Raw genomic sequence first — 43,306 nt, 5'->3', positions numbered from 1 at the left:
TTTATTGGCGCGCATGCGACCAACCCGGTCACCGGTGAAGAAATCCCGGTCTGGATTGCCGACTATGTCCTGATGGGCTATGGCACGGGTGCCATCATGGCGGTTCCGGCCGGCGATCAGCGCGACTTTGAATTTGCCCATAAATTCGGTCTGCCGATCAAGGCGACCACCAAGCCGTCCGAAGCTTGGCTTAAGGAAAACGCACCGGCGGATGCGGCGGAATCTGATGCCACAACGCTTCTGGCGCGCTATGAGGCGGAGCCGGGCGCTTTCAAACTTGCCCAGACCGAAGTTGGCGAGACGATCAATTCCGCCAATGACGAGATCTCGATCAACGGTCTTTCGACCCCGGATGCCAAGGCCAAGATCATCGAATGGATGGAAGCCAAGGGCATTGGCCGCGGTCGCGTGCAGTATAAGCTGCGCGATTGGCTGTTCTCGCGTCAGCGTTATTGGGGGGAGCCGTTCCCGGTTCTGTTCGATAAGGAAACCGATCAGGTTCACGGCATTGCCGAGGCGGCGCTTCCGGTCGTTCTGCCGGAAATGACCGATTTCAAACCGAAATCAAACGAAGACCCGAATTCAGAGCCGGAACCGCCGTTGGCACGCGCCAAGGACTGGATGGAAGTGACGGGGATCGTCCTTTCTGATGGGTCGGTTCTGCCGGTGGATGCAGAAGTTGGCACCAAACACACCCATGGTGGTGCGGAATATGAAGTGCGCGCGTTTAAACGCGATGCCAACTCCATGCCGAACTGGGCGGGGTCTTGCTGGTATTATCTGCGCTATTTCGATGCCAAGAATGATGCCAAGTTTGCATCCGATGATGCCGCGGCCTATTGGGCAAACAGCACGGACAAGGACGGCAACGCCCTTCCGGGGTCGGTTGACCTTTATGTTGGCGGGGCTGAGCATGCGGTGCTGCATTTGCTGTATTCGCGTTTCTGGCACAAGGTTCTGTTTGATCTTGGCTATGTCGCAACGCCGGAGCCGTTCCAGAAGCTGTTTAACCAGGGCATGATTACGGCCGATGCCTATACCGATGCGCGCGGGGTTTATGTCGACATCCATGATGTTGAAATGCGCGATGTCGATGGCAAGAAGGTTCCGTTCAACGCCAAGACGGATGAACAGCTGATTACCGTTCCGGGCAAGATGGGCAAGCGTTATAAAAACGGTATCCCGCCTGAGGAAATCTGCGATCAGTACACCATCGATACGTTCAGAACGTACGAGATGTATATGGGGCCGCTCGATAGCTCCAAACCGTGGCAGTCAGATGCGATTGTCGGCATGATGCGCTTCCTGTCCAACGTCTGGAAAGTCACGACCCAGATGGAGCGGACAGATAGCGTCGATGGCAAGATCGAAACGCTTCTGCACAAGACGATTGCCAAGGTGACCGGCGATATCGCCGATCTGCGCCTCAATACTGCGATTGCGGCACTGATCGAGCTCACCAATGCGTTGACCAAGCAGAATGCTGTGCATGATGATCATGCCAAGGCCTTGGCATTGATGGTCGCACCGTTTGCCCCGCATCTGGGCGAGGAGCTTATGAGCCGGATGGCTTCTGATGAATTCGGTGCCAAGAAATCGGTGATCAAGTTCGACTGGCCGGAGTTTGATGCAGAAAAGGCCAAGGATGACGAGTTCGAAGTGCCGGTTCAGGTCAATGGCAAGAAACGTGGTTCGGTCATGGTGGCGGCTGATGCCGATCAGGCAACGGTCGAAGCACTTGCCAAGGCCGATGAAAACGTCGCCCGCCATCTGGAGGGCAAGGAAATCGTCAAGGTGATCTATGTCGCCAAGCCGACCCCGAAACTGGTCAATATCGTGGTGAAGGGCTGAACCTTTACCGCCAGAGTGAACATTTGAGAAGGGCATGTTGCTTTGGCAGCGTGCCCTTTTTTATTGGCGCGGGTTAGCGGTCTGCAAAGATGGCCTTGGGGTCGCAATCGCTGATGATTGCGGCGGCTGGCAAATCGCGTTCAATGATCTTTTGATCTGGCAGGAGGCTTGCGCGGCCAAACAGTTTTGCCAGGCTCCCGTCGCACAGCATTTCATAGATCGCCTTGTTAAAGGCTTTGCGGTTTTCAATCCCGGCAAGATCGGCCTTGAACAGGATCAGGACATTTTCGCTGGTGACCGGATCCTCGCTGACAGAGATGGTGCCTTCAAGGCCAAGCAGCTTTAAGACATGGTTGCCCGAAAAACGTTCGATGATTGCGGCATCGAGGCGATTACTGGCAATCATGCGCAACAAAAACGCATCGTCTGGCACGCGCTCAAGGTTGAGTTCCTGACGATCGAGAATGTAGTCAGGGTAATGATAGGCGGCCAGTCCAACGCGCGTGCCATCAAGGTCTTCGAGCTTGGTGACATTGCCATGACCAAATTGATCAGTGCTGTAAAAAATCAGATTTTCGCGGCGATAAAACGGGACAGAGGCCAGCGAGACCGGAATTTCAGAAAGTGACGGATATGCGCCTAGCGCATCATATTTTCCGCTTATGAAGTCCTGTACCGCGCGCCGTACCGGCAGAATATCAATGACGACGTCAGTGTCCGACCGCCTTGCTATTTCCGCATACATATCGATGAAAACACCGTGATCCTTGCTTTCCGCCATCAACGGAATATAGGGAAAAACCACCCGGATCGGTGACGTTGATGGCGCGGCCAACACGTGTCCGGTGAACATTAGAAGGCAGCCGAGGGCGGCGGAAAGAAGACGCATATAATAAGGTACATGTGTTGTGAGGCTGTAATGGAAACTAGACCACGTTCCGGGAGGCGGCACAAGGACGCTCTCTTTAACCGCCAAGCGCTTATCAATTGACGGGGCATGGTCGGCTGTCTACTAATCGGCAACCACGTTGTTTGTAAGGTTTTACCAATGAGCCACGGGCGCAAGATTTCAGTTATCGGGTTAGGCTATGTCGGTTTGCCGGTGGCTGTGGCATTTGGCACATCGTGTGGCCGGACTGTTGCCTTTGACATCAATCAGGCGCGCATCGCCCAGCTTAAAGCGGGTCATGACGCGACGGGCGAAGTCGATGACCATGAACTTGCCGCAGCCGATCTTTTGTTGACCGCTGATGCCCAAGACCTTGCCAAGGCTGATTTTCATGTTGTCACGGTGCCGACGCCGATCGATAGCTCGAACCGTCCGGACCTGTCGCCGCTGCGCTCTGCTTCGAAAACCGTTGGGGCCATCCTTAAAAAGGGAGATATCGTTGTTTATGAAAGCACGGTTTACCCGGGGGCGACCGAAGAAGTATGCGTTCCGATCCTCGAACAACTTTCGGGCCTGAAATCGGGCAGTGATTTTACGGTGGGTTATTCACCCGAACGCATCAACCCGGGGGATCGCGAACATCGCTTTACGACCATTACCAAGGTTGTTTCGGGTCAGGATCAGGCAACGCTGGATATCGTGGCCGATGTTTATGGCAGTGTGGTGACCGCTGGCATTCACAAGGCGCCAACGATCAAGTCGGCCGAGGCGGCGAAAGTGATTGAGAACACGCAGCGTGATTTGAATATCGCGCTGATGAACGAACTGTCTCTGATCTTTGACCGGGCAGGTATTGATACCAGTGATGTTCTTGCCGCGGCGGGTACCAAATGGAACTTCCTGAAGTTCACGCCGGGTCTTGTCGGCGGGCATTGCATCGGTGTTGACCCCTATTACCTGACCCATAAATCCGAAGAGCTTGGCTATTACCCGCAAGTGGTCTTGGCCGGTCGCCGGGTTAATGACGGCATGGGCGATGTGGTGGCCAACAAGGTCATCCGAGCCTTGCTGCGTGAAGGGGCGACCAAGAACCCGACCGTGACGGTACTTGGTCTGACCTTTAAGGAAGACGTTCCTGATATCCGTAATACGCGTGTGATCGATATCGTTCGGTCACTCGAAGAGGCCGGAGTCACTGTGCAGGTCCATGATGTGCATGCCGATGCGGGCGAAGTGGCACACGAATTTGATGGTTTGAAGCTTTGCTCGGATAATTGCTTGGAACCCGCCGATGCGGTGGTTCTGGCCGTGTCGCACAAGGAGTATGTTGCCAAAGGCTGGCCGCTCGTCAGCAGCTTGCTTAAAGATGGCAAGGGCTTTGTTGCTGATGTGCGTGCGGTTCTGCCGCGTGAGGCTGTGCCGACCGGCATCTATCTTTGGCGTCTTTAAGCCCGCAAAACTATTCGTCCTGATAAAGATCAAGCTCGCGCTGCAGCTTTTTCGTCAAACCCTTGGCGACGATGCGGTGCGAGCTTTTTAAATGGTCCTTCAGGTCATCGTCGCTCAAGCCCGGCGCATCATAGTGCTGGATCCACTTCATGCCACGCGATGCCAGATAGGGGGCAGGACGCAGGCCGGGCATATCTTTCAAGACTTCATAGCCGATTTCTGAGGTCTTGAACGTGACACACAATGTCTCATTTTTGGCCCAGCCACCAATGGCGAACACCTTGCCGCCGACTTTCCAGACATCCGCGTCCCCCCACTGAACAACGTGGGTTGTCTGCGGCAGGGATTTGCAAAAGGCGTTGAATTGGTCCCGATCCATTCTGGCCATCCTGTTCATGCGTTTGCCGTCGGTATTGATGGTACGCAATCACCCTCGGCACGTCAGTGATTTTCGATAATGCTGTGAACCCGTTGGCGCAGTTTTTCGGCAAACCTGTCTTGGCGGAATTTCTGTCGGCACATCTGATAGGCTGCATCGCGCATAGCAGTTGTTTTCTCCGGCGCACCGATTGCTGCGCTGATCGCATTTGCCAATTGTTCCGGGTCTTGGGGCGGGCACAGTCGCCCGGTTGCGCCATCGCGCACGAATTCAGGCAGGGTTGCGATGTCGCTGGTGATTACCGGCACATTGGCCGCCATGGCTTCGAGCACGACAAGCGGTTGGGCTTCGTTGGGGTAGTGGCTGGGAAAGATGAAGAGGTCTGAGTTTTCAAAGGCATCCAGCCGTTCAGGATCGGAAACTGGTCCGAGATATGTCGCTGCCGCATGCATGTGATATTTTTCAAGTAATGTGGTGAGCTCGGCTTTACTGATGTCGCCTTCGGTCCCGGCAATCGTCAAATGGCAAGCGATACCTTGCGCACGCAGGATCTCACAGGCAGCAAGCAGGGTTTCAATGCCTTTGGCCTGAAACAGGTTGGACAGCCATAAAAGCCGGATTGGATGATGGGGCACCCATTGTTTGGTGGCTGGGCCGACGAAGGCACTATCATCCAGGCAGTTGGCGATGATGGCAGACTTGCAATCAAGGTCTTGGATTTCGGCGCGCAAGCTCTCGCCAAGCAGGATGACGGTCTGCTCTTTGAAAACCGTCTTCTGAAGCAACTCAGACCATTTTGATCTTCCCATTTCAGGAAGACCGCGACCGTGCAGGTGCAGAATTGCAGGGACGCACAGTAGCTTGGCCAGAAGTACATAAATGCAGTCGCGGTAATAGGCGAAGCCATTTGGTGCAAAGCCGATGTAAAGCGCCTTGGCGCGTGGCAATGCCCAGATCAGGCGCAGCAACAACCAAACCGCCAACCCGATCTTGCGCACCGAAAATCGATTTACCTCCGACAATGTCCGGGCAAAGCGCATTTCAATGACATGCAAATCAAAGTCTTTCGCCAAGGCCGAAATGGCGAACTGGTTCATTTGGGCCGCCCCGTGCATGGGCGTTGGCAACTGAACCATGGCGATGATTTTCGGGCGGTTGATCATCGAACGTCTCTTGCCGAAAACAATTGCAACTCGCGAAGTTTGGCAGCCGCCAGCCAGATCGACCAAGGCAGGTCAGGGCGGTAACGCGCAAGAACGGAAGCACGCGTTTTCTGATAGAGCGCGTTCGGTATCCTTGCGAAATGGCGGGTGCCGGGATCAAGGGTACGTTCGATCAGGGGCATGCTTAGCCGATTGATGCGAGCCTTGGCAACGCAGCAGGCGCGCAGATAGAAATCCAGATCAATGCAACAGGGCAAATCTGTTGCATATCCGCCCGCACGCGCCCAGACAGAGCGATGCATGGCAAGTGACGAATGATGCAGTGGGTTGCTGAAGTAAAGCCGTGCTGGTGAAAAATGCTGTAAGGCAGCCAAAGTCGGTCGCCACGGATCGGACACTGCGCGTGCGAAGACAAGTTGATTGTGGTTATTGGAAAGCACATCAACTTGCCGATCCAGCCGATCAGGCAGAGAAAGATCATCGATATCCTGAATGGCAATCAGATCGGTGGGGCTGTTTTCAATGGCGAGGTTAAGCGCTGCCCCCCGTCCAATTTTGCCGGGATAAAGGATGATCAAGCGCGGATCGTGTTGCCAGTCCGTTGGTATGGCAAGGGGGGTGGTTGAGCCATCATCGACAATGGCCGCATGATCACGGGGACCGAGTATCTGTCGCAGATTGCTAAAATAGCGATGGAGATGGGCGTCGCCATCGCGCACGGTCGTGATGATGGTGATCGGCTCACGCATCATAACCTCCCCACGAGATGGTCAGAGTGGCGCTGTTCCCTTGCCCTGTCTTCGCACGGATCCGTGTTGCCGGACCAGCAGCGGTGAATGTTGCTTGTGGGATCATGTGTAGCGGAGCGTCCGAGGTCAGCTTTATTCCGAGTTTTGGACAGATGATGGTGTCTTCCGCGATCCGGGTCAGGCCGATGTTGCCATCAATAAGAATTCGGAAGAGTTCGACTTCGTTAGCTGCGCAGTCGGGAATCTGTTCAGAGATGATGACGCGGGCGTTTTGAAACTCGATTGTTCGATGACCAACAATACCGGCAAGCTCGAAGCTTACATCAATCTTGTTCTCAGATATCTGGCGGGTTTGAAGAAAGCGGGAGAATTCTGTCTCGCCAATCGCGGGAAGCGGGTTTGAGGCTTGATCATAAAGGCTGGGTGCATCCTGTTCGCCGCCAGTTGCTGGCAAGAAGAGGCGGGCAGATTTTCCTTGGCCCGAAACAATGACGGGTGCGCCGGAGACATCAAAATTCTGTCTGCCACAAAGCGTCATTTGCGCGTGATAGGACGAGGATGAAAACTGCGTGACTATGTTTTTCGCGGTAGTTTCCGGTGCGTGTGACCGGATCTTTGGGGCTAGCAGTTGTGAGGCCTTCAGAAGCCAATAGCCAGCAAAGGCAAGGTAATCATCGTGGCGGTTATAGCTGTACCATCCCGGTGTTTGTGGATTTTCGGGGCCGGGGTTTTCGGGCAAGGGGGCAGGGGCGAACAGGTTGAGCGGCAGTTCACCTGCCGTGAGAACAGCATCTTCCAGCCGATGCAGGATTGCCTCTGCTTCGTTGGGGTAGCCGGTTTTTAACAACAAATAAAGCCCGCAGGTCGCGCCAAAACTCTGACCCGCACCACGTCCGAGCAGATTGACAAAGCCATGCGTGCCGACAAGTTGTGCCAGCATTTCGGTGGCCCGGTTGGCAATCCGTTGATGGTGTTTATGGGGACTGTCAGACAGAAGAGCTGCGCAAAAGGCGTGGTATTGTGTGGAGAAGCAGTCTGGTCGATCCATGAAAACTGGTGCACGCCAATAGCGAAGCAAGATGAAGGTTAAATGGACGAGGTTGAGGAGTTTTGCGGTTAGTCCAGCATTTCGCTTCTGGCGATTGATCAGCCCAAGCATCTGCCAGTTTGCGACATCGGGACGTTGCGGTTTCGCACCCCGAAGGATGTCTGTGATGGTACCCGATGACAGGCCCGGCGTATCCAGCAACGCATATTCGATGAATTCGCGGTGGTAGGTTTTATCGCCCGGCTCTGATCGCAAGGCATCAAGGGCGCGGTCGATATTGGGGCCAAATTTAACAGGATCAATCCGCGTCCAGAGATTGACGGCAAAGGCCTTGGCGTAAAAATCCGGCTGTTCAAACTGCCCAGTCGTCAGTTGACGTGTTGCGAGATCGTCTGCAATCCGCTTGGCCAGATTGAGGCAGCGTAAGCGAAGCGCGTCATGGGTTACTGAAAGTGACATGTCACCTCCATCGACAGGGACTGCCCTGCTTTGAGGCGGTTCAGGGGCACTGCCTGAATTTCAGGGCAGTGACGGCCCATGCGTTCGCGCAAGCGCCAGAGCAGCTTTTTGAAAACCGGCATACGCCAGAGCAAAGCTGAAAACCAACCCGGTGCCGATAGCGTGAAAAATCGGTTTGCCCAGCGCAGCCAGACCTGATCAACCGGGGCACTTGGCAGCATGCGGGCATGAATGATCCAGTGATCTCCGCGATCACGCAGATACATGTACGGGTCAAACCGGCCCGCCCCATCCGCGTGATCCAATGTCACGGATATTGTTACGCCGTCCTTCCCGATCAGTGTGACCTTATTGGTTGGATAAAGACGGTATTTGTCGCTGTTGGTGTGGTGAACTGTTTTGTCTGCGATACGCCCGTACTTGATGGCGGCTTTGTCAAATACCAGCCGGATGACGGCATCTTGCAGCAGGATCTCGTCTAGTGCCTGAATGCGTAGCTTAAGCCCGACTGTGTTTGAGGTGGGCTTACGGGTTTCGTACGCGATACGTATTCGCCCCCCAGAAAGGTGCCAGATGTCGCCGACCTGTTTGGCGTTTCGCGGTTGGTCGGTGAGTGTCACGAAGGAATGCTGGTCCGAACACTCCAGCCCCCACGGGCCAAACGCGATGTCACCATATTGGCCGCTGATCAGCTTATTGTTGGTGATGGTGGTGGTCAGTTTCGTCATGCCATGACGTGCCGTCTTGTTGCGACTTTCTGGCAGGCCAGCAGGATCAGAACCACACAGGCCAAGCGAAATTCGATCAGCATCATGATGTCGGTTGCGAGGTCGCTGGTCGGTATGGTTAATGCCGAGATGATCATCAGCGCAAGGCATCCCCAACCCAGCCATTTCACCGTTGATATTTCCTGCAATATCAGGATTTGTCGGGCGATGAACGCCATCAATACCGGCCAAGCTGCACCGATTTGAAGGATCGTGATCAGATCATCTGATGGGCTGGCATAAAAAAGATCGGCCAATTTGCCTGGCAGGAACAACAGCAGGCCCGCGATCAATGCCATTGGTGTCAAAAGCCAGATGTCACGCATTTGGCCCACCTCGTTTTTGGCAAACAGGGTTGAGGTAATGGCCGCAATCAGGCCGGCGCAAAACAGGAAAACGCGTTGCGCCAGAAACAGAGGATCGTTGTCTGCGCCCAACAGGACAAAGTCGAGATTTGGCACGAACCCGGCGAGCAGGGTGAAGCCGACAAGGCCGAATACGCTGCCCTTAGGGGCCATTGGGGTTTTGGTGGAGGATTGTTCAAATGCAAATGCTGTTGCGAGGACAAGGCTTGCCAGAGAAACTGCAGGTGCGATGAGATAAAGTGCTACATCTGAAGGGTTGAGCGATGCCCAAACCGCCACCATTATCCCGCATGCCTGACCAATAACTGCAATCATGCCAAGCCGTGAGAAGCGGGTTTTGGCCGCAATCATCCAGTCAGGCGAAAGGGCGGCGGCAACCGGTATCAGGATTAGTGGCCAATATTTCGCAAGCGGGGCGCTGGTTGTCGTTATGATCAGGATCGAGGCAAACCCTGCAATCAGGAACCTTGTGGCGACAACATGCATGGCTTGTCCGAAGGCCGCATTTTGTGCCAGTCGCACCAGAAGCGGACCACTTCCAGCCTGCGTCGCGGTAACCGCAAGACCGACCATAGCGAGCAATTGGAAATAGGTGCCAAGATCTGCCTCTGAATAGGCGTGACCGATCAGAACCAGAATTGCCATGCCGCCCAGCCGCGCAATCATATTGGCCCCGATCATCCACAAGGGATATAGCCGAGAACCCGCTGATTTTAGGAGGGCTGACCATTTAACCATGGCGCGACAGGATGGTTTCATATGCATGATCGACCCGCGTGCCATAGGTGTCGCGTAGATCGCTGGCGATTTGATCACGCGCCTTTTGGGCGATGGTTCGGCGCATCTCGGCCTGTGTGATCAGTGCCGACGCGGCCGTTACAAGCGCATCCTGATCCCTTGGCGGGATGATAAGGCCGCTTTGATGATTGATGACCGGACTTCCGGCATCGAACGTGGTGATGACGGCACAACCGGCTGCCATGGCCTCCATGGTGGCAAGGCTGCTGCCCTCTGTCAGGCTGGGAAAGACGAAAATGTCGGAAGACAACATATGATTGGCAACCTGATCGTGCGGCAGGGGGCCAGACCAATTCACCCCGTCGGGCAGATTTGAAAGCAGGCCCTTGGCACAGGGGTGTGCCGCGCCGATCAGGGTTAGTTCGGTCCTTAAACGGAACTGGCGGCGGATGGTTTTCCAAGCCGCCAGAAGATGGGCTGTGCCCTTGGCAAGCGACAGGTTGCCAACATAAAGAAGCCGAATGACCGTATCATCCCGCCTGAAACGCTCCCGATCCAACAGCGCCTGACAATGCGGCGACGTAAACGGGACCAGATATATCTTGTCAGGCGCAATACCAGTTCTTTGCAGACCGTCCACGACCGTATCCGAGGGCGCAAATACCGCATCGGCAAATCGGGCTTCTGCCGTGCGTCGACCGGCAAGGAAGGTCGATATTTCGCGGTGGGTGCGGCCGTGGGATGCATATTCGCCGACAAGCTGAACATGTCGGGTTTCGGCCAGTTGGCCGGTGATATCGGAAATCGTGATCATATTGCGTGCCTTTGCGCGACGCATCGCAGGCAGGCTGTAATTGCCCTGCCCATGCAGGATGTCGGCGTTCGGCATCTTAAAGGCGGCCAGCAGCGACAGGGGAACGTCGGAATAAAGATTGCGTGCCGGTAACCGAAGCTTTTGGGCCGTTTTTCCAAGCAGATCAGGCAGAAAGTGTCGGCCCGGAATATCGCAAAGCGCAGTGCCGACATGGCGTGATGGCGGGCGGATAAGACCCGTACCGTCATGGCGCCAGAAACTGTCCCAACGTACCAGCCGTTCCTGATCGGCGAGGTGCTTGGCAAGAATTCTGGCCTGATCGACACGGCTGATCATCCAGACCGAAGGTTCGGATTTCAAGGTGCGGTTACGATGTGGCGTGATCATCCCCACCGCCGCATGCCCGGGTTATGATTAACCGCCTGATGAACTGCCTGCCAAATGGTGTCGCTGTGATGGGCGGGGGTGTTATTGGCAATTGCCCTTGCTTGATGCAGACGCGTGTCCTCGAGAAGTTGCGGCGCATCAAGAAGGCGTTTGCAGGCCGTGATCCAACCTTGCGGATTATCGATCGGCAGGATTTCGGGACCGCGCAAAATATCCGGGGCGCAGCCGGTGAATGGGCTTGCGAGTGCAACCGCACCACAGGCAATCGCATCAATTACACCAACGCCATAGGCATCATTTCGGCTGGGGAATAGGGCGATCTTGCTGTTGGTCAGAATGGGCGGCAGTTGATCGTGGGGAAGTTGCCCGAACACATCCACCCGATCACCAAGGCCGGAAGATTGCGTAAGCCTTGTGGTGCTTTTAATGTCGGTACTGCCAACGATGGCGATACGGTTTGCAATGTCTGTCTTGGACAGTTCTGCGGCAATCCGCATGAAGACGTCAAAGCCCTTTGAAGCCGTTGTGCGACCACACCAGACGATGTCGTATTGTCGTTCCGCCAAGGTTTGGTTGGCGGAAATATCGGGTAAGGGAAATGACGGAGGGATGGGGGCGATCCAAATATGATCTGGCGATGCGCCATGGCTTTCAAACCACGCGGCCCCGCGCGAACTTGCAGCAATAAAGCCATCGGCACGGGCAATCATGATCCGGCGTAATCTGCGCCGAAGCGGATTGTCATAGGGGGCATCGGAGCCTGCCCAGCCATCGAATTGCAGCACGGTCGGAATGCGGTGTTTCAGCGCCCAGTTTTGCGCCTGCCATTGCGCGATGCCAAAACCGTTTAAGATCAACGCATCACTTGGTTCACGGCAAACAGCCCGGGTGACGCCAAACGGAAGTGATAGGGTTCGGTTTTCACCAAGGGGAATTTGAACGCCCGGCAAGGTGATATGGTCAAATGCGGGTGTTGTGATTGACCAGTTGCGTTGTGGTTCGCGATGTTGGGTACATAGTACACGCAAACCTCCGCCTGCGGCCGCCGCGCAATGATGAAGCGCGTTATAGGCATCAGATCGGTAGGGTGGCACAAGGTTGGTCAGCAAAGTCACCCTCACCGCGGCGATCACCTTGAGATGCTAATATTGCCTGCAACTCAATCATAAGTTACCATTCAATTCAACCAATTAGCCGTGACTTAAATCGTTGACGGTGGCGAAAGACGGACGCCAACAGCAGGAACTTTGTGTTTCTGCCGTTTTTAAGTGTCCGGCCGGGGTGACAGGGGTGGCAGATGCGTGACGAACTCAAAGGGCACAAAGCTGCCTTCTTCGGGTTGCCGCTCGATACGAGACGACGCCGTCTCGTCTGTGCCGATATCGCCTTGGGACTTCGCAAAGGTACGGCGATTGCCAACCAAGCCTGTTTTCGTCATTATTGCCTGAATGCAACCAAACTGCCCGCAGCCTTGCGCGATGATCGGTTGTTTTCAGCACTTTCGCGCGCAGATTGCCTGTCGGCGGATGGCACGGGGATTGTGTGGGCAGCCCGCCTGTTGGGGATCAAAGTTGCAGAGCGCGTCACTGGCATTGATCTGATGACCGACCTTCTGGCGCAGTTCGCGCAGGATGGCCAGCGGGTTTTCCTGTTGGGGGCGCGTCAGGATGTTTTGGATCAGTTACAGGTGGTATTGCCTGCACGTTTTCCCGGTCTGATCATCGCGGGTACCCATCACGGTTATGAGCCCGATGATAAAAAGCTGGCCGATTGTGTTGCACAGGCCAAACCAGATGCCCTTTTTGTCGCCTTGCCATCCCCGCGCAAGGAGCTGTTCGTTGATCAGTATGCGCCCAAGACCGGATGCGGTTTTGCCATGGGTGTTGGCGGGGCGTTTGATGTTCTGGCCGGGAATGTCAGACGCGCCCCGGTTATCTGGCAGCGGTGCGGGTTGGAATTCCTTTGGCGTATCTTCTGTCAGCCACGCTACATGATCCCGCGCTATGGGCGTGGGCTTTGGGCATTTGCCCGCCTTGTCGTGCCACGGATTGTGCGCTTTCAACTCCGGCGCCTTTGGCGTGCCTTGCGGAAAACGGCAACCATTTCGGTCATCTTTATGATGCTGACAACCGCCGCTGATTTACAGGCACAGCCGACAACCACAGCGACGTTTGATCTGGAAAACCGGCAGGCGGCGATCAGCTGGATTGAAGCGGAAATCGCAAAGGTCGAGGCCACCGAAGACGTCACCCAGCTAATTGATGCACTTATCGGAGCTGTGCTGTCAGAGGATCGCACCAACCAACAATCTGATATCGATTGGCAGGTGGCAGAGGACAGCCTTAAAGTATTGCTTGGTCTGTTTGATGTGGTTCTGGGCGGTGGTAGTAGCCGTTTTTTGCTAGAGACCGTGCTGGGTGGGGTGGTTCTGCGTCTGCTTGATCTTCATCCCGACCCGGGGCGCCTTTCGGAAATCGTCCGGGGTAATTCTTCGGATTTGGCAGAGCGCCTGTTTGAACGCAATGCCAATCAAGCACTGATATTCGCAGGCGAACAACAATCATTTACCGCAAGCATCGAGCCCGAAGTCGCACCGCGTGTTGTCGGTTCGGCGCGGCCACCTGAAACCGAACGGGCGCTGCGTTATTCGCTTCTTTTTGTTGGTGGCCCGCGAAACCCCGTCGTCGATAGCTATTGGGGTGTTGAGGATTATCAGGAACCAATCGGAATTCCAGAGCTTGAGGATGCAAGCCCGAGATGACAGAGCATCCCAACCATCCCGTCGCGATTACCAGTGTCGCGCAAGAACGGTTTGATCCGTCCCTGCGCGATTTGTTGAGCATTCTTTGGCAACGGCGCGGGGTTGTGGCACTGAGCTTTGTTGTTGTCCTGATCGCGCTTCTGAGCGGCATCGCCAATTGGCAAGGGGATTATCGGTCCGTCACCGAAATCGGGCTTTCTGCAAATGTGGAAATCGCGGAACGCCAGATGCCGGCGGCATTCAACACTGACCGGCGCATTGTAACCGCCCAAGAAATCGAAACGGCAATTGCCGAGATCAAAGGGCAGGAAACACTTTCCACCGCACTTTCGGTTTTGCGCGGAGAGGGTGTTTCCCTGACGGATACGCCGATATCCAGTGATCTCGAAACAGACGGGATCTCTCATCTTCGCAATGCTCTGGAAACCAACCGGATTGGCAATGCGGCGGTCATTGAAGTGGCCTTTGTCGCGAGCCGTCCGGAAACAGCGCAAAAGGCGTTGATGGCCGTTGTTGAAAGTTATCTTTGGCAGCGTGAAGACCGACAAAAAGCCGCCATTCGAAGGCAACTTGCCGAGGCGGAGGCGCAATTTCAATCTGCGCAAACTGAATTGGATGGTCTGGAAGGGGATCTGGCCAGCTTGCAAAACAGGGCCGGTATTCTGGACCCGGATGAGAATGCGCGGATGCTGGATCGCATCTATGCACTCGATGAGCAGGCTGAAAAACTGGGGCAGGAGGTTGTCAGCCTCAGGCTTGCGCGCCAAAGCCGCAATGACGCGGTAAACCTTGATGATCTTCTGGCGATTGACGATGTGGCAAGCCATCCGATAGTGCGCCAAATCTCGGCACAATTCGAGACGACAAAACAGGAATTCGTCAGGCTTGATCAGCGTTACGGCCCCAAGCATCCAACCATGCAGGGCAAGCAGCAAGAACTGGACGATCTGCATAAACAACTGAGCGCTGTCGCCAGCAATATCGCCGATCAAATGGATATCACCCTTGCCGGGGCGGAAGAAAAGCTGCGTCTGATTACGGCCCAACGGGATCGTTGGCAGGAACGGATGACGCTCCGCAATACAAGCGTTCAGGGTCAGGCCGCCCTGGTGCGGTCTGTCGCCATGGCGCGCACGAATGTTCAGGACCTGGGCCAGCAGGTGCAAGCCTTGCGCCGTGAAATGGCAGCGTTTCAGGGGGATGCTTCGATCCTGCGTGCGCCAACTTTGCCAGCGGCAACCGAATTTCCGGCCAAGCGCGATCTTGCCATATTGGCGATCATGATGGCGCTGTTTGCCGCTGTGGTTGCCGCATTGCTGCGTCACTATTTCGATCAGAGCATTGATGACGATTTTGATCCTCAGACGGCGTTGGGCATCCCGTTATTTGCCCGTATTCCGGAACGGTCGAGGGCGACCAAGGCCGCCACCACCTCAGCCCATGACGAGGCCGCAGGCCATCTGGCAGTTCTGATGCGGATCATGGTGCAGGGCAGGGACGTCGCAAATCAACATCACAAGGACGGGCAGGTGGTTGCAATTGGCTCAGCACTCTCGGGCGATGGCAAAAGTCACATCGTTCATGCGCTGGCTGAAAAGCTGACCGGCCTGGGGGCATCAGTGATGGTTCTCGATGCGGATTTGCATGACCCGGCACCGCCAAACCGGGCGCGACATGACGGTGAACTGACTGCCGATCTGACAGATGTGATGTCGGGGATTGTGGATCTGGATGCCGCCCTTGCCGGGGCAGAAAACGGCGAGGGGTATCGATATCTTGGTGCGCGCATGCCGGTGCCGGGAAATATCGCAACAGGCATGATAGATGGTCAATTGTCTGATTTGATAAAGCACCTGCGCACCCGGTTTGATCATGTGATTGTTGATACGCCGCCGATCCTGTCCGTCGCGGATGGTGTGATTGCGCTGGGACTGGCCGATGTCAGGCTGTTTGCCCTGCGCTGCGGCCACAGCAAGCGCCGTGATATCACCCAAGCCCTGTCGCAATTGCGTGCAGCCAATATTGTGCCGGAGGGCATTGTTTTGAACGGTGCCAAGCCGCGTGCCGCCTATGGCAAGCCACAGGCGGCACTGGCAACCGAGGAGCCGACGTCATGAAGGCAGCCTTGATTGTGATTGCCCTGCTGTTGCTTGGCTCTGGCGGCGTGGTTCTGGTTTCGGAGGGCAGGGCGCTATCGCAGCTTGAAAACAAACGTGCCGCCTTTGCCAACGGAGACGGCTTTGGTGCAGAGCATGATGCGATGGTGGTCGATGGCTCGGAACTTGACGAACAGCTTAAACAGCGGCTGATCGAAAGGCCGTTTGATCCGGTTTTGCTGGGGCTGAAGGCGGCAATAGTGGCCGCGGATGATTTGGTGCTTAGCGCAAAGCTTCTGGATCAGGCGCAGGCGATTGCCCCGCGTGACCCACGGGTGCAGGCATTTCGCGATGGGCTGCAAGTGCGGCTTCAAAGCTGGTCATTCCCAGCATCACCATCGGCAGAATAAGGGCAGGCATGACCATGACCCAATCACCTATGGTGCCGAGCATTGCCATGACAAAAAGGGCGATCAAAAGCGCACGCGTGTCGGGTTGCAGGCAGGTCGCAAGAACCGTTTTGATCGCGAGTGTAAGTGCTGTTGCGAGGATCAGCATGACCGGAACCCCAAACATGATTGCGCCATCAAGCCAAAGGTTATGGCTGCTAAACCAGTGGGCATTGGCGTTCAGGTCCGGGGTGGCGAAATGAGCAATGACCAGTCCAATGCTATCCGCCCCCCATCCAGTCAATGGCCGTTCTGCAATCGCCTGCAGGGCGGTGATCCACAAATCATCGCGCTGTATCAGATCACTGCGGGCAAGGTCGGTGAAGCGGTCGAAAAGTTCCGGCGATGCGATGATTGCGATGGTGATGGTCGCGATGATGCCAAGCGTGATCACAATCAGCCGCTTACTGCTTTGCACTTTTTCGCGCGGGGTCAGAATCATAAACAGTGCCCCGCCAATCAGCGCCATGACAAAGGCCAGCCGCGAATGGCTTTCGATAAGAGCCGCGGCAAACAAGACAGCAATCGCCAGCCAGCCTCCGGCCTGATCAAGGCGCTGGGATGTGCTCGGCGCCCGACTTTGATCATACAAAAACAGGCAGGCCAGAATACCCAACCCCATCAGATTTCCGAACGCTGTACGATTGGCGAAGCTGGCGGTCCAGTCGTGAAGATGGGCCTGTTTGGCAAACCAGAATGTCGTCTGCCATCCCATCAGATCAGCCCCGGCGGCCAGCGCCACTTGAAGCGCACATGTGATGACAATGGTGCGGGCGATGGTGATGTTCAGATGGTTTTGAAGGCGTGCCAAAAGTGCTGTCAGGCTCGCAACACCGCCCATCCAGATCAGATACGCCGCGATATTCAGCCAACCGTGCGGGGCAAGTGCGATGTGCGGCGCGTTGAACGGATAAGCTTGAACTGGCCAGATCGGCAGGCTTTGCAGGATCGCCCAACCAATCAGCGCAGCGATCCCGATCCAAAGATACAGCAGGTACTTGCCGAGTTGCACAGGACCGGGGCGCAGGCAGATCGCAAGCACGCCGATACCGGTCAGGATCGCCAGAATGGCAAGCGCCCATGGCCGCAATCCGCCGAGCAACAGCGGGGCCAGAATGATCTGCGCCATCAGACAGGTTTGCGCCAGCCAGAGCATCAAGGTCAGCCAATCTGCTTTGAAATCAAGAGCTTCAGCCTAGCCGAATTTTCGCACCCTGTCGCGCTGCTTGCGCAGGGGGCACGGCGGTGAAAGCTATTGAGACCGGGGTTGTGCAATACGCCGGGCAGGGGCCGGGAACCGCCAGCCAAGCAGTATCACTGCCGATCTGGTTGGTACTTGTGGGCAATCTTTTGATGGGCACCTCGCTCTGGCTGATTGCAGCGGGCGGAATGGCCGCCAAGCTTATCCTGCTTGGTTTCTGGATTGTGATGCTGTGCGCATACGCCCGTCCGGTTCGAATTACGCCGGGTTTGATTGCGGGCAGTTTGGTTCTGGCTGGGCTGATTGGTGTCATTGCGACTGGCAATGGGGCAATCCTCGAAAAACTCCGCCTGATCGGCAACCTTTTGATGCTGCCCGTCGGGCTGTCGGTCGGGCTTGTGACTGGCCGGGACAGCCTTCGGGTGATGATGCCGGTTCTCGTGCTTTATCTGCTGCTTTCGAGTTCGTTTCAGATGACCCATGAGGGCATGCGTCTTAATCAGCCGTTCTTGTTTTTGGGGCTTTTTGCGCTCTGTTCGGTGGCCGGGTGGCGTGGCTGTCGGCTGCTTGCGGTGGGATCGGCCTTGGCGGTGTTGCTCAGCCAAACACGGATTGCGGTGTTGGCGATGTTGGTCAATTTGCTGGGCATGATCCGGTTTTCGCGGGCGATGACCTGGCTTGTCGGCAGTGTCGCATTGGCCGTGGCTGGCTGGTTTGCGATGTCCCATCTACCGCGCCTGTTTCTGACCCATGGCAGCGGGCGGTTGGCGTTCTGGCAGGATTTCTGGGGGATGTGGCAAGGCGGCTCTTTAGGGCAAAGATGGCTTGGTTTCGGGGCCGATTCGGTGGAAGAAATCCTGTCCGGCTACCAATCCTTCGCATCGTTTGGTGCCTTGCATAACGACCACTTCCGCATGCTGTTTGAAACCGGGACCACCGGGGCGATACTTTGGGCAGCGGGATGGGGTGTCATGCTTTGGACCGTGCGCCATGTGCGCCTTGCCGTCTGTATCCTGCTTTCGGTGATGCTGACCATGGTGACGGATAATACGCTGAATTACGGGCATTATCTGGTCTGTTGCGGGATGGCCGCCGGGATTGCTTCGCGTGCGGGGTGTGCGCATGAATAGGGATCGTCTGATCGATATCCGGGATCGGGTCCTTGCCCGTATGGTCGCTGATGGCTTTGCCGGGGCCGATCCGTTTGACGGGCTTGAAAGTGCTGTGTTTCGCGCAAGCGGGCTTGGGCGGTTCCGACTGGCGCGGTTGGCATGGTTACAGGCAATCAAGCGTGGTCCGGAAGGTTTGCGCAAGGTTGTTCGCATTCCCCCCAAGGTCAATCCGAAGACGCTGGCCTTGCTGGGTGGGGCTGGGCAGGGCGTGGTTCTTTGTGACGTTCGCGATAGCCTGTTGAAACTGCAAAACCTGGATGGCGGATGGGGATATCCATTTGAATGGCAGGCGCGGGCCTTTTGCGCCAAGCGCCATCAAAGCAATGCCATTGTGACAAGCTTTGTCGTTGACGCGTTACTTCAGAGCGGGATGCAAAAGGATCACCCGGCGTTGGTTCATGCAGCAGGGTTTGTTGAAAGCAAGCTTTGGCGGGAAGGCTATTTCGCCTATTTCGATCATGTTGTCGTTGAAATCCATAATGCCAGCCTTTGGGCGGCCTTTGCACTGCATCGGGTGATCGGGCCAAATGATAAAACCGCACAGGCAGTAGAGCGCATTATCGCCGCGCAAAAGGCCGATGGCAGCTGGGCCTATGGCACGCGGTCCCATCACCATTTTGTGGACGGGTTTCACACGGGTTATGTTCTTGATCTTCTCGACCGCTTGCGGGCGTCAGGGATGGACGGGCTGAACAATGCCATTGCATGTGGCTGGCAATTCTATCGCTCAGCGTGCTTCGATAAGAATGATCTGCCGCGCAGCTTTGCCGGGCGGGATGGCTACCTTGATGCCCATGCAGTTGCACAGGCGATGGCAAGTCTTAGCCGGTTTGGGGATCGTGATGGGGTAATTCGGTTGTCAGAATGGGCCGCAGAAAATCTTTTTGATCCTGGCCGCGATCTGTTCTTTGCCGGGATCAAGAAAGACGGCAGGCTAGATCGGCGCAATTACATGCGCTGGACGCAGGCATGGATGGTCTGGGCACTTTCAATCATGATAGAAAACACCGGCCCGAAGCCGTCGAACCCGCAAGATCAAACCATGTCGAATTTTGACCCGACCGCGCCACTCAGTTTTGCCCATCCCGATCCGAACCGGGCGGAGACAGAGGCGGCCTTGCGCGCCTTGCCCGAACCTGTGTTTCGCGGGCTTTATGACATCACGCGTGCGGCGGCATCGCGGGCCAAGGCCGAAGGGGCGATGGAAACGCTTTATGCCCTGACGCGCGGGATGAAGATCCTGCAGCGGATTGGCGGGGAACGCAGAGTATTGTTTATGAAATCCCAATCGCATTTAGAGCATAAATGATATAGACTAAGTTAACTTAGTCTATATGGAGAGCGTTATGGGCATAGTTAACATTCATGAAGCCAAGACACATTTGTCCCGGTTGATTGCGCGGGTTATGAGCGGTGAGCAGCTTGTCATTGCAAAGGCAGGCAAGCCTGTTGTGCAAATGTCTGCCTATCAGCAAAATGAACTTGCGCCCAAAAGGATCGGCTTCTTGAAGGACGAGGAAATTCTGATTCCGGATGATTTTGATCGCATGGGTCAGGATGAGATCGAAGAAATGTTCGGGGTCAGCTGATGAAGCTATTGCTTGATACCCAGCTGATCCTGTGGGCAGCAAAGGGCAGTGATCGATTGTCGCCTGAGGCCCGCAAGATGATTTCTGATACAGAGAACGAGCTTCTTTTCAGTCCTATCAATATTTGGGAAATCACGATCAAGAATGCGCTCGAAAGACCTGACTTCAAGGCAAACCCGCGGCTCATTCGGCGGGGAATGCTAGATAATGGCTATCTGGAGCTCCCCATGTCGAGTGAGCATGCGCTCACTGTTGATACGCTGCCGCCGGTGCATAAGGATCCGTTTGATCGAATTCTGATTGCACAAGCAAAGGCGGAGGGCATATTGCTCCTGACTGCAGACACTTTGCTAGAGCAATATGGCGAGCCTGTTCGCCTTGTTTAATCCCGATTTTCAGGCTGCGCAATCTGGCTGCGATACAATGCTGCGGCCCAGCTAAAGGTCAGAGCCGCAGCGTCCGATAGCCGAGCAGATTTGCTTAACGTCCGCGCAGCTCGTCGGCGGTCAATTGGCCATCGCCGTTTTCGTCAAGATAGTTGAACATCCGGTTATGGACGGCCTGGAATTCTTCAAGCGCCAATTGGCCATCGCCGTTGGTGTCCATCATGACAATCATCATTTCCGGGCCATGCATTTTGCCCATCATGCCCCCCATCATCATGCCGCCATTCATCATGGCACCATTCATCATAGTGCCATTCATCATACCGGGGCCCATTGCACCGTTATTGCACGGCATCGTGTTGCAGGGACCGTAACCTTGTCCGTTGCCCGGGCCATATCCCTGACCCATCATGCCCGTACCTTGCATCATACCTTGGCCCTGCAGCATGCCTTGGCCGTTGGGGTTCATCATTTGCGGGCCTTGTTGGGCCTGGGCGACGCCAAGCGCACCGGCAAGCATCAGTCCGACTGCGGTTATTGCGAGATATCTTTTCATCATAAGTCTCCTGTTCCGAAGGGATGAGACCATTATGTGCAGATGACCCGTCGCATTTTTGCGGATCGAAGGCGGGAAACTGCCCAAAACAATAAAACCATTCTATCATGACCAAGAGTGTGCGCATTGAGGCCGATCAATCGGCATCTGCCGTCAGAATAAATTCTGGCGTGATTTTCATTGCCCCGGCCAACCCCGCAGGGATATTGCTAGGCGATGCCCGCTAACAGGTATCTGCCGTGCCAAGCTGAGTATTGAAAACATATGAGTTCCCGATTTCCCGCCCTGCCGATTGATGCTGTCCTGCCAGAGGTGATTTCCGCGCTGGAACAAGGCACCAATGCGGTTTTGCAGGCGCCACCGGGTGCTGGCAAGACGACCAAGGTGCCGCTGGCGTTGCTTGATTGCGCGTGGCGCGGAGATCAGAAGATCATCATGCTTGAACCGCGTCGTCTGGCAGCGCGTGCCAGTGCGCGGCGCATGGCGCAGTTACTCGGCGAGGCGGTTGGCGGGCGTGTGGGTTATCGCGTCCGGTTTGACAGCAAGATTTCCAAGGACACGAAGATCGAGGTCGTGACCGAGGGCATTCTGGTCCGCATGATCCAGGATGACCCGGAACTTTCCGGTGTTGCCGCCGTCCTGTTTGATGAATTTCACGAACGATCATTGGATGCCGATCTGGGCTTGGCCCTTGCCCTTGAAACGCAAGGGGCGCTTCGTGATGACCTGCGCCTTGTGGTCATGTCGGCCACCCTTGATGGCGAACCGATTGCGCGACTGATGGGCGATTGCCCGGTGATCACATCCGAAGGCCGCGCCTATCCGGTTGAAACGAAATACTTGGCCCCCAAGCCCGATAAATGGGGCAATGTCCGCATAGACGCCGAAATGACATCGGCGATCAAAACGGCCCTGAGCGAAGAAAGCGGATCGATCCTGGCCTTCCTGCCGGGGCAGGGCGAAATCACCCGGGTTGAAAGTGCGCTTAAGGATGCGGTGGGAAGTGATGTCATCATCGCCCCGCTTTATGGCGCAATGGATGCCAAGGCGCAGGACATCGCGATCCAGCCCGCCCCGGACGGCAAGCGCAAGGTGGTTCTGGCCACCGCGATTGCCGAAACGTCACTGACCATTGATGGCATCCGGGTGGTGGTCGATAGCGGCCTGCAACGCCTGCCAAGGTTTGATCCGGCATCGGGCATGACGCGGCTGGTCACGGTCAAATCATCACAAGCCAGTGCCGAGCAACGCCGCGGCCGCGCCGGGCGACTGGAACCGGGCGTGTGTTATCGCCTGTGGCCGGAAAATGAACAGCGTGCGCGTGCGCCCTTTACCGCGCCCGAAATTGCCGAGGCCGATCTGGCACCGCTGACGCTGGAGCTGGCCCGTTGGGGTGTTACCGATCCTGAAACGCTGCCGTGGCTCGATGTGCCCGATCGCGCCAAGATTGATCAGGCGCGCGATGTCTTGCGCGGGCTTGAAGCACTTGACGATGATAACCGCATTACCCCGATGGGCACGGCCATGGCCGGATTGCCGGTCCATCCGCGCTTGGCGCATATGATGTTGCGCGGTGCGCAGCTTGGCCTTGATGATGTCGCCTGTGCGCTGGCGGCGTTGTTGTCTGATCGTGATTTCATGCGCGGGCGCGGGGCGGATTTGCGCATTCGGTTGGAGGCGATCATCAAGGGCCGGGCGCCCAAAATGATATCGGAGGCCGCCAAGCAACTTGCCCGCCGTCTGCGCGATGCTGCCAAGCAGGGCGGGTTGGCAAAAACCGATACCGCGCGGGTGGATCGGGCCGATGAGGTTGGATTGTTGCTCGCCTTTGCCTATCCCGACCGGATCGGGGAGCGCCGCAAGGGGGCGGACGCGCGCTATCGCCTGTCGGGCGGGCGGGGTGGTGTTTTGCCCAATGAAGACAGCATCGCCAATGAGCTCTATATCGCGGTGGCCGAACTGGACGGGCAGGCGCGCGAGGCCAAGATTTACCTTGCGGCACCTGTGGCGCGCGCCACCCTTGAAACCCATTTTGCCGATCAGATTTCCGAGGGCACGGAAGTCTTCTGGGACGCGCAAAGCGATGCGGTTGCTGCCCGCTGGCAACGCCGGATTGGCGCACTGGTGTTGGATGAAAAAGCCACCCATGACGAAGCCGATCCCGAGGCGATTACAGCGGCCATGATCGAGGGCATCCGCAAGCTCGGCCTGCATTGCCTGCCATGGGACAAGGCATCAGAAGGCTTGCGCGAAAGGCTGGCGTTTCTTCATCGGGTGGAGGGCGATGTGTGGCCCGATGTTTCTGATGACAGGCTTCTGGCATCGCTTGAGGACTGGTTGGCACCCTATCTCGGCGGCATTACCAAACGAAGCCAGCTTAAACAGATCAACCTGTCTGAAGCGTTGCTCGCCGGGATTGATTGGAACCAGCGACAGGAAATGGATCGCTTGGCCCCCACCCATTGGCAGGTCCCGACCGGATCAAACATCCGCATTGATTATAGCGGTGAAACACCCGCTTTGCCGGTGCGCATGCAGGAAATGTTTGGTGCCACCGAAACGCCAAAGGTGGCGAATGGCAAGGTCGCGGTGACCTTGCATCTGCTATCCCCCGCACAACGGCCCATTCAGGTGACAAGTGATCTGATCGGGTTCTGGAACGGGTCCTATGCGCAGGTGAAGGCCGAGATGAAGGGGCGCTATCCCAAACATTACTGGCCTGATGACCCACAAGTCGCCGAACCAACACGGCGGGTTAAAAGCCGGATGTAAGCCGTGTAAAGATTGCCGTGTCACACAAGATGACGGGAAATCCACTCGGCGGCCTTGAGTGCGCGGGCATCATCTCCAAATCTGGCAATCACCTGCAGGCCGAGTGGCATATTGTTGGGTCCAACCAATCCAGGGACGTTGATGCAGGGAACGCCTGAGAATGTCCAGATGCGGTTAAAGACCGGATCACCCGTGGCATCAAGGCCAACAGGTGCCTCGCCCGGCGCACTGGGGCAGATCAAAACGTCGCACTCGCCCATCGCATCCGACAGCGCAGTACGAGAGCGTCTTGCCTGATCAAGTGCCTGATCGTAGTCCTGGGCTAGGACATTCATCCCGGCATTAAATCGTTCACGGTACTTTGCGCTGACGCGATCAGGGTGATTGATGACATCAAACAACCCGGTAAAACTGACTTCATAATCCATCGCACGCCCATGGGCATTGGCAAGGGATGCAAAGATTTCCGGCAAAGTGATGTCGGAAACCTTGGCGCCAGCCTTGCCAAGCCTTGACGCCGCATCCCGCAGCAGGGATTGCGTGCTATGTTCGGCTGCATCCCACTGCGGTGTTTCGCAAAAACCGATGTTGGGCACGAAGTCCCCGACATCCTTGCGAATGTCGAGTTCTGGTCGCCGTCCAAGGGTGGATGCAAGAAAACCCGCATCTTTTACCGTCCGGGTTAATACCCCGAGGTGATCCATCGACGGCGCGAGGGGCCGAATGCCGGTTAATGGCAAGAATCCGTAGCTGGGCTTATATCCGACAACGCCGCAAAAAGACGCAGGACGGATGATGGATCCTGCTGTTTGAGTGCCCAATGCCGCAGGAACATGATAATCGGCAACTGCTGCTGCAGAACCGCTTGATGATCCGCCGGGCGTTCTGCGCAGATCGTGGGGATTTGCGGTTTTGCCAGGCTGGAAATAGGCAAATTCGGTTGAAACCGTTTTGCCCATCACAATGCCGCCTGCATGGCGGATGGTGGCAACACAGGTGGCATCTTGGGCTGGTTGGTTATGGGCGTAAATTTCCGATCCATAACCGGTCGGCATATCGACGGTATCAATCAGGTCTTTGATGCCGATTGGCAGACCGGAAAGCGGGCCTGCATTGACCTCCTTGGCGGAGCCAGATGCCTTGGCCGGATCAAGATGGATCCACGCCCGCACATCGTCTTCACGTTGGGAAATGCGTTCAAGGCATGATGCCACGAGTGTTCCCGCACTCAAGTGACCGCCAGAAATGTCGCTGGCGGCTTCCAGAAGTGACAATCTGTAAGGTAAAGTCTTCATTGATTGTTCCAGTTTTCCGCCAGGGCGCGATAGATTTCAACTGCCTGTTCGATCCGTGAGACGTAGCAAAATTCGTCAGTCTGGTGGGCCATCGCGGCCTCGCCGGGGCCAAGGATGACGGTCGGGGCGAAATCAAAAGCGCGGGTGAAAATCGACGCATCCGTGAAATAGGCGGCTGTTTTGGGCGCGATGGTGGCTTCGTGCATCGGTGCGACCAGTTCAAAAACCGACTTCATCCACGGATCGTCTGGGGACGTCCAGACGGGTTCAAGATCGACGACCCGTGACAAGGTAACTTCCGGGCCCAGATAACTGTCGAGTTGATCCATAATCGTCTCGTTTTTCTGGCCGGGGATTGTGCGGATATCAATGCTGAATTCGGCATGGTTGGGCACAGAATTGACATTGATGCCGCCATGAACGGTGCCGACATTCAAGGTCGCCGGTCCCATTACCGGATGACGGGCAACATTGAAATCAAACTCTTCGAGTTTGGTGATGGCGCGCGATGCCTTGTAAATGGCGTTCACACCAAGTTCCGGCATGGACCCATGTGCTGTCACGCCTTCGGTGTTTGCATGCAGCCAAAGTGCCCCCTTATGCCCGACGTAAGGATAGTTCGATGTGGGTTCGGCTACCACAACCGCAGCAGCCTTACCTACAAGATCTTTCTGGCTGGCAAGATAGGCCGCACCTTCGCAACCGGTTTCTTCGCCAGCGGTGATCAAAAGCACGACCCCAGGGCCGGTTTCGAGCTCGGATGCGATTTCGATGACAGCGGCGACAAAGGCGGCAACGCCCGATTTCATGTCGCTTGAACCGCGACCATAAAGTTTGTCGCCCGATATCTCGGCATCAAACGGGGGCATCGACCATGCGACATGGCCGAGCGGGACGGTGTCAAGGTGCCCGGTAAAACAGATCGGTGGTAACCTTTCGGTACCACCAATCCGAGCAATCAGGTTGGTTCGGCCCGGCGCGTAGTCATGATAGGAAATCTTAAATCCATGTTCGGCCAGAAGATTGCCGACAAATTTAACACAATCCTCTTCCGGGTTGATGGGGTTGACGGTCTGGAAGCGGATCAGTTGACGCGTCAATTCAACAGCATCAATTTTCGTCTTAGGCACGGTTTGTCCCCTGTGTTTTTGCGTTTCCAGTCAGCCGAAATAGGCTTCATGGACTTCTTTGTTTTCGGAGAGTTCCTGTGCCGTTCCTTGGGCAACGACACGTCCTTGGGACATGACATAACCGTAATGGGCGATCGCCAAAGTTTGATGCACGTTTTGCTCGACAAGAAATACGGTAATACCCTGATCGTTGATCCGCTTGATTATGTTGAAGTTCTCTTTGACAAAAAGCGGTGATAAGCCAAGGGATGGCTCGTCTATCAGCAGGACTTTCGGGGCCGCCATGAGGCCGCGTCCGATCGACACCATTGCCTGTTCGCCGCCCGACATGGTGCCGGCCAACTGGTTGCGGCGTTCTTTCAGGCGCGGGAAAATTTCAAACACCTGATCCATCCGGTCGCGGAGGACCGCATCGGCGTTTTGCCGATAACCGCCAAGTCGAAGATTTTCGACAACAGTCATTTTCGGAAACACCTTGCGGCCTTCGGGAATGCATGCAATCCCGGCCGAAATGACCTTGTGGGTTGGAAGACCTATCAGGCTTTGGTCATCAATCAGGATATCGCCTGACCGGGGCGGTGTCAGGCCAAGAATAGCCCGGATGATGGTTGATTTTCCAGCTCCGTTCGATCCCAGAAGGCAGGTGATTTTTCCCGAAGAAACCTTCAGGGAAACGCCTTCTAGAACATCCGCTGAATCATAGGCGGCATAGATGTCTTTGAGTTCAAGTGCGCTGGCCGTCACCATTGTTATTCCCCCCCCAGATAGGCTTCCTGGACAAGTTTGTCAGAGGCAACGTCGCGATACGCACCTTCACAAATCTTCTGTCCGAAATTCAAGACGATGCACTTGTCGGTCACACGTTCAATCATGCCCATTTCGTGTTCGACCAGAATGATCGAAAGACCGTCGATCATTTCGCGGACTTCAAGGATATCATCCATCAGTTCGCGGGTTTCTTCATGGGTCATGCCAGCTGATGGTTCATCAAGTAGCAGTAAACGGGGATGGCTGATCAGTGCGCGGCAAATCTCGATCCGGCGACGATCAATCATCCGCAGACTTCCGACCGGGTCAAATATCTTCTCTGCGAGCGCAGGATCAAAAATCTTTAGAAGCTTGTGGGCTTCGGAGTAGTTTTCTTCGATCTGGGCCTTCAGCGCCTTGCGCTGGAAGATATTAAACAAAATTCCCTGATTAAGGCGCTTGTGGTTGCCGATCATGACGTTGTCAAAAATCGACAGTTCAAGGCACAGGCGCGAACGCTGGAAGGTGCGCGCAACCCCTGCTTCGTATACCTTCTGGGCGGGCCAGTTTGTAATGTCTTGGCCCAGGAATTCGATGGTGCCGCCATTGGCTGAATAGATGCCGGTCAGCACATTGAATGATGTCGTCTTACCCGACCCGTTTGGTCCGATCAGGCCGACGATCTGGCCGTTGTCGAGTTCCATATCAAACTCGTTAAGTGCAACCACGCCGCCAAAACGGCGGGTCAGTCCGCGAAAAGCCAATACGGTTTCTTTTTGCTGGTCCATATTAACCTCTCCAGCCGGGAATATATGCGCGCAAGCCACGCGGAAGAACGCCCTGCGGACGGAACAGCAGGATCAGGATCATCACAACCGCATAGATCAGGAAGCGGTATTCCTGAATGGCCTGAAGTTTTTCTGGCAACAGAACGACCAGTCCGGCCGCAAGGATCGTGCCCCAGAGGCTGCCCATTCCGCCAAGAAGGACGATGGAGACCAGAATCAGCGAGTCAGAAAACGCAAAGTTCGATGGTGCAATAAAGCCAAGCATCATGGCGTAAAGCGCACCTGCCGTTCCCGCAAGAAAGTTGCCAAGCGTAAAGGACAGAATTTTCCAGTGCTTGATATCGATACCGTAACAGGCGGCGGCGGTTTCATCGAGCCGGACGGCATCAAAGTTCAACCCGATCCAGGACCGTTCGATCCGACGCATCAGAACAAACGTCAGCATGACCATGATCAGCGCGAGGATCACATAGTTCATATAGAAAGAGACTTCTATATCGTCTGTCAGGGTTATGCCGCTGTTGAAATCCCAGCCGAAAATATTCATTCCGGAAACGCCAAGCCCCTGCGGTCCGCCAAGTGCATCGTTCACTTCAAGGAAGGTACGGAACAAAAGGCCAAAAGCGATGGTTACAACCGCCGCGTAGTGGCCGCGAGTACGCAAAACCGGTATGATCAGGATGGAACCGACCAAGGCGGCAACAAGACCGCCAACGATGATCACCATAAGCATCGGTACTGATGTTTCCCCGAGTACGGCTGCGGTATAGCAGCCGATACCAAAGAACGCAGCACCTGCGAAATTGACCACACCTGTATAGCCGAACTGCATGTTCAGACCGCAGCTTGCCACCGTGTAAAGCAGGACGGTGGCGATCATCAGCAGCGGAAAGTGATCTTCGTAGAACCAGAACGCCACAATCAGCGTTGCGGCAACTACGGCGCCATTCAACAGTCTTTCGTTGCGCGAAAGGCATCCAGATATGGTTTCGATCAGGCCGAATTTTGCGCTGGCAAAGACCAAAACAGCTGCAAGAACAAGCAGGGCAAAGATTTCTGCCTGTTCTTCAATGGCAAGGAAAGTGATCATGAAGGCAGTGGCAAGAACGGCCAGTGAAAGGATGACCAGTTTATCTTTTAACGATTGCGTCATGGTCAGACCCTTTCGCTCGTTTTTTCGGCGATCAGGCCGGTGGGGCGCCATGCGATGATGGCGATTACGACCGCGAAGGCGAAAACATCTTTGTAGGCGCTCGAGAACGGCAAGGCGACCGCGCCCAGTGTTTGCAGTCCAGCAAACAGGAAGCCGCCCAAGATCGCCCCGTAAATGTTGCCAAGTCCGCCAACGATGGCCGCGCTAAAGCCAATGACACCGAGCAGCAAACCCATGCCGAAATTGATTTCGTTGTAATAAAGGCCGTTCATCACACCGGCAAACGCGGCCACGCCAGACCCGAGAGCAAAGGTCAGAAGCACGATCATCTTGAAATTGATGCCCATGCATTTGGCAGTTTCCTCGTCCTGTGCGACGGCGCGGATGGCAAGGCCCAACCGGGTGCGATTGATCAGCACGTTGACGCCGATAATCACCAGCAAACCGGCCAGCAGAAGTATCGCACTGTCTGCACGAAGGGTAAACGAACCCACTGCCCAAGAGTCTGTCGGCAAAAGAGCCGGGAAATGCTTGGGGTTGGAGCCATCCGGGTAAAAGAGGCGAATTGCTTCACGCAAAACGGTGCCTAGCATCAGCGTCACAAGAAGTGTGTTAAGCGGCGGTGCTGATTTGAGCGGTAGAACGAGATAGCGCGCAATAATTGCCCCCATCACGGCCATTGATCCGATCGAGATGACTAGAACGCCGACAAGCTGAAGCAAAGCATTGTCGATCCCGATAGCGGTCATCCCAATATAGGTCGTAAAGCCCGCGAAGGTGCCAACCATCAGGACATCGCCATGTGAAAACTTGATGACATCAAGCACACCGAAAAACAGTGTGAAGCCAACGGCAACAAGGGCATACATCATCCCGAGCATCATGCCATTAACAACAAACTGACCGAGAAGGCCCACATCCATGGTCAACCTACCTCTTTGATTTTATTAATGAAAAGTGTCGCGAAAATAAAACGTGCCACTCCCCGTCCGTTTTTTCAGACCGGGAGTGGCCGTGTTGGACAGGCTTATTTTCCGGCAAGTTTGCGCGTGCCGTCTACATACTCGCTGTCTTCCCAGACGACCCATTTTCCGTCCTGGATGACATATTTGGTAATGGCTGCGACAGTGTTCTGACCATGATCGTCGAACGAAACTTCGCCAACAATGGAATCATAGCCCTGAATGTTGCCAAGGTATTCTGTCAGCTTTTTACGGTTCGGACCGACTTCTTCGATTCCGTCGAGGATCAGTGTCATCGCTGCAAAGGCAAACGGTCCATAGGCTTCTTCGGACTCAGCAAAGCCCGCAGCCTGGTACTTCTCAGTGAAATACTGGCCACCCGGCAGTTTGTCGACCGGAGCGCCTTCAAGGAAGCTGACAACACCTTCAGACAGTTCCGGGCCAACCCCTTCAATGAATGAGTCAGACTTGATGCCAGACACGCCCTGGAATTGAGAGGTAATGCCAAGCTTTTCCATCTGCGCACGGATGCGCACACCAAGCGGCGTCAGGCCGCCGAAATAGATTACATCGGGGTTAAGCTGTTTGGCTTTGGTCAGTTCAGCAGTGAAGTCCTGCTGATCAGAGGAAACACCAAAATCTGCAAGGATTTCGCCGCCATTCTGGGTCAAGTATTCGGTGAAATACTTGTCGTGGCCTTTGCCGTAATCGGTTGTGTCATGAATAACAACCCAGGTTTTATAGCCCTGTTCAGTCATAAATTTGGCGGCAACCTCGTTCTGGTTGATCATTGTGCCGTTTACACGATGGATTTCCTTGTAGTCATTGGCGTATGTAACATCTGGCAAGACCGCGCCCCAGACTGACATCGGCAGGTTGAACCGGTGGTAAATGTCAACGGCACCCATCGCAACAGCCGAGCAATAGTGCCCGACGAGACCGATGATCTTGCTGTCTGCCGCGATTTTGGTAGCAACCTGAACGCCGACATTCGGTTTGCATTCGGAATCCATCGAAACGAGTTCGTACTCGTATTTTGCTTCCGGATCAGCATTTCGCAGCTGCACGGCCAGTTCCGCGGAGTTACGACCGCCAACGCCAACGGCGGAAACACCACCGGTCATTGGGCCGATAAAGGCAACTTTTACCTTGTCTTTTGCATCTGCAACGCCTACGCCGACCGTAAGTGTCATCACCATTGCAATCGCCGAAACGGTCGATTTACCTAGAATTTTCATTGCGTTAAGCCCCCTGTTGGCTTTGTAGAAAACAACTCTTACGGAGCCTTTGAAAAGGACTCCGGAGGTTTCGCCAGCCACATCGAAGAGATGTTTTTGTTTCTTCCCGAACCTGAGGCAATGTGCCCGGCCACCTTATGGCGGTGGAAATTCCGACTCAGCCAGCAGGGGCATACTGACCAAAGCTTTCTTATTGGTCAAGTAGCTTGACCAATAAGAAAGTGTGTTTCCTGAATTAGTCGGATCTAAAAGGTCGGAGGGGTGTTAACCCACAGAACGCGGGTCTCTTTATCTGTCGGGTTACGGTATCCATGCGGCATCCGCGACGGGAAGAAGAATGAGTCTCCCGGCATCAAATGATATTCGGTGCCGTCAACATTAAGATCAAGTTCGCCTTCCAGAACATAGCCGAGTTCCTCACCTTCATGGACGATTGTGCCTGAACTTCCTCCGCCTGCGCGGACAATATGTATCGTCCCGAAAAGCAGGTGCCCGGGTGAGGGGGAAATCAGTGTTTCAAGGCTGACACCTTCACCGGGACGGATATTGCTGGTGTGCAGTATCTGACGTGTTCCGGCGCGTGAGACGATGCTCGCATTGTTTTCGCTAAACAAATTGCTGATCGACGTTTCCAGAACGGCAACAATGCGGTGTAGAAGCTGAAGGGATGGTTTGACCTTGTCATTTTCCAGTTTCGAGAGGAACCCCTCGGAGCACTCGACTTGCTCGGCAAGGTCGCAAAGACGCATTCCTTTGAGCTTGCGTGCATGGCGAAGCTTGGTGCCTATCAGAAATGTTGGGTCACTCATGTCTAAATCCAGCGGTTTTCGAATATCGTTCAAGGCCGTCAGATAGATACATTTTTTGGAAACGATCAATCATAAGTCTGACTTTTCAAGTGCGCCAATCATGAGCCCGAACAGAGGCATTGCGCAAGTCTTGTTGATAGAAATAGTTTCTCTGACGCAGCTTCTTTTGTGAGCTTTGCTCTCAGGTGTAACTGATCTCAAGCACTTCAAGCTCATCCTCGCCCGAGGGTGTGCGGACGGTAACCACATCGCCGACACCTGACTTCATCAGGGCACGCGCAACCGGGGAGATCCAGCTGATCTTGCCATTGAGGCTGTCGGCCTCGTCTTCCCCGACAATGCGGATGGTTTTTTCTTCGTCGCGGGCATTCACATAGGTGACGGTGGCGCCAAAGAAGATGTGGGCGTGATCGGGTTGTTCATCAGAGCGGACAACGACGGCATCTTCGATCCGCTTGCGCAGGTATCGCACACGCCGGTCGATTTCGCGCAGGCGCTTTTTGCCATAGATGTAATCCCCGTTTTCCGAACGGTCGCCATTGCCCGCTGCCCAATGGACAACGGCCACAACTTCCGGCCGTTCCTTTTTCCAAAGGTGGTCGAGTTCGGATTTAAGGGCGTCTAGCCCTTCGGGGGTGATGTAAATCGGTCTGTCCATGGTCTGCGTTTTAACGCAAAGCCGATGGTTGGAAAAGAGGACAAAAAAAGCAGCGCCCGAATGGTGCCGGGCGCTGCTTTGATTTGTGAAATGCGCGGCGAACCTATGCCTTGGCCGTGGCGCGCAGTTCCCTGTCATCAATGGGCATATGCACGATCGCGGCAAAGACGCCAAGGGCCACCGATGCCCACCAGACGGCATCGAAATTACCGGTCAGGTCATAGACAATGCCGCCCATCCAGGCGCCAAAGAATGCGCCGATCTGATGGGACAGCATGACAATGCCAAACAGGGTCGCCATATAACGCGGGCCAAAGACCTGTGCGATCAGGCCACTGGTCAGCGGCACGGTCGAAAGCCAAAGTGCGCCCATCGATGCCGAAAACAGCAAGATGGTTTCAGACGTTTTGGGCGCGAAGATAAAGATCACAATGACCAGCGCACGCATGCCGTAAATAAACGACAGGCCATATTTCTTGCGCCATTTACCACCGGCCCAGCCGGCCGTAAGCGTGCCGACAATGTTAAACAGACCGATCAATGCCAGTCCTTCGGCCGCGACAGAACGGGGCAAGCCGCAAAGTTCGGTAAAGGTCGGAAGGTGGGTGGCGATCACCGCGATATGGAAACCGCAGACAAAGAAACCGGCATTGAGCAATGCGAAGCCGCGATGTTTGCGGGCCTCGTGGAACGCGGCGGCCAAGCCCTGCGGACCCAGATCGGGGGTGGCGGTCGGGCTGTTGCCTTCGGCCTTGCCGGTCATGGCAAAGGCGGCCGGGATGATCAGCATCGAAATGGCTGCGAGGATAACAAGGGCTGAGACATAACCAAGCGAGCTGTTGAGCGCCTGGGTGGTCGGAGCCATCACCAACTGACCAACTGATCCACCGGCGGATGCCAGACCCAGTGCGAAGCTTCGTTTTTCATTGCTGAAAACACGGCTGATGGCGGCAAGTACCACCGGAAAACTCGTGATGCCAACACCGGTGCCGATCAGGAAACCTGCGGTGAGGTAAAGCTCTCCGGGGGAGGCGGATGTCCCCATCAGATAAAGCCCAAGCGCATAAACGATGCCGCCGCCAATCAGGGTGCGGGTCGTGCCAAACCGATCCGCAATGGCACCGGCGATCGGGGCGGAAATACCCCACATCAGGTTTTGAATGGCAAAGGCCAGCCCAAAGGTGGCCGCGTTCCAGCCCGTGTCATTGAGCATATCCGGGATAAACAGGCCAAGTGACTGACGCACACCAAGGTTCAGTGACAAAACAAGGCAGCCTGAAAGCAAAACCAGCCACGGGAACCATTTTTTCGCCCGCATGAGGGTCATGCGTGTGGGGCTTTGCGGCGGCGGACTTTGGGGCGAGCTTTGAGTGGGGCTCATAGGCGTTCCTCCGAGAGGGATTATTGTTTGGTGGCGATATTGAACGCGGGGGCGCTATGCGTCCAATTCATTCGGATTATGATGCTGATAACATTTCTGCATGGGGGTTATCGGATGCTTTGCCCGCATTAATCACCAGTTCGCCAACCTTGTCGATAATATCGTCAAGATCAGAACTTGATGCGCGACGGATCAGGGTGATGGCCATGCCCCAGTTCATGCCGGGAATATCAAGGATCTTGATGCGGTTTGCGGCCGGGCTGTGCTGGCAAAACCGACGTGCCATGATCCCGTAACCGGCCCCGGCGGCGACCATTTCGATCTGCAATTCAAGGGCGGATACCTCAAGCACGGATGTGAATTCGACCCCGTTTTTATGCGCCCATGCATTGCCAAGCGCACGGAAGGTGCAGCCTTCGGGCATCAGGATCATTGGATTTTTGGCAAGTTCGGCGATGGTTGTCGGATGGGAACGGGATGATTTCGGGCCTATGGCAACGATTTCGTCATCCAGCAGGGTCTGCGGCGACAGGCTGGCTGGCAGATCGCGGCTTTGCACCCCGCCAACAATGCCGTTTGGGCCATCAAGCGAAAGCATGGCATCAATTTCACCCCGACGCAGAAGCGGAAGAAGTTCGGCTGACCAGCCGCTTTTGATCGAAAGCGACATATCCGGGAAGGTCTGATGCAGGGAACGGAGTTCTTGGGCGGCCAAAAGCGGGGCAGCCCCGTGACTTACGCCCAATCGGAACGGACCGTGGCATTTGGTGTTGCCAAGAACCGAGTCACTGAAACCTTCGAGACGGCGCAACAGATCGCGTGCCTCGGTAAGCGCCCGGTGCCCGGCGATGGTCGGTTGCAGGGGTTTGGTGGCGCGGTCAAAAAGGCTTTTGCCAATGCGTTCTTCAAGACGCTGAATGCGGCGGGTCACCGCCGGTTGCGTAAGGCCAAGACGATCCGCCGCACCGTGAAAGGATTGCGCGTCTGCAACGGCGATAAGGGTTTCAAGCTCGCGGGTGTCCATGGGGCTATCCTGATCCGTTCGGGATCAGGGAAGTTTCCGGGATAATCCATGGTCATGCAAGAAATCTATTGTAGCGTCACAATCGATGCGTTTCATGCATTGGCGGGGGATGCGCCACTGACCTGATCGCGCTTTCTTTTTGCCTTGAACGCGGTGGCCGCCGCGGTATAGCCGCCTTCGCCGCCATCAAGAAAATGGAAATGCGCGTCACTTGTGATGGAGGGCACGATGCAGGTCATGATCGCACTGCGTTGGCGATGGGTGCCAAAATGAATATCGCCTTGAAGTTCTGCTGCATGCAAAAGGGCTTCGACTTCTTCTGCACGGGTCAAACTGCAATTCACCGTCATCCAAAGCCCATCACCGAACTTGCGAAAGTCAGTGTTATAGCCGGTGTAATCGCGATAGCGCCTTGGATCAAACGCGCCCAGTTTCCAGCCGGTTTTCATCAGGATGGCCGCGATCAGCGCGATGTAAAGCGCCTTGAGCCATGCTTTGATATAACCGCCTTCCTTATGTTTGGTGGCCTCTGCCTCAAGGTGCATGCCGGGCGGCGGGAAGGCGACGCCGGGCCCGTTTTCGGGGATCGGGCTGCTTTTGCGCGGGCTGTCATCAAGAATGGCAAACAGTTCATGAACGGTGGCATCAAACCGGGTGCGGTCGTCACGTCCTGCAACAATAATCGACAGAATAACATCTGAACCCTCAGCCCGGATCGGGGACCAGCGGCATGAAAGCCCGGTCAGATCCGGTCGACTGCCGGGTGGAGCTGCCGGGATCATGTTGTTGCCCTGCTTCATCTGGTCTTCGGCCCATTGCATGCCGCCGCCGGCAAACATGGCATAGGAAACCGGATTGGAAACGGCGTAGCGCGCAATGCGGACATCGTGGCCAGCAGCCCGGATATCGCCGATCCGCACCAGACCGACGCGTAATTCAAGATCCAGGGTTTCGAGCGCCCAGGTGGCCGTCGATGCCATGGTATGGCGCACCGCGTCAATCTGATCCGGGGGGCAGGCGAAACTTGCGCCATCGCCACCAAACAGGAACGGGTAATCTGAATGGCCAAGCACATTACTGACCGCACAGATCACTGACGCACCGACCATGTTGACGTCCTTGTATCGACCGGCTTCGACCGCCTTGGTCGATCCAATGACGTCGGATGTGCCAACCCACCAGTCATCTGGCAGGGCATGATACACCGTGCCATCAAGGACCTTTCCGAAGTCGTCAAAGGTCGGTATGTCGAGATAAAGGTTTGTCAAATCGATCTTTCATTGGCAGGCGCGATCGCCAGAAACCAGCAAACCCTGCGTGCCATCAATAATGCGGCGGTGGTGCGTCGTCTTCGGGTGCTGTACGCAGGAAATCGATCATGCGTTTAATATCAGACGACATTAATTTGTTCTGACGTTCAAGCAGATCGATGCGATCCCACTGTTTTTTGATCATGTCGGACAGGTCGGTGACGACGGTTTCCATGTGGGCAAGCTGTATTTCAAGCTCGGTTATGCGGGTGTTGGTTTCTTCGTGGCTCATTCCGGTATCTTCTGCAAATGTGTTCAGTTGGCTGTGTATGCCGTGACTTGCGGTACGCGCATGCCTGTGGCACCACTGCGCGGCACGGACCCTAACATATCTGGATGGTTGATGACTGATTTATCCGTACTGGCCCTTGTCGGAATTATTTTGGCGCTGATTGCGGGTTATGCAATCGGTCTCAAGGCCGTTCCCATGCCGACATCGGCCAAGGCAGCCGACGAAATCATCGCCTATATCCCGGGTGATACCAAGGCGGTGACGGATTTTGGATCTGGCTGGGGGGATCTTGCACTGGCGATTGCGCGGGCAAGGCCAGATGTCGAAGTCACCGGTATTGAATTATCGCCAATCCCCTACGCCATCAGCCGGATGCGGGCGGTGTTGGCCGCACGGCCCAACCTTGATTTCATCCGGGGTGATTTTAAAACCGTTGATCGCGATCCGGGCGACGTTGTTGTGTGTTTTCTTGATCCACGGGTGATGGGCGATGTTGGGGATGTGCTGGATCAGCGCATGGCAAATGGCGGCGTTTTGATATCACGCGCCTTTGCCATTCCCGGCTGGCAGGCATTCGGCGAGGTGCCGATGAAAACCGGATCAGACCACCTTTATCTGTATCGGATCGGCAGTCACAAGCCGGGCATTGTTGCCTGATCGGTGTTGCCTTATCTGTGTCGTCTGATCAATTGGACGGCTTAGTTGCCATGCCCGCAACAGCCAACGTCCGGATCGCGCCCATGCAATTGGATCGGCGGGCAGGGGACGGTGCCGTAAGAACAGAAAACGCAGCAATCACCGGCCTTGGGCCGAAGAACTGCACCACATCCCTTGCAGTCATAAAAATACTGGCAGGCGTCGGTTGGCATGGTTTCGGTTTCGACATGCCCGCATTCAGGGCAGGTCAGAACCGAGACCAGTTCGACATGATCGGCATCAGTCTTCTTCATAGACTTTGATCAATGCTGAATGATCAAGATCGCCATGACCCATGTCGATCAATTCGTCATAAAGTTCCATGGCAAGACGGGTGATGGGCAGTTCGACCCCCAGTTCGCCTTCGGAAAATTCAAGCGCCTGGAACAGGTCCTTGTGCTGGGTGACGACCTTGCCGCCCGGCTCGAAATTGCGTTCGATCATGCGTTCGCCGTGCTTCTGCAAGATGGCGGAATCGGCAAAGCCACCGGTCAGTGCAGATCGCAATTTATCAAGATCGACACCGGCTTCATCGGCCATGGAAAAGGCTTCGGCAACCGCACCAATGGTGATGCCGACAATCATCTGATTGGCCGCCTTGGCAATCTGGCCGGAACTGACATCGCCGACATGGGTGACGCGCGACCCAAGGACGTCAAACACCCGATGGGCACGTTCGAAATCTTCGGGCGATGCACCGACCATGATGGAAAGGGTACCGTTCTCAGCCCCGTGGGTGCCACCGGAAACCGGGGCATCAATCCATGTGCCGCCGGCTTCTTCGACCACATCGGCAAAGCGCCGTGTGGCTTCGACCGACGTTGTGCCCATGTCGATGACGATGGTGCCTTCTTCGAGGCCGTCAATAATGCCTTCTTCGCCCAGAAGCACATTTTCAAGTGCAGGGGTGTTGGCAACACAGATGATGACGATGTCGGCCTCGGCCGCGGCATCGGCCGGGGTGCCTGCAGTTGCGATGCCAAGATCTTCGAAGGCATTGAGTGTTTCGGGATTACGGGTATTGACGGTCAGGACTGCACCGGCCTTTTCAAGATTGAGCGCCATCGGACGCCCCATCAATCCAAGTCCGATAAAGGCGATGTTTTCCCCGGAAAGAGCGGTCATGACGGCGATCCCTTTGTGTGACGGTAGCTATATCTGAATTGGCGACGCAAAAACGGTCCGCGCCCATTGGCCCGAAACCGGAAAGTTCTGTTGGCTGGTCCATGTCCCATTGTGGATGACCAAGAGCAGCAATTTCAGGGCGTAACGCCCAAAATGCGCTTTGGGTTCCACAAATTCGATCAGACAGGCCCAACACAAAGTTGGAATGCTGAATTAACCGGTTTTCATTCAACGAGGCCGTGCTGGCAAGGTGCCGCGGCCATCGTTGCAATCATCAAAAATCACCGGGCCGGACATAGCGCGCTGCCATGGCGCGTTCAATGGCCGAGCCGACCAACCGGTCAATATCAAGCCGGTGGCGAAGCAATTCAAGAATGCGGAGTTCTTCCTGGCTGATTTCGCTGTCGGACAGGACGATTTCACAGGCGAAGACATACGCGGTTTCGCGCAGTTTGCGCGGCAGGGCATCGCGGATCATATCCAGCGTGCGGTCCATGCCGTCTTCTTCGCCCAGCAGCTTGGCGCAATCGCGCGCAACACTGGTGACGCCATCATTGTCAAATCCGGCAAAAATCGGAAGATAACGGACCCGGCGGCCCATCGCGGAAAGTTCGGCGTCGGTGATATCGTTATCGGCGGCCGATACCATAACCATTGTGTAGATCAAGGCGTCCTGATGCGAAATCACGTTGGTTACTCCTTATCGAGGATGGTTCCCTGAAACGCTTTTATCCGGACTTTGACGTTGGGATCCGGACAGTGTGAAAACCACCGAGCCGAGCGATGGTATGCCGATAAACTTCCACGGGCAACAGTTAACCGATGAATTTTCAAGGATTTTAAGGATTACGTAGTGAAATCGCGTTCATTCTGTCGGCACCGGTCGCGAGGGCGTTGAAAGCCGTGAAAAAGGCGGCATGCGCGACCAAAAGAACAAAAAATGAAGCCGCTACAAAAATACAAGCAAAATGATTGGGGTTGGTGGCTCTCGTCGGGGAAAATTTGGCTTTGCACTGCATGGGGTAGCAGTTATGGTCGCGCAGCGACAACAAACATGACGAATAAAGCCGCTATGGGAGACATCAACGCAATCGATTCCGTCGGTATGTTGACGGCGTTGATCAGCCACCTGTGTTTGCCGTCTGGAGCATATGATCCAGACGAAGGACGATTGCTCGTAAATTCAGCATGGCGCGAAGCCTATGACGAGAGTGTACAGGTCGGTGAATGGGTTTCTCCGGACGCAGTTGAAGGTCTGTCGAAACCGCTTGCCGAACTTTCCGGACGGCTTCTTGATATTGGCGGCTACCATTATATCGAATGCGGGTTCCGGGACTCTGCATGTGTGTTGTTCGGCTGGAAGCTGAGCATCGGTCGGCGCACCTATATCCGCTTTACAACCATTGAAGCCACCGTTTCATCGGGCATCGGATCGCTGATTTCACCGCAACCGGTGTTGCTGGTGGAAACCAACGGTCGCCTGCGCAGCACCAATTGCGCGGCAGAGCAGCTTGCCCTTGAAATGGGCATGGCATCGCCGCTTGATCTGATGCATCCAAGCGACCAGCGCCCGCTGGTCAGTGACGAAGGTCCGCAATTTGACACCGACAGCCCGCGCACCGTCCATTACGGGCAGCGGTTTTTCCAGTGGCAGTATATCACGCTGGAAAATTCGGGCTGTCTGGTGCTGTTTGGTCAGGAACGCACGCGCGAGGAAAGCTATCGCCGCGCCCTTGAACACGCGGTCCACGGTATTATCGAGCTGAATGCCGAAGGCACGATCACCAATGTGAACGAAGAAACCGCGTCACTGTTCAATTATGATTCCGTGCGCGAAGTGACCCAGGCCTATTTTCGCCATCCTGAAACCTTTTATGCCAGCGACAGCGACCGCATTCAGCTGCGTCGCGATCTTGCATCCGGCAAGGGTGTCCAGGCCCGCGATATTGAAATGCGCCGTGCCGATGGCAGCCAGATCTGGGTGCGGGTAAATGCCACCGAAATTCGTGGCGAAGGCGGAATGCTGCTGGGCTATAGCGTTACCATCACCGACATCACCAAGAACCGGCAGGCGGAATATGACCTGCGTCGGCGTCAGGAACGCTATCGCGCCTTGGTTCAGACGGCGGGCAGCGTCATCCTGTTCCTCGATGCCGAGGGGCGCATTCTGGAATATAACCGCGAATGCGAATGGACTTTCGGCTATTCCTGGATGGAGGCGGCAGGCCAAAACTTCTTTGACTTTTTGCTGGTCGAGGAAGATCGCGCAAGGGTCCGCACCGCAGTACGCCGCTTACTGTCGGGCGAAATCATCAAGGACGAGGTCCTTTCATTCAAGCGCCGCGACGGTGAAACACGCCTGTTGCAATGGAATGCGCGCGCGCATTTCGGCGAGGATGGCGATGTTGCGGGTGTGATCTGTATCGGTCAGGACGTGACAGAAAAACTGTCTGTCGAACGCGCACTCCGCCATGCCGAGGAAAAATTCCGCGGTATTTTCGAAAACTCGGCAGAAGGCCTGTTTCAAAGCATTCCGCTTGGCCCGATCCTGTCGGCCAACCCGGCCTTTGCATCCATTCTGGGCTATGACGCGGTCGAGAGCCTGATTGCCAAGGAGCATGACTGGGCGTTTCATTATCTGAACCCGGTCAATCGTTTGCGGTTTATCGGCCGGTTGCTGCGCGACGGGATTGTGCAGGGCTTTGAAACCGAGATGCGCCGTGAAGACGGCAAAATCATCTGGGTCGAGGAAAATGCCCGTCTTGTCCGCGATGACAAGGGCCGTCCGACCCTGATTGACGGATCAATCACCGATATTACCGACCGCAAACGCAGCGAAGCGCGCATTCAGTTCCTTGCCCATCATGACGGGCTGACCGGGCTTCCGAACCGGACCCTGTTCCAGGAACGTCTGGCGGCGGCCGTTGCGCGCAGCAAACGCGAACGCTGCCACTTTGTCCTGATGATGTTTGATCTTGATAACTTCAAGGACATCAACGACACGCTTGGCCATCCGATTGGCGATCTGCTTTTGCAGGGGGTTGGCGAACGCATGCGGGTTTGCCTGCGCAATGAGGATGTGGTCGCGCGTCTTGGCGGTGATGAATTCGCAGTTCTGATCCACGAGCCGGGCTCGGTGGAGGAAGTGACCTTTGTCGCCCAGCGCCTGATCGAACGCATTTCAGAACGTTTCATGCTTGATGGCAATGAAGTGCAGGCCTCGACCTCGGTCGGGATTTGCATGTATCCGCAGGATGGTCGCGATGAAAAGGACCTGCTGCGTAATGCGGACCTGGCACTTTATTGTTCCAAGGCCGAGGGACGCAATCGCTATCACTTCTTTGAGCCGAAACTTCAGGTCGAGGTTCAGGAACGCAAGGCGATGGAACGCGATCTGAGTCACGCGATTGAAAATGACGAGCTGGAGCTTTTCTATCAGCCGATCATTGATATCGTCGGTCATCGTATCATCGGCATGGAAGCACTGGTCCGCTGGTTCAGCCCGTCACGCGGGCAGGTCAGCCCGGTTGACTTTATCCCGGTGGCCGAACGCATGGGCATCATTGCCGATATCGGCAAATGGGTGCTGAACCGCGCCTGCCATCAGACCAAGGCATGGCGCGATGCGGGCTATGGCCAATTGACCATATCGGTCAATCTTTCTCCGCTTGAACTGGCCCGCCACGAAGACCTGATTGAAAGTGTCGGCGAAGTGCTTTCGCGCACGGAACTTGATCCCCATCAGTTGCAGTTCGAGGTGACCGAAGGGGCCGTGATGGACAACCCGCGCGAAGCCGCCATCACGCTTGGTATCCTGCGAAATCAGGGCATTCGCATTGCGATTGATGATTTCGGGACGGGGTATTCGTCACTGGCCTATCTCAAACGCTTCCCGGTGGACAAGATCAAGATCGACCGGTCCTTCATCATTGATATCGACAGTTCCGATGGTAATGCTGCGATTGTGCGCGCCGTCGTGTTCCTGGCGCGATCCTTTGGCATGGCAGTCAATGTCGAAGGCATTGAGACCGAAACCCAGCTTGAACATATCGCGTCCGAGGGTGTCGATGAAGTTCAGGGCTTCTATTTCAGCAAGCCGATCAGTGCCAGCGATATGGAAAGCCTGCTTAAGGCCAACCTGACCTCGCCCGCCCGTTTCCCGGTTGCCCAACCTGGGTCATAATCAGAACCAATCTTGATCCCAAAAGAAAACGCACCGGAACAGTATCCCGGTGCGTTTGTTGGTTTGGCGTCTTGCAGGCTTCTTATGCCGCAGACTGTTGTTGCGGGTCGCCTGCGACCTTGCACAGCTTGTCGCGATCAATCCGCATGGTTGATGGCATGCGCGGGTTGCGCACAATTGCGCCTTCGCGCCTCAGATTGGCGATCATGCGACTGGCCGTTTCGGTCGTGGTCGCAACGATATTGCCAAGCTTTTCACGGTTGGGCAGCGATACCAGATCATTGTGGGCAGACCACAACAGGAACCGGCAAATGCGGCGCATGGCCGAACCGGTACCAAAGCTGATCTTAAGCTGCTGACCATCCATGACCTCGCTTGCCAGAAGCGATGTCACAGCCGATTGCGTGCGGGCGTCATTTTGCTGGGCAAGACGGATCCGCTGGATCGGGATGCGTTTGATCACCGAGGGTGCGATGGTTTCAATCACCAGCGACGGGTCGGTCACCGCCAGCATTTCAAGGCCGATCGGATCGCC

General features: G+C 55.5%; 39 protein-coding genes. 11 read left to right on the top strand and 28 right to left on the bottom strand.

The features are described from left to right. The coding region (locus B3Z49_RS17035; RefSeq protein ID WP_296993036.1) for a class I tRNA ligase family protein at positions 1-1,851 on the top strand (1,851 nt) is incomplete at its 5' end. A 73-nt stretch (positions 1,852-1,924) separates the two neighbouring features. Here the strand turns inward: B3Z49_RS17035 and B3Z49_RS17030 are convergent. After that, positions 1,925-2,704 (bottom strand): substrate-binding periplasmic protein, encoded by a 780-nt coding sequence (locus B3Z49_RS17030; protein WP_296993034.1) that lies wholly within the window; start codon positions 2,702-2,704, stop codon positions 1,925-1,927. A 195-nt stretch (positions 2,705-2,899) separates the two neighbouring features. Here B3Z49_RS17030 and B3Z49_RS17025 point away from each other — a divergent pair, with 195 nt between their 5' ends. Further along, positions 2,900-4,189, top strand: a complete 1,290-nt coding sequence (locus B3Z49_RS17025) for a nucleotide sugar dehydrogenase (protein WP_296993033.1) — start codon at positions 2,900-2,902, stop codon at positions 4,187-4,189. A 10-nt stretch (positions 4,190-4,199) separates the two neighbouring features. Here the strand turns inward: B3Z49_RS17025 and B3Z49_RS17020 are convergent, their stop codons facing one another. From B3Z49_RS17020 to B3Z49_RS16985, 8 genes are all read right to left on the bottom strand, one after another. Continuing rightward, complete coding sequence (locus B3Z49_RS17020) at positions 4,200-4,568, bottom strand: MmcQ/YjbR family DNA-binding protein (protein ID WP_296993031.1); 369 nt, start codon at positions 4,566-4,568, stop codon at positions 4,200-4,202. 62 nt (positions 4,569-4,630) lie between these two features. Next, entirely contained in the window at positions 4,631-5,731 is a 1,101-nt protein-coding gene (locus B3Z49_RS17015) for a glycosyltransferase family 4 protein (RefSeq protein WP_296993029.1), read from the bottom strand. Then, a complete protein-coding gene (locus B3Z49_RS17010; protein ID WP_296993027.1) occupies positions 5,728-6,480 on the bottom strand; it encodes a glycosyltransferase family 2 protein in 753 nt (250 codons plus the stop codon). Before B3Z49_RS17010 ends, B3Z49_RS17015 begins: the two co-directional genes overlap by 4 nt. Continuing rightward, positions 6,473-7,783: a hypothetical protein gene (locus tag B3Z49_RS17005; protein ID WP_296993025.1), complete on the bottom strand. Its 1,311-nt coding sequence runs from the start codon at positions 7,781-7,783 to the stop codon at positions 6,473-6,475. Before B3Z49_RS17005 ends, B3Z49_RS17010 begins: the two co-directional genes overlap by 8 nt. Positions 7,784-7,971: 188 nt before the next feature. Further along, entirely contained in the window at positions 7,972-8,715 is a 744-nt protein-coding gene (locus B3Z49_RS17000) for a hypothetical protein (protein ID WP_296993023.1), read from the bottom strand. Beyond that, the gene (locus tag B3Z49_RS16995; RefSeq protein ID WP_296993021.1) at positions 8,712-9,785 is read right to left on the bottom strand and encodes a hypothetical protein; all 1,074 of its coding nucleotides are present in this window, start codon (positions 9,783-9,785) and stop codon (positions 8,712-8,714) included. Before B3Z49_RS16995 ends, B3Z49_RS17000 begins: the two co-directional genes overlap by 4 nt. Before the next feature lie 64 nt (positions 9,786-9,849). Beyond that, a complete protein-coding gene (locus tag B3Z49_RS16990) occupies positions 9,850-11,058 on the bottom strand; it encodes a glycosyltransferase family 4 protein (protein ID WP_296993020.1) in 1,209 nt (402 codons plus the stop codon). Continuing rightward, a complete protein-coding gene (locus B3Z49_RS16985) occupies positions 11,055-12,179 on the bottom strand; it encodes a glycosyltransferase family 4 protein (protein WP_296993019.1) in 1,125 nt (374 codons plus the stop codon). Before B3Z49_RS16985 ends, B3Z49_RS16990 begins: the two co-directional genes overlap by 4 nt. A gap of 176 nt (positions 12,180-12,355) precedes the next feature. Here B3Z49_RS16985 and B3Z49_RS16980 point away from each other — a divergent pair, with 176 nt between their 5' ends. Further along, positions 12,356-13,819 carry a WecB/TagA/CpsF family glycosyltransferase gene (locus tag B3Z49_RS16980; protein ID WP_296993017.1) on the top strand — a complete coding sequence of 488 codons (1,464 nt, stop codon included), beginning with the start codon at positions 12,356-12,358 and terminating at the stop codon, positions 13,817-13,819. Then, positions 13,816-15,936, top strand: coding sequence for a GumC family protein (locus tag B3Z49_RS16975; RefSeq protein ID WP_296993016.1), 2,121 nt, complete (start codon positions 13,816-13,818; stop codon positions 15,934-15,936). Before B3Z49_RS16980 ends, B3Z49_RS16975 begins: the two co-directional genes overlap by 4 nt. A 261-nt stretch (positions 15,937-16,197) precedes the next feature. Here the strand turns inward: B3Z49_RS16975 and B3Z49_RS16970 are convergent, their stop codons facing one another. Beyond that, a complete protein-coding gene (locus B3Z49_RS16970; RefSeq protein WP_296993014.1) occupies positions 16,198-17,520 on the bottom strand; it encodes an O-antigen ligase family protein in 1,323 nt (440 codons plus the stop codon). Between the two features lie 89 nt (positions 17,521-17,609). On the opposite strand from B3Z49_RS16970, the gene B3Z49_RS16965 reads away from it, so the two are divergent. The 4 genes from B3Z49_RS16965 to B3Z49_RS16950 are packed head-to-tail and all read left to right on the top strand — an operon-like array spanning position 17,610 to position 20,712. Beyond that, entirely contained in the window at positions 17,610-18,695 is a 1,086-nt protein-coding gene (locus tag B3Z49_RS16965) for an O-antigen ligase domain-containing protein (RefSeq protein WP_296993012.1), read from the top strand. Then, positions 18,688-20,046, top strand: a complete 1,359-nt coding sequence (locus tag B3Z49_RS16960) for a prenyltransferase/squalene oxidase repeat-containing protein (protein ID WP_296993010.1) — start codon at positions 18,688-18,690, stop codon at positions 20,044-20,046. Before B3Z49_RS16965 ends, B3Z49_RS16960 begins: the two co-directional genes overlap by 8 nt. Before the next feature lie 37 nt (positions 20,047-20,083). Beyond that, positions 20,084-20,326 (top strand): type II toxin-antitoxin system Phd/YefM family antitoxin, encoded by a 243-nt coding sequence (locus B3Z49_RS16955; protein WP_120226581.1) that lies wholly within the window; start codon positions 20,084-20,086, stop codon positions 20,324-20,326. After that, positions 20,326-20,712 (top strand): type II toxin-antitoxin system VapC family toxin, encoded by a 387-nt coding sequence (locus B3Z49_RS16950; protein ID WP_120226441.1) that lies wholly within the window; start codon positions 20,326-20,328, stop codon positions 20,710-20,712. The genes B3Z49_RS16955 and B3Z49_RS16950 overlap by 1 nt, the downstream gene beginning before the upstream one ends. 94 nt (positions 20,713-20,806) lie before the next feature. Here the strand turns inward: B3Z49_RS16950 and B3Z49_RS16945 are convergent, their stop codons facing one another. Next, positions 20,807-21,268 (bottom strand): hypothetical protein, encoded by a 462-nt coding sequence (locus tag B3Z49_RS16945; RefSeq protein WP_296993005.1) that lies wholly within the window; start codon positions 21,266-21,268, stop codon positions 20,807-20,809. A 264-nt stretch (positions 21,269-21,532) separates the two neighbouring features. On the opposite strand from B3Z49_RS16945, the gene hrpB reads away from it, so the two are divergent. Continuing rightward, a complete protein-coding gene (hrpB, locus tag B3Z49_RS16940) occupies positions 21,533-24,040 on the top strand; it encodes an ATP-dependent helicase HrpB (RefSeq protein ID WP_296993003.1) in 2,508 nt (835 codons plus the stop codon). Between the two features lie 20 nt (positions 24,041-24,060). Here the strand turns inward: hrpB and B3Z49_RS16935 are convergent, their stop codons facing one another. From B3Z49_RS16935 to B3Z49_RS16875, 13 genes are all read right to left on the bottom strand, one after another. Further along, positions 24,061-25,335, bottom strand: a complete 1,275-nt coding sequence (locus tag B3Z49_RS16935) for an amidase (protein WP_296993001.1) — start codon at positions 25,333-25,335, stop codon at positions 24,061-24,063. Further along, positions 25,332-26,465 carry a M20 family metallopeptidase gene (locus B3Z49_RS16930; RefSeq protein ID WP_296993000.1) on the bottom strand — a complete coding sequence of 378 codons (1,134 nt, stop codon included), beginning with the start codon at positions 26,463-26,465 and terminating at the stop codon, positions 25,332-25,334. The genes B3Z49_RS16935 and B3Z49_RS16930 overlap by 4 nt, the downstream gene beginning before the upstream one ends. Before the next feature lie 30 nt (positions 26,466-26,495). Then, on the bottom strand, positions 26,496-27,212 hold the full coding sequence (locus tag B3Z49_RS16925; RefSeq protein WP_296992998.1) for an ABC transporter ATP-binding protein: 717 nt from the start codon (positions 27,210-27,212) through the stop codon (positions 26,496-26,498). Between the two features lie 2 nt (positions 27,213-27,214). After that, entirely contained in the window at positions 27,215-28,000 is a 786-nt protein-coding gene (locus tag B3Z49_RS16920; protein WP_296992995.1) for an ABC transporter ATP-binding protein, read from the bottom strand. Between the two features lies 1 nt (position 28,001). Beyond that, the gene (locus B3Z49_RS16915) at positions 28,002-29,153 is read right to left on the bottom strand and encodes a branched-chain amino acid ABC transporter permease (RefSeq protein ID WP_296992993.1); all 1,152 of its coding nucleotides are present in this window, start codon (positions 29,151-29,153) and stop codon (positions 28,002-28,004) included. Between the two features lie 2 nt (positions 29,154-29,155). Then, on the bottom strand, positions 29,156-30,076 hold the full coding sequence (locus B3Z49_RS16910; RefSeq protein WP_296992991.1) for a branched-chain amino acid ABC transporter permease: 921 nt from the start codon (positions 30,074-30,076) through the stop codon (positions 29,156-29,158). Positions 30,077-30,180: 104 nt separating this feature from the next. Further along, on the bottom strand, positions 30,181-31,353 hold the full coding sequence (locus tag B3Z49_RS16905) for a branched-chain amino acid ABC transporter substrate-binding protein (protein ID WP_296992989.1): 1,173 nt from the start codon (positions 31,351-31,353) through the stop codon (positions 30,181-30,183). 245 nt (positions 31,354-31,598) lie between these two features. Then, positions 31,599-32,162: a cupin domain-containing protein gene (locus B3Z49_RS16900; protein ID WP_296992987.1), complete on the bottom strand. Its 564-nt coding sequence runs from the start codon at positions 32,160-32,162 to the stop codon at positions 31,599-31,601. A 181-nt stretch (positions 32,163-32,343) separates the two neighbouring features. Further along, complete coding sequence (gene greB, locus B3Z49_RS16895; RefSeq protein ID WP_296992985.1) at positions 32,344-32,820, bottom strand: transcription elongation factor GreB; 477 nt, start codon at positions 32,818-32,820, stop codon at positions 32,344-32,346. Between the two features lie 103 nt (positions 32,821-32,923). Beyond that, positions 32,924-34,201, bottom strand: a complete 1,278-nt coding sequence (locus B3Z49_RS16890; RefSeq protein ID WP_296992983.1) for an MFS transporter — start codon at positions 34,199-34,201, stop codon at positions 32,924-32,926. Between the two features lie 76 nt (positions 34,202-34,277). Further along, positions 34,278-35,225 (bottom strand): LysR family transcriptional regulator, encoded by a 948-nt coding sequence (locus B3Z49_RS16885; protein WP_296992981.1) that lies wholly within the window; start codon positions 35,223-35,225, stop codon positions 34,278-34,280. A gap of 92 nt (positions 35,226-35,317) precedes the next feature. Further along, on the bottom strand, positions 35,318-36,493 hold the full coding sequence (locus B3Z49_RS16880; RefSeq protein WP_296992979.1) for a DUF3095 domain-containing protein: 1,176 nt from the start codon (positions 36,491-36,493) through the stop codon (positions 35,318-35,320). Positions 36,494-36,548: 55 nt separating this feature from the next. Beyond that, the gene (locus B3Z49_RS16875; RefSeq protein ID WP_296992977.1) at positions 36,549-36,767 is read right to left on the bottom strand and encodes a SlyX family protein; all 219 of its coding nucleotides are present in this window, start codon (positions 36,765-36,767) and stop codon (positions 36,549-36,551) included. Positions 36,768-36,878: 111 nt separating this feature from the next. Here B3Z49_RS16875 and B3Z49_RS16870 point away from each other — a divergent pair, with 111 nt between their 5' ends. Then, positions 36,879-37,424 (top strand): class I SAM-dependent methyltransferase, encoded by a 546-nt coding sequence (locus B3Z49_RS16870; protein WP_296992974.1) that lies wholly within the window; start codon positions 36,879-36,881, stop codon positions 37,422-37,424. A 41-nt stretch (positions 37,425-37,465) separates the two neighbouring features. Here the strand turns inward: B3Z49_RS16870 and B3Z49_RS16865 are convergent, their stop codons facing one another. The 3 genes from B3Z49_RS16865 to B3Z49_RS16855 all read right to left on the bottom strand — a co-directional run bounded on the left by B3Z49_RS16865 (position 37,466) and on the right by B3Z49_RS16855 (position 39,276). Then, positions 37,466-37,717: a GDCCVxC domain-containing (seleno)protein gene (locus B3Z49_RS16865; protein WP_296992973.1), complete on the bottom strand. Its 252-nt coding sequence runs from the start codon at positions 37,715-37,717 to the stop codon at positions 37,466-37,468. Further along, on the bottom strand, positions 37,704-38,588 hold the full coding sequence (locus B3Z49_RS16860) for an NAD(P)-dependent oxidoreductase (RefSeq protein WP_296992971.1): 885 nt from the start codon (positions 38,586-38,588) through the stop codon (positions 37,704-37,706). Before B3Z49_RS16860 ends, B3Z49_RS16865 begins: the two co-directional genes overlap by 14 nt. A gap of 274 nt (positions 38,589-38,862) precedes the next feature. Next, a complete protein-coding gene (locus tag B3Z49_RS16855) occupies positions 38,863-39,276 on the bottom strand; it encodes a tellurite resistance TerB family protein (RefSeq protein WP_008890260.1) in 414 nt (137 codons plus the stop codon). Positions 39,277-39,759: 483 nt separating this feature from the next. Between B3Z49_RS16855 and B3Z49_RS16850 the strand changes: the two genes are divergently transcribed. Further along, positions 39,760-42,771: a sensor domain-containing protein gene (locus B3Z49_RS16850; protein WP_296992967.1), complete on the top strand. Its 3,012-nt coding sequence runs from the start codon at positions 39,760-39,762 to the stop codon at positions 42,769-42,771. A gap of 82 nt (positions 42,772-42,853) precedes the next feature. Here B3Z49_RS16850 and B3Z49_RS16845 read toward each other — a convergent pair. Further along, positions 42,854-43,306: Crp/Fnr family transcriptional regulator (locus B3Z49_RS16845; protein ID WP_296992966.1), on the bottom strand; the 453-nt coding region annotated here is incomplete at its 5' end.

The organism is Thalassospira sp. UBA1131 (assembly GCF_002311515.1).
In the GTDB taxonomy this organism is placed as follows: domain Bacteria; phylum Pseudomonadota; class Alphaproteobacteria; order Rhodospirillales; family Thalassospiraceae; genus Thalassospira.
This window is presented reverse-complemented; position numbering and strand designations above follow the sequence as displayed.

Coding starts and splice junctions, on each gene's coding strand:
- B3Z49_RS16990 (WP_296993020.1), bottom strand. CDS start 11,058: ATGATCACGCCACATCGTAACCGCACCTTGAAATCCGAACCTTCGGTC.
- B3Z49_RS16995 (WP_296993021.1), bottom strand. CDS start 9,785: ATGATTGCGCGGCTGGGCGGCATGGCAATTCTGGTTCTGATCGGTCAC.
- B3Z49_RS16960 (WP_296993010.1), top strand. CDS start 18,688: ATGAATAGGGATCGTCTGATCGATATCCGGGATCGGGTCCTTGCCCGT.
- B3Z49_RS16970 (WP_296993014.1), bottom strand. CDS start 17,520: ATGCTCTGGCTGGCGCAAACCTGTCTGATGGCGCAGATCATTCTGGCC.
- B3Z49_RS16870 (WP_296992974.1), top strand. CDS start 36,879: ATGACTGATTTATCCGTACTGGCCCTTGTCGGAATTATTTTGGCGCTG.
- B3Z49_RS16925 (WP_296992998.1), bottom strand. CDS start 27,212: ATGGTGACGGCCAGCGCACTTGAACTCAAAGACATCTATGCCGCCTAT.
- B3Z49_RS16875 (WP_296992977.1), bottom strand. CDS start 36,767: ATGAGCCACGAAGAAACCAACACCCGCATAACCGAGCTTGAAATACAG.
- B3Z49_RS16945 (WP_296993005.1), bottom strand. CDS start 21,268: ATGAAAAGATATCTCGCAATAACCGCAGTCGGACTGATGCTTGCCGGT.
- B3Z49_RS16955 (WP_120226581.1), top strand. CDS start 20,084: ATGGGCATAGTTAACATTCATGAAGCCAAGACACATTTGTCCCGGTTG.
- B3Z49_RS16890 (WP_296992983.1), bottom strand. CDS start 34,201: ATGAGCCCCACTCAAAGCTCGCCCCAAAGTCCGCCGCCGCAAAGCCCC.
- B3Z49_RS17000 (WP_296993023.1), bottom strand. CDS start 8,715: ATGACGAAACTGACCACCACCATCACCAACAATAAGCTGATCAGCGGC.
- B3Z49_RS17015 (WP_296993029.1), bottom strand. CDS start 5,731: ATGATCAACCGCCCGAAAATCATCGCCATGGTTCAGTTGCCAACGCCC.
- B3Z49_RS17020 (WP_296993031.1), bottom strand. CDS start 4,568: ATGGATCGGGACCAATTCAACGCCTTTTGCAAATCCCTGCCGCAGACA.
- B3Z49_RS16860 (WP_296992971.1), bottom strand. CDS start 38,588: ATGACCGCTCTTTCCGGGGAAAACATCGCCTTTATCGGACTTGGATTG.
- B3Z49_RS16950 (WP_120226441.1), top strand. CDS start 20,326: ATGAAGCTATTGCTTGATACCCAGCTGATCCTGTGGGCAGCAAAGGGC.
- B3Z49_RS16885 (WP_296992981.1), bottom strand. CDS start 35,225: ATGGACACCCGCGAGCTTGAAACCCTTATCGCCGTTGCAGACGCGCAA.
- B3Z49_RS16900 (WP_296992987.1), bottom strand. CDS start 32,162: ATGAGTGACCCAACATTTCTGATAGGCACCAAGCTTCGCCATGCACGC.
- B3Z49_RS16935 (WP_296993001.1), bottom strand. CDS start 25,335: ATGAAGACTTTACCTTACAGATTGTCACTTCTGGAAGCCGCCAGCGAC.
- greB (WP_296992985.1), bottom strand. CDS start 32,820: ATGGACAGACCGATTTACATCACCCCCGAAGGGCTAGACGCCCTTAAA.
- B3Z49_RS16865 (WP_296992973.1), bottom strand. CDS start 37,717: ATGAAGAAGACTGATGCCGATCATGTCGAACTGGTCTCGGTTCTGACC.
- B3Z49_RS16975 (WP_296993016.1), top strand. CDS start 13,816: ATGACAGAGCATCCCAACCATCCCGTCGCGATTACCAGTGTCGCGCAA.
- B3Z49_RS16905 (WP_296992989.1), bottom strand. CDS start 31,353: ATGAAAATTCTAGGTAAATCGACCGTTTCGGCGATTGCAATGGTGATG.
- B3Z49_RS16915 (WP_296992993.1), bottom strand. CDS start 29,153: ATGACGCAATCGTTAAAAGATAAACTGGTCATCCTTTCACTGGCCGTT.
- B3Z49_RS16920 (WP_296992995.1), bottom strand. CDS start 28,000: ATGGACCAGCAAAAAGAAACCGTATTGGCTTTTCGCGGACTGACCCGC.
- B3Z49_RS16980 (WP_296993017.1), top strand. CDS start 12,356: ATGCGTGACGAACTCAAAGGGCACAAAGCTGCCTTCTTCGGGTTGCCG.
- B3Z49_RS17010 (WP_296993027.1), bottom strand. CDS start 6,480: ATGCGTGAGCCGATCACCATCATCACGACCGTGCGCGATGGCGACGCC.
- hrpB (WP_296993003.1), top strand. CDS start 21,533: ATGAGTTCCCGATTTCCCGCCCTGCCGATTGATGCTGTCCTGCCAGAG.
- B3Z49_RS16910 (WP_296992991.1), bottom strand. CDS start 30,076: ATGGATGTGGGCCTTCTCGGTCAGTTTGTTGTTAATGGCATGATGCTC.
- B3Z49_RS17025 (WP_296993033.1), top strand. CDS start 2,900: ATGAGCCACGGGCGCAAGATTTCAGTTATCGGGTTAGGCTATGTCGGT.
- B3Z49_RS17030 (WP_296993034.1), bottom strand. CDS start 2,704: ATGTTCACCGGACACGTGTTGGCCGCGCCATCAACGTCACCGATCCGG.